The sequence below is a fragment of the Vibrio sp. 2-Bac 85 genome (assembly GCF_037546705.1).
Taxonomy (GTDB): domain Bacteria; phylum Pseudomonadota; class Gammaproteobacteria; order Enterobacterales; family Psychromonadaceae; genus Psychromonas.
The window spans coordinates 1-57671 of record NZ_JALAAB010000019.1; the positions used below are offsets into that span (position 1 = coordinate 1).

41 protein-coding genes, 7 tRNA genes and 1 other RNA gene (1 of these 49 running past the window's edge) are annotated in these 57671 nt (G+C 36.9%); 17 read left to right on the top strand and 32 right to left on the bottom strand.

What is annotated here, in order from left to right; translation table 11 throughout:
* Positions 1-307 precede the first annotated feature (307 nt).
* Both MT390_RS16550 and MT390_RS16555 read right to left on the bottom strand, forming a co-directional pair.
* A tRNA-Leu gene (locus tag MT390_RS16550) sits at positions 308-393 on the bottom strand.
* A 239-nt stretch (positions 394-632) separates the two neighbouring features.
* Entirely contained in the window at positions 633-1436 is an 804-nt protein-coding gene (locus MT390_RS16555) for a TIM barrel protein (protein WP_499442203.1), read from the bottom strand.
* Between the two features lie 410 nt (positions 1437-1846).
* Here MT390_RS16555 and MT390_RS16560 point away from each other — a divergent pair, with 410 nt between their 5' ends.
* From MT390_RS16560 to MT390_RS16570, 3 genes are read left to right on the top strand one after another with little or no spacing between them, the layout of a single operon-like run.
* Positions 1847-2701, top strand: coding sequence for an SDR family oxidoreductase (locus MT390_RS16560; protein WP_499442205.1), 855 nt, complete (start codon positions 1847-1849; stop codon positions 2699-2701).
* On the top strand, positions 2702-4243 hold the full coding sequence (locus tag MT390_RS16565; protein WP_499442207.1) for an ABC transporter permease/substrate-binding protein: 1542 nt from the start codon (positions 2702-2704) through the stop codon (positions 4241-4243).
* Positions 4233-4877: an ATP-binding cassette domain-containing protein gene (locus MT390_RS16570; RefSeq protein WP_499442209.1), complete on the top strand. Its 645-nt coding sequence runs from the start codon at positions 4233-4235 to the stop codon at positions 4875-4877. The genes MT390_RS16565 and MT390_RS16570 overlap by 11 nt, the downstream gene beginning before the upstream one ends.
* Before the next feature lie 126 nt (positions 4878-5003).
* Here the strand turns inward: MT390_RS16570 and MT390_RS16575 are convergent.
* Positions 5004-5089: transfer RNA gene (locus MT390_RS16575), tRNA-Leu, on the bottom strand.
* Positions 5090-5431: 342 nt separating this feature from the next.
* On the opposite strand from MT390_RS16575, the gene MT390_RS16580 reads away from it, so the two are divergent.
* The gene (locus tag MT390_RS16580) at positions 5432-7249 is read left to right on the top strand and encodes a choice-of-anchor I family protein (RefSeq protein WP_499442211.1); all 1818 of its coding nucleotides are present in this window, start codon (positions 5432-5434) and stop codon (positions 7247-7249) included.
* Positions 7250-7471: 222 nt separating this feature from the next.
* Positions 7472-7547: transfer RNA gene (locus MT390_RS16585), tRNA-Ala, on the top strand.
* Positions 7548-7812: 265 nt separating this feature from the next.
* Here MT390_RS16585 and tesB read toward each other — a convergent pair.
* The 4 genes from tesB to thrA form a co-directional block, all read right to left on the bottom strand.
* Positions 7813-8712: an acyl-CoA thioesterase II gene (tesB, locus tag MT390_RS16590; RefSeq protein ID WP_299659075.1), complete on the bottom strand. Its 900-nt coding sequence runs from the start codon at positions 8710-8712 to the stop codon at positions 7813-7815.
* A 63-nt stretch (positions 8713-8775) separates the two neighbouring features.
* Complete coding sequence (thrC, locus tag MT390_RS16595) at positions 8776-10053, bottom strand: threonine synthase (RefSeq protein ID WP_166371869.1); 1278 nt, start codon at positions 10051-10053, stop codon at positions 8776-8778.
* Positions 10050-11006, bottom strand: coding sequence for a homoserine kinase (gene thrB / locus MT390_RS16600; protein ID WP_499442214.1), 957 nt, complete (start codon positions 11004-11006; stop codon positions 10050-10052). Before thrB ends, thrC begins: the two co-directional genes overlap by 4 nt.
* Before the next feature lie 95 nt (positions 11007-11101).
* Positions 11102-13564, bottom strand: a complete 2463-nt coding sequence (gene thrA / locus MT390_RS16605; protein WP_299659065.1) for a bifunctional aspartate kinase/homoserine dehydrogenase I — start codon at positions 13562-13564, stop codon at positions 11102-11104.
* A gap of 531 nt (positions 13565-14095) precedes the next feature.
* Here thrA and arcA point away from each other — a divergent pair.
* Entirely contained in the window at positions 14096-14812 is a 717-nt protein-coding gene (gene arcA / locus MT390_RS16610; protein ID WP_166371872.1) for a two-component system response regulator ArcA, read from the top strand.
* Positions 14813-15059: 247 nt separating this feature from the next.
* On the opposite strand, the gene arcB is transcribed toward arcA, so the two are convergent.
* The gene (gene arcB, locus MT390_RS16615; protein ID WP_499442217.1) at positions 15060-17309 is read right to left on the bottom strand and encodes an aerobic respiration two-component sensor histidine kinase ArcB; all 2250 of its coding nucleotides are present in this window, start codon (positions 17307-17309) and stop codon (positions 15060-15062) included.
* A 408-nt stretch (positions 17310-17717) separates the two neighbouring features.
* Between arcB and folE2 the strand changes: the two genes are divergently transcribed.
* Positions 17718-18638, top strand: a complete 921-nt coding sequence (gene folE2 / locus MT390_RS16620) for a GTP cyclohydrolase FolE2 (RefSeq protein WP_166371874.1) — start codon at positions 17718-17720, stop codon at positions 18636-18638.
* Between the two features lie 142 nt (positions 18639-18780).
* Here the strand turns inward: folE2 and MT390_RS16625 are convergent, their stop codons facing one another.
* The 3 genes from MT390_RS16625 to smpB form a co-directional block, all read right to left on the bottom strand.
* The gene (locus MT390_RS16625) at positions 18781-19458 is read right to left on the bottom strand and encodes a pseudouridine synthase (RefSeq protein WP_499442219.1); all 678 of its coding nucleotides are present in this window, start codon (positions 19456-19458) and stop codon (positions 18781-18783) included.
* Positions 19459-19601: 143 nt separating this feature from the next.
* Positions 19602-19955, bottom strand: a transfer-messenger RNA (tmRNA) gene (gene ssrA, locus MT390_RS16630).
* A gap of 95 nt (positions 19956-20050) precedes the next feature.
* On the bottom strand, positions 20051-20536 hold the full coding sequence (gene smpB / locus MT390_RS16635) for an SsrA-binding protein SmpB (RefSeq protein ID WP_025565722.1): 486 nt from the start codon (positions 20534-20536) through the stop codon (positions 20051-20053).
* Positions 20537-20937: 401 nt separating this feature from the next.
* Between smpB and MT390_RS16640 the strand changes: the two genes are divergently transcribed.
* Positions 20938-21375, top strand: coding sequence for a type II toxin-antitoxin system RatA family toxin (locus MT390_RS16640; protein WP_499442220.1), 438 nt, complete (start codon positions 20938-20940; stop codon positions 21373-21375).
* A 21-nt stretch (positions 21376-21396) separates the two neighbouring features.
* Positions 21397-21696, top strand: a complete 300-nt coding sequence (locus MT390_RS16645; RefSeq protein WP_299659042.1) for an RnfH family protein — start codon at positions 21397-21399, stop codon at positions 21694-21696.
* Positions 21697-21791: 95 nt separating this feature from the next.
* Here MT390_RS16645 and MT390_RS16650 read toward each other — a convergent pair whose 3' ends face one another.
* The 3 genes from MT390_RS16650 to MT390_RS16660 form a co-directional block, all read right to left on the bottom strand.
* Positions 21792-23030 (bottom strand): outer membrane protein transport protein, encoded by a 1239-nt coding sequence (locus MT390_RS16650; RefSeq protein WP_499442222.1) that lies wholly within the window; start codon positions 23028-23030, stop codon positions 21792-21794.
* A gap of 260 nt (positions 23031-23290) precedes the next feature.
* A complete protein-coding gene (locus MT390_RS16655) occupies positions 23291-24187 on the bottom strand; it encodes a glucosaminidase domain-containing protein (RefSeq protein ID WP_499442224.1) in 897 nt (298 codons plus the stop codon).
* 490 nt (positions 24188-24677) lie between these two features.
* Complete coding sequence (locus MT390_RS16660) at positions 24678-25031, bottom strand: hypothetical protein (protein ID WP_499442226.1); 354 nt, start codon at positions 25029-25031, stop codon at positions 24678-24680.
* A 433-nt stretch (positions 25032-25464) separates the two neighbouring features.
* Between MT390_RS16660 and MT390_RS16665 the strand changes: the two genes are divergently transcribed.
* The 4 genes from MT390_RS16665 (at position 25465) to MT390_RS16680 (ending at position 26170) form a co-directional block, all read left to right on the top strand.
* Positions 25465-25541, top strand: a tRNA-Met gene (locus tag MT390_RS16665).
* A 223-nt stretch (positions 25542-25764) separates the two neighbouring features.
* A tRNA-Met gene (locus MT390_RS16670) sits at positions 25765-25841 on the top strand.
* A 134-nt stretch (positions 25842-25975) separates the two neighbouring features.
* Positions 25976-26052, top strand: a tRNA-Met gene (locus tag MT390_RS16675).
* A gap of 41 nt (positions 26053-26093) precedes the next feature.
* A tRNA-Met gene (locus MT390_RS16680) sits at positions 26094-26170 on the top strand.
* Positions 26171-26978: 808 nt separating this feature from the next.
* Here MT390_RS16680 and MT390_RS16685 read toward each other — a convergent pair.
* The 3 genes from MT390_RS16685 to MT390_RS16695 form a co-directional block, all read right to left on the bottom strand.
* Positions 26979-28232 (bottom strand): quaternary amine ABC transporter ATP-binding protein, encoded by a 1254-nt coding sequence (locus MT390_RS16685; protein ID WP_166370004.1) that lies wholly within the window; start codon positions 28230-28232, stop codon positions 26979-26981.
* Between the two features lies 1 nt (position 28233).
* Complete coding sequence (locus MT390_RS16690) at positions 28234-29124, bottom strand: ABC transporter permease (protein ID WP_166370002.1); 891 nt, start codon at positions 29122-29124, stop codon at positions 28234-28236.
* Between the two features lie 140 nt (positions 29125-29264).
* The gene (locus MT390_RS16695; protein ID WP_166370000.1) at positions 29265-30269 is read right to left on the bottom strand and encodes an ABC transporter substrate-binding protein; all 1005 of its coding nucleotides are present in this window, start codon (positions 30267-30269) and stop codon (positions 29265-29267) included.
* A gap of 527 nt (positions 30270-30796) precedes the next feature.
* Between MT390_RS16695 and MT390_RS16700 the strand changes: the two genes are divergently transcribed.
* Entirely contained in the window at positions 30797-32176 is a 1380-nt protein-coding gene (locus MT390_RS16700) for an ATP-binding cassette domain-containing protein (RefSeq protein ID WP_166369998.1), read from the top strand.
* Positions 32177-32327: 151 nt separating this feature from the next.
* Here the strand turns inward: MT390_RS16700 and MT390_RS16705 are convergent, their stop codons facing one another.
* The 6 genes from MT390_RS16705 to rbr form a co-directional block, all read right to left on the bottom strand.
* Positions 32328-35258 carry a UvrD-helicase domain-containing protein gene (locus MT390_RS16705; protein ID WP_499442229.1) on the bottom strand — a complete coding sequence of 977 codons (2931 nt, stop codon included), beginning with the start codon at positions 35256-35258 and terminating at the stop codon, positions 32328-32330.
* 297 nt (positions 35259-35555) lie between these two features.
* Complete coding sequence (locus MT390_RS16710) at positions 35556-37205, bottom strand: GTPase family protein (protein ID WP_499442231.1); 1650 nt, start codon at positions 37203-37205, stop codon at positions 35556-35558.
* Positions 37192-38289 (bottom strand): YcjF family protein, encoded by a 1098-nt coding sequence (locus tag MT390_RS16715; RefSeq protein ID WP_499442232.1) that lies wholly within the window; start codon positions 38287-38289, stop codon positions 37192-37194. The genes MT390_RS16710 and MT390_RS16715 overlap by 14 nt, the downstream gene beginning before the upstream one ends.
* A 421-nt stretch (positions 38290-38710) precedes the next feature.
* On the bottom strand, positions 38711-39352 hold the full coding sequence (locus tag MT390_RS16720) for an RpiB/LacA/LacB family sugar-phosphate isomerase (RefSeq protein WP_299664240.1): 642 nt from the start codon (positions 39350-39352) through the stop codon (positions 38711-38713).
* A 601-nt stretch (positions 39353-39953) separates the two neighbouring features.
* Complete coding sequence (locus MT390_RS16725) at positions 39954-41093, bottom strand: TerD family protein (RefSeq protein WP_499442234.1); 1140 nt, start codon at positions 41091-41093, stop codon at positions 39954-39956.
* A 151-nt stretch (positions 41094-41244) separates the two neighbouring features.
* Positions 41245-41823 carry a rubrerythrin gene (gene rbr, locus MT390_RS16730; RefSeq protein WP_166369986.1) on the bottom strand — a complete coding sequence of 193 codons (579 nt, stop codon included), beginning with the start codon at positions 41821-41823 and terminating at the stop codon, positions 41245-41247.
* A gap of 537 nt (positions 41824-42360) precedes the next feature.
* On the opposite strand from rbr, the gene MT390_RS16735 reads away from it, so the two are divergent.
* The 3 genes from MT390_RS16735 to MT390_RS16745 all read left to right on the top strand — a co-directional run bounded on the left by MT390_RS16735 (position 42361) and on the right by MT390_RS16745 (position 45930).
* Positions 42361-43812, top strand: coding sequence for a glyceraldehyde-3-phosphate dehydrogenase (locus MT390_RS16735; protein ID WP_299664235.1), 1452 nt, complete (start codon positions 42361-42363; stop codon positions 43810-43812).
* Positions 43813-44264: 452 nt separating this feature from the next.
* A complete protein-coding gene (locus MT390_RS16740) occupies positions 44265-44690 on the top strand; it encodes a DUF4174 domain-containing protein (protein ID WP_299664233.1) in 426 nt (141 codons plus the stop codon).
* Between the two features lie 88 nt (positions 44691-44778).
* A complete protein-coding gene (locus tag MT390_RS16745; protein WP_499442293.1) occupies positions 44779-45930 on the top strand; it encodes an alpha/beta hydrolase in 1152 nt (383 codons plus the stop codon).
* A 217-nt stretch (positions 45931-46147) separates the two neighbouring features.
* Here MT390_RS16745 and MT390_RS16750 read toward each other — a convergent pair whose 3' ends face one another.
* The 9 genes from MT390_RS16750 to MT390_RS16790 form a co-directional block, all read right to left on the bottom strand.
* Entirely contained in the window at positions 46148-46603 is a 456-nt protein-coding gene (locus tag MT390_RS16750) for a tellurite resistance TerB family protein (RefSeq protein ID WP_166369980.1), read from the bottom strand.
* A 64-nt stretch (positions 46604-46667) separates the two neighbouring features.
* The gene (locus tag MT390_RS16755; RefSeq protein WP_166369978.1) at positions 46668-47285 is read right to left on the bottom strand and encodes an HAD-IB family phosphatase; all 618 of its coding nucleotides are present in this window, start codon (positions 47283-47285) and stop codon (positions 46668-46670) included.
* Positions 47282-48370, bottom strand: a complete 1089-nt coding sequence (locus MT390_RS16760) for a cysteine protease StiP family protein (protein ID WP_499442238.1) — start codon at positions 48368-48370, stop codon at positions 47282-47284. The genes MT390_RS16755 and MT390_RS16760 overlap by 4 nt, the downstream gene beginning before the upstream one ends.
* A 4-nt stretch (positions 48371-48374) precedes the next feature.
* A complete protein-coding gene (locus tag MT390_RS16765) occupies positions 48375-49154 on the bottom strand; it encodes an HAD hydrolase family protein (protein ID WP_166369974.1) in 780 nt (259 codons plus the stop codon).
* Positions 49133-50203 (bottom strand): phosphoribosyltransferase domain-containing protein, encoded by a 1071-nt coding sequence (locus tag MT390_RS16770; protein ID WP_499442240.1) that lies wholly within the window; start codon positions 50201-50203, stop codon positions 49133-49135. Before MT390_RS16770 ends, MT390_RS16765 begins: the two co-directional genes overlap by 22 nt.
* Before the next feature lie 281 nt (positions 50204-50484).
* The gene (locus tag MT390_RS16775) at positions 50485-51561 is read right to left on the bottom strand and encodes a sodium:calcium antiporter (RefSeq protein WP_240923564.1); all 1077 of its coding nucleotides are present in this window, start codon (positions 51559-51561) and stop codon (positions 50485-50487) included.
* Positions 51562-52143: 582 nt separating this feature from the next.
* Positions 52144-52749, bottom strand: coding sequence for a TerD family protein (locus tag MT390_RS16780; protein WP_166369968.1), 606 nt, complete (start codon positions 52747-52749; stop codon positions 52144-52146).
* 80 nt (positions 52750-52829) lie between these two features.
* Complete coding sequence (locus tag MT390_RS16785) at positions 52830-53405, bottom strand: TerD family protein (protein ID WP_028869612.1); 576 nt, start codon at positions 53403-53405, stop codon at positions 52830-52832.
* Positions 53406-54524: 1119 nt separating this feature from the next.
* Positions 54525-57671 carry the 3' portion of an EAL domain-containing protein gene (locus tag MT390_RS16790; RefSeq protein ID WP_499442243.1) on the bottom strand. The gene runs 252 nt beyond the window's last position, so the window shows 3147 of its 3399 coding nt (coding positions 253-3399); the start codon falls outside the window, past its right edge; it ends in the stop codon at positions 54525-54527.

Sequence of the window (57671 nt, forward strand, 5' to 3'; positions counted from 1 at the left end):
TTTTATTATGAGTCACTATTCTTTCAGTAATGTATTAAACGAACTAAAAAATGACAAGTAGATGATTAAATCAAATTTAACTTAACTAGATAAATATATCTATGATGCAAACCACTACTTTTGAGTTGTTTTTATGATTTTGTTCTTTTTTTATCGTTAAGCTTCTATTTACTGAATTGAGCGATTAATCTAAAAGAGATGAAATGGGTGCATACCCTATGATTGAAAGATGAAGAGGTGGAAAAATAAAGAGCATAAATGATAGGCAAAAAAAAAGCTTCGCAAATGCGAAGCTTTTTCTTAAAATTGGTGCCCGGAGACGGACTTGAACCGTCACGACCATAAGTCGAGGGATTTTAAATCCCTTGTGTCTACCGATTTCACCACCCGGGCGATTATCTAAGTTTCTAGATAAGTGGCGCGAATTATATAGTACTTTTTATTAAGTACAAGACGTAATAGTAAAATAACCAAATAAAATCAGTTGATTGATGAAAAATAAAACAATACTCATTAACTCTAGTTTTGGAATGGCGGCACAATAACCCTACCTAAAGCAGATTTAACATTGCTCATTATTCAAATCTAAGGCGTCCCAATATTATCGACTTGAAAATAAATCGTAGCACCTACTACTCTAACCACCCCACCACTTCTTGTAATGATTCGGTAGTATTGTTAATTATATTGTCAGTTGTATTGTTAGTTAGTGGCCAATATTCTAAACCTATATATCCGCTAAAATTAGTTTGTTTAATAGCAGAAAAAATTTCAGGATAGTTAATCTCTCCATGTTGTAGTTCATGGCGACCAGGATGTCCTGCTGCATGAAAATGACCAATATAATCGATATTAGCCAATATATTATTGATAATATTTCCTTCGCTAATTTGCTGGTGATAAATATCAAATAACACTTTTACGTTAGGGCTGGAAACTTGTTTAATAATATCAAAAGCTTCAGCACTTTTTATTAAGTAATAACCAGGGTGATCAACTAGTTCATTTAAAGGCTCAACAACTAACGTAATATCAGCGGCCTCTAACAATGGTGCAGCGGCAGTTAAACCATCTATTAATGACTGTTTTTGCTGTTCGCGTGGCATCCCTACAATAAAATCCCCCACTTGAGAAATAATAGTTTTAATTTTTAACTCTTTAGCCACAGCAATTGAATCACTTAATGCTTGTAAATAAGCACCACGTTGTTCAACGTCTACTAAGCTAATAAATTTAGTACAGCAACATGAAATCGATAAGTCATAACGATTAACAGCGGTTTGCAATGCTGTTAAATCTTTATCCCACCAAGACCAGAACTCTATGGTTGATATGTTCGCTTGAGCCGTTGCTTGGCAAGCTTGATCAAAAGATAAATTGCCAAAAACAGCATCGATACAAAGTGAAGGTGATAATTTAGTTTGCTTAGTCTGCATAGGAACCTTTTATTATTAAATTATTTAAATAATTCTGTTTTTATTATCAATTAATTGCGCATGTAATCAAATACCCATTTATTCAAATCGATTTACTCAAACCCACGCACTCAAATAAGAGTCAACGTTAAAAAATGGAAGCAATTGAAAAAGTTATTTATTTACCATTAATAGGACACTATTAACCTTTCCTGTTAATTTGTTCACATTTATTATATCTGCCCTGATGTTTTTTCATAAACTTATCAGGATTAGTTGTAATAACAAAGTCAGTATTTAAAATAACTTAACTCAGTCATATAACCGTTATCATTCAAGATAAAAATCAGTAAGCCGTAAGGTAAGCAGATTCTAGGCTTATAGGTAAAGCGCTAACGGATATAAATACTTTTAACACCAAAGGGATCCCTATGAAAATTGCAGTTACAGCCGCGAGCGGTCACTTAGGTGCTAGCATTGTTAATGCTTTATTAGCACTTATTCCTAAAGAAAATATTATTGCATTAGCTCGTACACCAGAAAAAGCCGCAAATTTAGGTGTTGAGGTGCGTCCTGGCGACTATGAAAACCCCACTCAATTGCAACAATCTTTGCAAGATGTAGATACATTATTACTCATATCAGGTATGGATGAACCCAGTAAGCGAATTGGTCAACACCGTAATGTAATCAATGCAGCTAAACAAGTGGGCGTTAATAAGATTGTTTATACCAGCATTCAAGGTGCCGAGGAAGGCACCGCTTTTTCCCCAGTGGTGCAAAGTAACCGCCAAACAGAACAAGATGTGATAGATAGTGGTTTAGATTGGGTGATCGGTCGAAATGGTATTTATATTGAACCTGATATTGAATATATCGATAATTATAAAAAAGTTGGACATGTTTTTAACTGTGCAGATAAAGGCCTATGTGGTTATACGACGCGGCCTGAACTAGCTTATGCTTACGCGCGTATGCTTAGTGAAGATAAACATAATGGTAAAATTTATAACCTAAATGGCGAGGCAATTTCACAGCAAAAGCTGACGAACTATTTAAATGATGCCTTTGATGCACAGCTAACCTACCAATCAATGAGCGTAGAAGATTATCGTAAAACCCGCTCTAATGAATTAGGCGATTTTCTAGGCTCTATTATCGCAGGTATTTACCAAGGCATACGTGAAGACAAAGTGAATAATCCGAGTGATTTTTTACAAGCTGCTGGCCGTGAACATCAGAGTTGGGATAGTTTTTTTACTCACTTAAAAGGGAAGTCTGCTTAAATGGATTTGATTGATAGAATAGGTTATTTTTTAACATTATTTAGTGAGCATTTACTAATTTCATTTTTAGCTATGCTCATTGTTAGTGTGTTTGGGGTCGCTATTGGTATTTGGGTTTTTTATTCATCAAAAGCACAACGCATTATCATGCCTACCGTTAACTTTTTATACACCATTCCCTCCATTGCAATGTTTGGTTTACTCATTCCAATCGTCGGTATTGGGTTACAAAATGCATTAATTGTATTGGTATTATATGGCTTATTACCTATTGTGCACAGCACCTATAGTGGTATGAAAGAAGTCCCTTATAATTTAGTAGATGCTGCCAAAGGGTTAGGCTCAACACCACTGCAATTATTTCGTCATATTTACTTCCCCCTAGCGTTACCCAGCATTTTATCTGGATTACGAATTACCACGGTGATGGTGATTGCTTTGACAGGGTTAGCCGCTCTCATTGGTGCAGGCGGCCTTGGGCAAGCTATTTTCCGCGGCTTGAATACAATGAATACGTCATTAATTGTAACCGGTTCTTTAGGGATTTCGTTATTTGCTATTTTGGGCGATAAGTTTGTAGGGACATTAGAGAAAAAGAATAATCTTCAGCGCATCATTAGTCGTAATGCACTGCCTTCACAAAAGCATTTTATCTATATTAACCTCGCCGTTTTAGCTGTTTTATTAGTGATGTCCTTGGCTTATATTAATCCCTTCGCAAGTGCTAAAGAAAGGGTGATTACAATTGCTTCAAAACCCATGTCAGAACAATACATATTGGGCGAAATAATGTCTCAACTAATTGAAAATGAAACTGATATCCATGTAATTCGACAGTTTGGTATTGGCGGCGGCACAACTAATATACACCCAGCACTACTGTCTGGTGATCTGGACATGTATGTAGAGTATACGGGTACAGCTTGGATGAATGTGTTAAACCAAAAATCACAGCTAGATTTTGGGCAATTACAACAACAGTACCAAGAAAATTACCAATTAAAGTGGTTAGGTTTATTGGGGATGAATAATACCTATGCCATTGCAATTCCAGAATCTATCGCAGCACAAAAACAGATAAAAACGTATTCAGATTTAGTACGCCATAGTGGTGATTTTGATTTTGGTGCAGAATTTGAATTTTTTGAGCGCGCAGATGCTTATCCCAGCTTGATCAAGGTTTACCCTTTTAAATTTGCCAAACTTCATGAAATGGATATCAGTTTACGCTATAAAGCCATCGAAGAAGGCAAGGTTAATGCCATCGATGCCTTTACCACGGACGCACAAATTGAAGCCTTGAACTTGCAGGTATTAGTCGATGATAAGCACTTCTTTCCCGACTATGAGGCGGGGATCGTAATAAGAGAAGCGATATTACAACAATACCCAGCGTTAACTAAACTGTTGATGCAATTGGAAGGTGAAATTTCTACCGATAAAATGCGCAAAATGAACTACCAACTTGAAGTGTTAAAGGAAACACCTAAGGCAATAGCACAAGAATTTTTAGCAACACTAAGGAATAAACATGAGCAATAAAAAAATAGTGGTTGCCGTTAATAATGTGACTTTTTCCTATGATGATAAAATAGTGCTTAAGAATTTTTACCTTAACATTGAGGCAGGTAGTTTCGTTTGTTTAACTGGTGAAAGTGGCTGTGGAAAATCAACATTATTACGCTTGATGAATGGTTTACTAATACCGCAACAAGGTGATATCAATATTGATGGCAAACGATTGACCGCAGAAAATGCAATAGATAACCGACGTCGCATTGGTTATATACTACAAGAAGGTGCTTTATTCCCTCACTTAACCGTTTACCAAAATATGATCTATTGCCTCACGCTATTAAATATGTCGTCTGAAGCCTGTCAAAAACGCATCGATGAATTGTTGCCCTTGGTCAATTTGAGTCATGAACTACTACATCAATTTCCTGATCAACTCAGTGGTGGTCAACGTCAAAGAGTGGGTATTATCAGAGGTATTGCTCATCGCCCTGCCATTGTGTTGATGGATGAACCATTTTCAGCACTGGATCCAGAAACACGTGAAAGTTTACAAGATTTAGTAAAGAGTATTCATCAGCAGACTAATACTACTTTCATAATGGTGACGCACTCCTTAAGCGAGGCTGAAAAATTAGGCTCAGCGATCGTTAACATGTAAAAGATAAGAGAATATAAAGATGGGGAACGATTTTCAGTTCCCCTAAATCAAACTTTCTAATGCCAATACAACTCGAATTTTAAGCAAAAAAAAGCCTCAACATTAGTTGAGGCTTTTTCTTATAATTGGTGCCCGGAGACGGACTTGAACCGTCACGACCATAAGTCGAGGGATTTTAAATCCCTTGTGTCTACCGATTTCACCACCCGGGCGATTGCTTTAAAGCGTGCTTAAGCAATGACGAGCATTATAGAGAAATTAATGTCAGTCACAACCCCTAAACCGCAATAAAATATAATTTACTAACTGATTGCTGATTATTTCAACATATTGATATTTAACAAACAATTTTAGCTTAAAATACCCCCACTAACATTTAACGCTTGAAGTCACTTACAAATATATAGGTACATAAATGAATAGATAAATAGGTAAACAGCAGGCCAAATAATTTATTTGCCTTTTTTATTATAAAAAACGGATTTTAATAAAAATGTCATCTTTTAACGGTACAAGTATGCGCACTTTATTTACTATTCTATGGAAGGTTATCAATGAAACTTAATTTACTGACTAGCATTATTCTTTCTTCTACTTTAATTGGCTGTACAAATACTCCTGTAACAATATCTGGATCTGAGCAGAACATTGATCGCAATATAAGCGAAAGCATTGAGCAACACATCAACCAAAGCATTGAATTACAGGAAGCAGGACGATACCAGTCAAATATCTTTGACCAGAGTGCAGCTGAAATTGTTACTTTTGATAAGCTGACCCAGAAAACATTTGTCGTCAATGCACAATCAGGCAAGATTGATATATTAGATAGCAAAAATATTGATAACCCCACTTTTGTTAACAGCCTAGATATCAAAGAAGATATAAAGAAGCAATTCAACAGCGAAGCCGGAGCTGCTAATAGTGTTGATGTATATAATGGATTATTAGCAGTTGCTATTGCAGCTAAAACTAAAACAGATAATGGCTGGATCGCATTTTACGATACCCAAGATTTACGCTTTATCTCTGCACTTTCTGTCGGAGCCTTACCTGACATGTTAACTTTTACTCCTAACGGACAACAGTTAGTCGTCGCTATAGAGGCAGAGCCTAGCAACGGAAATTATACCGTTGACCCAGAAGGCGAGATTGCTATCTTAGATATTAAATGGACCAATAAAATATTAAATACCGCCCTCACCCGCTTAACATTCACTGATTTCAATCATGGTGGATCGCGTCACCATCAACTACCAAAAAATTTATTATTAAATGGTTACCAAGCTAGTGTTTCGCAAGATTTAGAGCCTGAATATATAGCCATCAACTCAGATAGTAGTAAAGCTTATGTCGCACTGCAGGAAAATAATGCTATCGCGATTATAGATTTAGCAGCAAAGTCCATTGAACGTATTATGTCACTTGGTTTTAAAGACCACTTGCTAAAAGGTAATGAAATTGATGGCAATGATAAAGACAAACAAGCTTTATTAAAAAATGAAGCGTTGTTAGGAATGTATCAACCGGATTCAATTGCGACCACTCGCATTAACGGTATTGATTATTTAATTACAGCGAATGAAGGTGACGATCGCAGTGATTGGATAAGTGATTTAACACAAGCTGATTGTGAAGCTGGGCATTTTTATTACCATTTACAAGATGCTCAGTGTGGCGATAATATAAGATTAAAAAATGCATTATCTTCTAAGGATTATCAACCGCAATTGGCTAGTGCTAAATTAGACTTATCCAACTTTACAAAAGGTGGAGCATATCAGGAGACGGTTAAAAGAATTAAATTTTCACATTCATTAACAGCTCAGCATGGTGACTTAGACGGTGATGGAAAAATAAATCGTTTATTAACCTTCGGAGGACGCTCTTTTTCTATATGGGACATTAATAGCAGTAAAATGGTATTTGATTCAGGTAGTGATTTTGAACGATTAACAGCACAAAAATACGGTAATAATTTCAACCAAACGCACAACAAACTCAAAGCAGAAAATCGAAGTGCAAAAAAAGGTCCTGAACCAGAAGCATTAACCACTGGCTCAATAAATGGTAAAACTTACGCATTTATAGGGTTAGAGCGAATGGGTGGAATTATGGTTTATGATATTAGCAAACCTGAACAGGCACGATTTGTACAATATCTTAATAATCGCGATATGACGATCAATCCAGCACAAAATAAGCAAAAGAATGAACAAGGGATCACCACCTATCAAGTTGATGCTGGTGACTTAGGTCCTGAAGGCTTCAAGTTTGTAAGTGCAAAAGATAGCCCAAGCGGTACACCAATTTTAATAGTAGGTAACGAGGTCAGTGGTACAACACGTTTTTATCGAATAGCAATAAAATAACAACATATGCTCAACCCGTTATTTACTTATCGACTTGATTAACTATTGTACAAATACAGAGTAAAAACACAAGAACCAACAAATATTTGAATCGAAACAGAGTTTTTACACTATTTGAAATTGACAACTAAAAACAGGGCGAATACAATCCGCTCTGTTTTTAGTAAATAGATTTCCCAACCTACTAAAACATCCACTGCGTTATTGATTACGCACTATAGTGGGGCTATAGCTCAGCTGGGAGAGCGCAACGCTGGCAGCGTTGAGGTCTGCGGTTCGATCCCGCATAGCTCCACCACTTTTTCAAGATTTCCCCTCTACATATTTTAATTTAAAGCGATTATCTTCAAACTGATTAGCTTCCAAACTGATTAGCTTCCAAACTGATTAGCTTCCAAACTGACTAGTTTTCACACTGATCATCTTTAAAAGCAACTCTGCCAAATGAGTTTATAGTTACTATTCAAAACAGTTATTGATAAATAACCATTCAAAGTAACTAGCTCAAATAACCACTTTGTTTGTAGTCACCTTTTTCTCATAGTCACTTTTTCTAAAAAATGCTATTTTTCGCTCGTTTCTACCTTTGCTTCTGGTTTTGCTTTACGACGCTGGCGAATCAGCCCTTCTTGAATAGTGGAGGCAACTAACTTGCCGTCTCGAGAGAAAAACTTGCCTGACACTAAACCACGGCCATCGGATGCGACTGAACTTTTTACCGAATAAAGTAACCACTCATCTAAGCGAAAATCATGGTGGAACCACATTGAGTGATCAATCGTCACCACTTGCATACCTTCACTAAAAAAAGAAACACCATGCGGTTGTAATGCAGTTGGTAAAAAATTGAAATCTGATGCATAGGCTAATAAATAGCGATGAACGCGTAAATCATCGGGCATACGTCCATTAGCCTTAAACCAGACTAAGCGTGTTGCCGGTTCAATTTCAGGTTCAATAGGATTGATTAATGTTACTGGACGCATTTCTATCGGTTTTTCAGCAACTAACTTGTCACGAATAGAAGCGGGTAACAGGTCAGAATGTAATAAAGCCATCTCTTGCTCAGAAATAAGATCTTCTGGGGCAGGTGCTTCAGGCATCTCATCTTGATGCTCAAAGCCCTTTTCAGGTGCTTTAAATGAAGCGGTCATATAAAAAATAGGCTTACCGTTTTGAATAGCCTTGATTCGTCTTGCAGAAAGTGAATTACCGTCGCGAATTCTTTCAACATCGTAAACAATAGCCCGATCTGTTTTACCTGGACGTAAAAAATAAGAGTGAAATGAGTGTACTTGCTGTTCCTTTTTAACGGTTTCTTTAGCAGCAGAAATCGCTTGCCCCATTACTTGGCCACCAAATACTGCGCCAAACCCTAAATCTTGGCTATCACCACGAAACAAGTTTTCTTCTAACTTTTCTAAGCTTAATTGCTTTAACAGATCGTTTAATACTTTACCCATTTTTAACTCCCAAAAAAGGGCGTGTAATACGCCCTTGTTTATTATTTAAAAAGTAGTTGAAGCTTATAAAGACATGAGTAATTCACGTACTTTTGCAAAATCAACAGGGAACTCTTTTGATAATAGAGGCAATTCTGCACGTGATGCTAACTCTTCAGGGATGAAAATGTCACGCCCTAAAATATCTTCAACACTTTCTTTAAACTTAGCAGGATGCGCTGTACATAAGAACAAACCAGTTTCGTTATCTTTAAGCTGTTTCGTCAACTCATGATAAGCAATTGCGCCATGTGGCTCACATAAATAACCTAGTTTATCCATTTCGATCAAGGTGTCTTTTGTTTCTTGATCCGACAGCTTGCCATAACCTAGTTCCGTTAATGACCAGCCTTTAACTTTAAATAGCTCTTCAATACGTGGCCAGTTATTTGGCGCACTCACATCCATCGCATTTGAAAGTGTTGCTACAGTCTTTTTCGGTGCCCATGTGCCTTCTTGTAAATAACGAGGCACCGTATCATTTTCATTGGTTGCAGCAATAAAACGTTTAATCGGTAATCCTAACGCTTTAGCTAATAGCCCCGCCGTTAAATCACCAAAATTACCACTCGGTACCGAAACCACCAAGTTATCACGTTGTTCAACAGATAATTGTGCAAACGCTTCAAAGTAGTAACAAATTTGTGCAACAAGACGACTAATATTAATTGAGTTTGCAGAGTTTAAACCCACTGCTTGTTTTAACTCTTGGTCATCAAATGCTTGTTTAACCATCGTCTGACAATCATCAAAGTCACCTTCAATCGCAACCGTTGTGATATTGCCACCTAATGTACAAAATAATTTTTCTTGTAATGGGCTAATTTTTCCTTTTGGATAAAGGATAACAACATTAATATTTTCCATGCCGTAAAAAGCATGCGCAACTGCAGCGCCAGTATCACCAGATGTAGCGGTTAAAATAGTGATTTTTCCATCGTCTTTGAATTGCGCTAAACACTGCGCCATGAAACGGCCACCAAAGTCTTTAAAGGCTAACGTAGGACCATGAAATAGCTCTAATGCATTAATATTTTCAGTGACTTTTTTAACTGGAGCAGGAAAAGTAAAGGCATTAGATACGATTTCATAAACAGCTTGCTTGCTCAGTTCATCACCAATCAAATGTGATAAAATTTCAGTTGAGCGATCCACTAAATTCATTTCAAGTAACGAATCGATATTGTCTAATGGAATAATAGCTTCAGGGAAAAATAAGCCTTGGCCACGCCCTAATCCTTGTTTAACAGCTTGTTGAAAGCTGACTTGTTCGCTGTTGTCTTTAATGTTGTATAAATTCATAATTCTTTTCCTAACACGCGTGCACCTTGTTCATCAAGGTGACAAATATGACAGAACCCCTCTTCATTTTGAAGAAAGTTTTCCGTTAACCAAGTTTTTAATAATTCTGCTTGTGACAAATCACTCATCACTGCAAATACCGTTGGGCCAGAGCCAGAAATCCCCATCGCCAGTGCACCACTTTGTTGTGCAAATAAGCGCGCTTGATCAAAACCTGGAATCAATTGAGAACGATAAGGTTCAGCAATCACGTCATTCAGCATTAACGCTGCTAAAGCCGGTTGTTCACTATGACAAGCATGCACAAATGCCCCTAAGCGACGGCCATAAGTCAAGGCATCAGACAAGCGATATTGCGATGGTAATATGTCACGAGCTGCGGCGGTTGAAATAGTAATACCAGGATAAGCAACTACCCAATACCACTCTTTAAATGAAGGGATGGTCTGGCTAATAACGCCACCTTCATTGATCATCAATTGCATACCACCAAGGTAACAAGGAGCAACATTATCATAATGTACGCTGCCACTAATTTTACCTTCCATTTCACCCATGATAGTTAACATCACATGCTCATCTAATAGATAGTCATGCCATGCATTTAAGGCTTCTAGTGCAGCTACGATGGAACTTGAACTAGACCCCAAACCACTTCCAACAGGAAGATTTTTTTCTAAGGTCAATGACACGGGTAATATTTCTTTATGCTGCTTTGCAAGCTCCACCTGGTAAGCTAAATAACAGTCGTAAACAATATTACTCTTAGAGTCATCGGGTAATTTATGTGCATAAGGGCCAACACATTGTAATGAAAACCCGTAATCACCTTTAGTGATCATAACGCGGTCACCTAATGGAGAACCATCAATAGGAGTTAAAGCGCCACCTAATACGTCAAATCCCACACTTACATTTGCCGTTGAAGCTGGAGCGTAAACAACAATAGACATATTAAAACCCCTGTTTCTGAATTTGAACGCTGTTCGTAAAACACATTACGCAAGCATTTTTAAATTGTTTTATAGTAGCAAAAATTGCAACCATGTTAGAACTCCTGTTTCCAGTTCAATGTACGAAGTACATCAGCAAACACACCTGCTGCCGTGACTTCCGTACCAGCACCATAACCGCGCAATACTAACGGAATAGGTTGGTAATATTGACTATAAAACGCCAGCGCATTTTCGCCATCTTTTACTTTATTCAATGGATCGTTTTCATCCACGGCCATAATACTACATTTACATTTACCATCTTCAATGCTGCCAATGTAACGTAATACTTTACCTTCTTCATTAGCTTTATCTTGCAACTGTTTAAAGTACTGATCTGCTTCTGGCAAACGTGCCATAAACTCATCAGCAGTCCCAGTATCATCAAAACCAGGCGGTAATGCTTGCTCTACTTCGACATCATCTAACGTTATGTCCATTCCAGACTCACGGGCTAAAATAAGTAGCTTACGCGCAACGTCTGTTCCACTTAAATCATCACGAGGGTCAGGTTCAGTAAAACCAAGATTACGCGCTTCAGAGGTTACATCTGAAAATGATTTTCCATCATCTAACTTACCAAAGATGAACGATAAAGAGCCAGATAAAATACCATTAAATTTAACTAAACGGTCACCTGCGTTGAATAGATTTTGTATATTTTCAATTACCGGTAGACCAGCACCCACGTTAGTATCATATAAAAACTTACGACGTTTCATTAACGCAGTTAAACGTAACTGGTGGTAGTAATCCATGCTACTTGTGTTAGCTTTTTTATTGGCAGTGACCACGTGGAAACCTGCGCCTAAAAAGTCAACATAACGTGCTGCAATACCATCGTTACTAGTACAATCAACAATCACAGGATTTATAATATGCGAACCATTAACGAGGTTCTTCATTGCCACTAGCGATAACTCTTCAGTGGCATCTTTTAATAAATCGCGCCAATTGTTTAGGTCAACACCATGAACATCCAATAACATCGCACGGCTGTTAACCACACCACAAACTCGAATCGCAATATTGCGTTCTGCTAAATAGGTCTGTTGGCGATGAATTTGATCAATCAATGCACCACCAACACCACCACAGCCAATTACAAACAGGTCAATAAATTGCGTACTGCTAAAGAAACTGTGATGACATGCAATCACTGCTTCATTAGCTTTTTTCTCAGAAACTACGGCAGAGATAGAACGTTCTGAAGATCCCTGTGCAATTGCAGTCACGTTAATAGAAGCATCAGTCAGTGCGGTTAGAAAACGCGCGGCAACACCTTTTTCTTTTTTCATGCCATCACCAACAAGCGAAATAATAGCTTGTTTGTCAATCACATCGATTTCTTCTAGTAAATTATTTTCAAATTCTAGGCTAAATTCTTCAGTTAATGCATCTATCGCTTGTTGTGTATCATTTGAATAAATGCAAAAGCTTAAACTGTATTCCGATGAAGATTGTGTGATCAAAATAATTGAAACACCAGCACGAGAAACCGTCGAGAAGATACGACCAGCCATGCCTACAATCCCTTTCATACCAGGGCCTGAAATACTTAGCATACTCAGTCCTTTAAGATCTGAAATGCCTTTTACACGTAACTTCTGATTACTTGTTTGTGCACTAATCAAGGTACCTTCCGCTTGAGGATTATGTGTATTTTTAATAAGACAAGGAATATGGTGCTGCGCAATAGGCGCGATAGTTTTTGGATGCAATACTTTTGCGCCAAAATAAGAAAGCTCCATGGCTTCTGCATAGCTTAACGATGTGAGTAATTTTGCATCTTTAACTAAGCGCGGGTCACAGCTGTAAACGCCATCAACATCGGTCCATATTTCACAGCATTCTGCTTTTAAACAAGCGGCTAAAACGGCAGCTGAATAATCTGAACCATTACGTCCTAAAACTAATGTTTCACCTTCTTCATTACCTGCTGTAAAACCCGGCATTAAATAGATAGCGTTAGCAACAATTGCATCTTCAGCTAATAATTTGCGTGATGTTTTAATGTCTATTTGTGCTTCTAAATAACCACCTTTAAAAGAGATTAATTTTTGTTGAGGCACAATTACTTCAACATCTTGGCCTTTAGCAATAAGCAATTGCTTCATACAAGCAACACTTAACACTTCACCTTTACTTAAAATACGTGCTTCGATACTCGCTGGACATTGGCCTAATAAACGCACGCCTTCTAATAAATTACTCAGTTCAGCAATTTCATTTTCAAAGGTGTTGCGTAACAAGTCGTCTGCTAATTCAGCGTAGGTTTCTTTTAGGCCTTTAATGAGCTCAGAGAAGATTTTTTGAATTGCAATTAAATGCTCATCAGCAGACAATCCTTGGCTGGTTTTTTCTACTACCGCTACCAAGTTATTGGTCACCCCTGAAGGCGCTGATAATACAAGAGCGATTTGAGACTGTTGCTGATTGTTAATAACAATATCAGCCACCTGATTGAAACGTTGAGCATTTGCTAATGAAGTGCCGCCAAATTTAAGTACGCGCATCGTACCTCCCTGCTTTAATACGAAAAAACCCGCTTTCAATAGCGGGTTTTATGAATGTATAGATTTTCTTTTTTACAAATAGCAAAAAAAGCTGCGAACTAAGCGCAGCTTTCTTCGGTTTGAGCGGAGAAAATAAAATAAAATACATATGTGTTAATAGTTTCATTATTAAATAAATTTATGGTGAGATTATATCAAAGCTTATAGCGTACTGGAACAAACAACCGATCGAGCTTGCAATTAATTCGCATAACAAATAACAAAATGTTAATTCCCAGCCTCTGTGACTTGATAAATATCAAATAGACAAGGTAAAACGCTTGTTTAAATCCATAATAAGTTGTTATCTATATGTTAAGTAATTACACTTTAAGCACTGAAAACTGAGACTTTTTAAACAGCATTAAATTTAGCATGATTAATTGTTTAAAAAAACGGCCGAAAATCTGCGCGCCATGACAGTTTCACTTAACCTAATATTATCCCGCACAGGTTGAGCAAAGCATTATTAATTTTTATAGGAGTCAATTCATGTCTAGCGCTAACATTTTAGTTGTAGAAGATGAGTTAGTAACAAGAAGTACATTAAAAAGCGTTTTTGAAGCCGAAGGTTATCAAGTATTTGAAGCTAATGACGGTACTGAAATGCACCAAGTATTAGAGCAAAATGAAATAAACCTAATTATCATGGATATTAACTTACCAGGTAAAAATGGACTTTTATTAGCAAGAGAGATACGTGAACATAAAAACATTGCACTTATTTTCTTAACCGGTCGTGACAACGAAGTGGATAAAATCCTTGGTTTAGAAATTGGTGCAGATGATTATATTACTAAACCTTTTAATCCGCGTGAATTGACCATTAGAGCGCGCAACTTATTAACACGTACCATGCAAGACACCCTATATTTTGAGCAAGTACGCCAAAAGGTTGAGCATTATAAATTCAGTGGTTGGACACTAGAAATAGATAGTCGCTCGTTGATTAGCCCCAATGGTGAAGTGTTCAAACTACCGCGTAGTGAGTTCCGAGCGATTTTACATTTCATTGAAAATCCAGGGAAAATACAGACTCGAGCGGATCTATTAATGAAAATGACAGGACGAGAATTAAAAGCGCATGACCGCACGGTAGATGTCACCATACGTCGTATTCGTAAACACTTTGAAACAGTCCCAGAGTCAGCAGAAATTATTTCGACGATTCACGGTGAAGGTTACCGCTTTTGTGGTGAATTAGAATAACTCGCTGCTATTGCGAATTCAATGTGGAGCGAATTTAAAGTAAACAAAAAAGAGATCGTTATCTACATTGATTAAATTTAAAAAGGCCAGTTTTACTGGCCTTTTTTATTATTTGTAGCATATTTATCTGGTTTAATTAGGCTTAGAGCCAACTAATTAAAATCGTTCAATTAGAAAGCCTAAATTGTAAAAATCACCTTATTTATTAACCCAATTTAAAAACCTTCAGACCTAATCTACATAGATATTACCCGCTATTGGCAACAATCCACTTCCTCAGTTTTTTTACATCTTCAAGGTAACCGACTTTGATCAACTCGTGCCAATCATCAATATTGTCCCACCAAGCCGGTAATTCTGGGGATTGCATCTTTTGCGCTAACTTCTGAATACGTAACAATCCTACGGAAGCCGCGGCTCCTTTTATTTTATGTGATTGCGAAGCGATCCCTTTTTCATTTTTTGCCACCATATGACTTTCTAGAATAGACAAATATTCAGGCATCATAGTTTCAAATAAAGAGACGTTATCTAACATCACTGAAGTCGGTAAAAACTCCATTAATTCTTTCAACATTTGTTCATTAAATAATTCAACCTTAGGCACTTTTTGTATCGCAGGCTGCACATTAATGAGATTAGTAACCACTTCTTTTTGTTCACTGAAATGGCGTTCCAACATGCTATTAAATAAAGGCAAACTTAAGGGTTTACCAATTGCATCATCCAAACCTTTTTCAATAAACTGCTGTGTATCGGAAAATACATTTGCTGTTAAGGCAACGATTGGCGGTAATTCAGAATGAATTTCACGTAGACGCTGTGTCACCTCATAACCATTCATATCTGGCAATTGTATATCCATCAGAATCAACTGATATTCTTTATCAGCCACCTTATCGAGCGCTTGCTGTCCATCCATTGCCACATCTACATGGTGACCTTGCTTTTCTAATAAGGCCCTTGCAACTAAGATGTTTAGTTCTATATCTTCTACTAGCAAAATAGACAATGTTGGTACTTGGAAGATTGACTCTTTTTTTGATGCGGCAACACACACTGTCGGTAAACTAAGCGTGAATGTACTGCCTTTTCCTAATTCACTACGAACCGTTAAACGCCCATTCATTGCTTTTGCAATTTGGCTTGAAACCGACAAACCTATACCCGTTCCCGTTGCGTGGCGCTCGCCCTGAACTTGATAGTACATGGCGAATATTTTATCTAACTTATCTTTGGGGATACCAACGCCAGTATCTTCGACTTCAAAATTTAACCATGTTTTTTGATCTTCTATAAAACTGCTACAGCGTATAGTCACTTCACCTTGTTCGGTAAACTTAACGGCATTAGTAATCAAGTTCCATAGGACTTGTCGTAAACGGGTACCATCAGAGTTAATACATTTAGGTAACTCCCCTTGTTGTTTGAAGATTAAAGTTAACTTTTTTTGCTCCGTTTGAATATACGCAAGGCTTTGTAAATCATTAATAAAATCATCTACATTGATACAGTCATTGACTAAATTAAGACGTCGTCTGTCTAACTTATCAAGGTCGACAATATCATTGAATATATTCCCTAGGGTGATAGCACTCATATGAATGGTTTTAAGATATTGAGTCTGTTCTTTATTAAAGTTTTCATCTAGTAACATGCGACTTAAGCCAACGATACCATTGAGTGGCGTTCGCAGCTCATGACTAATCGTTGAAATAAAAGTAGTTTTATCGCGACTGGCTTTTTCTAAAAATTCCTGGTGTTTTTTACGCTCAGTAATGTCGCGACCAAAACCAATTAAACCAACACATTCACGCTGGCTATTAAATAAGGGCAACGCACGGATTTCAAAATAGGCCATGCGCCCGTTTGGGTATTCCAACCACGTTTCATGGATCTGCTCAAGATGCGTTTCAATCACTTTTTTATGTCTCAATGACACAGAGTGAGCATACTCATCGGAATAGATATCAGCAGGTAATAAACCAATTAATTCAGCTTCTGTTTTACCCGAGATCTCTTCCATTGCTTTGTTACAACTGACAAAGCGCTCCACTAAATCTCGATGAAAAATCAAGTCGGGAGAGGTATCAAAAAAGGATTGTAATAATTTTTTACCTTCGCGTAGTTGCAGCTGTGTTTTTTGATGATCTACAATCTCATTTTCTAACAAGTGTGTTTTAGCTTTGTCTCGCTGTGATATTTTCTCTAATTTATCGACTGTCATTGCTAAACGTTGACGCGCATTATCTAAATCATCAACCACTACCGTTAAAAAATAAACCGCCCATGGTGTGATCAATAAACCTAACATAACCGAACGATAAATATCGGCCATATCGAGTGTCTCAGAAAACAGCTGTGCAATGATAATTTGAATACAAGCATCGCCTAGAATAATCGCAAAGGCTAACAACATACTAAATTTTATAGGGCCTAAACGTTTCAATAGCGAAACATAATAATGTACCCATGTTTTTAGATTAAATAGACTCACAGTTCCTCACAATATTAATAACTTAAATGAATGACAGGATTAAATGATAGGACGCTTAGTGTAACCGTTTTTTAGCTATTAAAAATAATCCTAAGTGCTCAGGGTTTGTTATTCTGTATTCAATATTCATTTATCTGAGACACAATACAAATAAAGGCAATTGGATATTGCATTGTATCGTTATAACTTCTTGCAACTCATTTTACACCTAGACTCGACATATAATCATAATCAACATCAATAAAGCATTTAAAATCAATCATTTTTCAAGTATAGGGATAAATTATCAATCACTTAGATAAAACCTTTGTATTTGGTGGTTTTTAATTTTTGTGATCCCGTTTATAATGCGCGCTTCTTTTTATATTCATTTATCCATGTAAAGCATGTTGAAGGGAGCCTTATTGAATGGCAATGCCAGATATCGCAAATAGTGCACAAGCTCAAACAGAAGGCGCGTTAGATCGCGTAGGTATGAGTAATATTGAGTTACCATTGATGGTACAAACAGATAACTGCCCTGCTCAACAAGTCAGTGCTAATGCTGAATTATTTGTTAATCTGGGTGACCCGCAAGCCAAAGGCATTCACATGTCACGCTTGTACCTGCAACTAGATCAACTTTCAACAGAATCTGAACTAACGTTAGCGACATTAACGACTTTATTAGAAGGGTTTATCGAGAGTCATCAAGACTTAAGTTCAGAAGCCTTTGTTAAAATCGCATTTGATTATAATTTACGTCGCAAATCATTAATCAGTGAAAAACGTGGTTGGAAAGCTTACCCAATTGTTATTATCGGACGTTTAATAGACGGAGAGCTGGATATTGAGCTTCAAGTTGATGTGCCATATTCTTCAACTTGCCCATGTTCAGCAGCGTTAGCTCGTCAATTGATTCAAGATGCATTCAGTAAAAAATATGCGCAAGCAGCAACACTTGATAAAGACGAAATTGTGGCTTGGTTAGGTTCTACTCAAGGTATTGTAGCAACACCGCATAGCCAACGTAGTGTTGCACAGGTGAAAGTTAAACTTCAGACAACTGCTGATAACTTCCCAATTATTGCACTGATTGATTTAATTGAAGCAACATTAAAAACGCCAGTACAAGCAGCGGTAAAACGTGAAGATGAACAAGAATTTGCACGTTTAAATGGTCAAAACTTAATGTTCTGTGAAGATGCTGCACGTCAATTACAATATGCATTACATCAACAAACACAATTTAGTGATTTTTGGTTACGCGTAAATCATTATGAAAGTTTACACGCGCATGATGCTGTATCGGTTACCACTAAGGGCATTAAAGGCGGTTATCAAGCTTAACCACTAATAACATTGTTTTATTAAGCTTAATAAAAAACCTTGTTCAGCAATGACCAAGGTTTTTTTGTATGCGAAAAAGAAAAATAAGATGAGGGCGATTGCTATTAAAAAACTAAGATCAGATTAACTATAGCCAAGCTAACTATTGCTCACCAATGGCCTCTAGAAAGGGGACATCAGTTTTAAAGCACACCATTTTTTTAGTGTAAGGATGCTTGATGCTTATTTCACTTGCATGCAATAACAAACGAGGAGATAAACTTAATGCCAACGGATCTGCATAAAAATCATCCCCTAAAATAGGGTAACCCATTGCCATCATATGCAATCGTAATTGATGAGTTCGCCCTGTAACAGGCATCAATTTAATTAATGTGCTTTGTTTTCCATAACTCACCACTTCATAAAAGGTTTTACAGGCTTTACCTGATTCAAAATCAACCTTATGTTTTGGCGGGTTCTCTTTGTCTTTACTCAGTGGTACATCGATACAACCTTGCGGCTGTGGCACATGTCCTAAAACACGCGCATAGTAGATTTTTTTTGTTTCACGTTCTTGAAACTGTATTTTTAGCGCCCTTTCAGCTTCTTTTTTTAAAGCAAAAATGATCACACCAGAAGTGGCTAAGTCTAAGCGGTGAACAGTATGGCTATTAGGATGTAATTCAAGCAGACGACTGTAGATACTGTCATGTCGTTCAATATCACGCCCCGGTACCGATAAGATCCCAGCAGGTTTATTAAATACAATCATATCTTTATCTTTATAGATGGTATCTAACCAAGGGTCTGTGGGAGGCTTATAATCAAAGTCATTCATAACAGTTCACTGCATTTAAATAGATTTTAAAGAATACCGATAGCGACATTAACGTCAATAACGTCAATAACGATACTAATATCAACATATGATAGATACAAAAAAGGCTGAAATCCGTTAAGAAATCAGCCTTTTTCAATAGGTGGTGGAGATGGGGGGAGTCGAACCCCCGTCCGAAAAACCTACATCCTCGGTACTACATGCTTAGTCAGTTATTTGGTTAACTCGTTAATCTCCAACTGACAGGATATTAAAAAGCGAGTCCGATACTATTTCGCGGTTCACCCTCGAACAAGGTTCCCTCGCTATCCGATGTAAATGACCTTCCGAATCCCTACCCATTGGAAAAGCGCGGGTGGAAGGCTAGCTAGCCTAAGCTGCTAGAGAGTAGTTAGAGTCGTTTGCAACTATAACGTTGGCGGCTTTTTACGAGGCCAACCGCCACCTCGGCATGCACCTTGGGTTTCAAGAATCTCGTCGAGTCCTAAATCATCCCCACAGTGGTTAGTGATAAATCACCAACAAGTTAAGTTTAACAAAGCTAAGTGATGCAAGATAGCATTATCTTGCATGTTGTTTGCTAACTGCTTAATTATCGAACGCTATGCTTCATCATACGTTCTTTTTGAACTTGCCACTCACGATCTTTAACATCACTACGTTTGTCGTGATCTTGTTTACCTTTTGCTAAAGCAAACGAGATTTTTACCCACGCATGTTTCCAATAGAGTGAAATAGGAATAATGGAGTACCCCTGACGTTCTACTTTACCGACTAAGTTATCAAGCTCACGGCGTTTTAGTAATAATTTACGATAACGTAAAGGATCACAAACTACGTGCGATGATGCGGCGAGCAATGGTGGAAATGTTGCATTAAGTAAGAAAGCCTCTCCATTTTTTAAGAAGATATAACTATCTGCAATATTTGCTTTACCTGCGCGTAAAGATTTCACTTCCCAACCTTGTAACTCAATTCCCGCTTCAAAGCGTTCCTCTAAGTGGTATTCATGAGAAGCACGTTTGTTACGTGCAATCGTATTGTCGTTATTTTTTGGTTTTGAGTTTTTTTTAGCCATAACCTGCATTATACCCTTTATCATTCAAGGTGGAAAGTTCAGCAAGCATTGAAATGAACAGGATCTAGGCAGAAAGTTGGAGATATAACGGGTTAAATTATAACTTTCTAACCACTAAGATGTTTACTTCAGAATTTGCTCTATGAGTCGCTCGCTGAGAATCAACTTTGTAATACAATACTGAGTAATGATCAACTATTATCATCACCTTATGATCTTGATTTTAATCGACAAGCTAGTGACGGAGTAAAACATGTTAATGACTGAAATGTAACTAGCATTTGTTGTTAAATGATTATTTTATTTGTTTGAAAGTCATTCATTTATCAGCATTTTTTTGCTATTTTTTTTCAGTTCGCGCATCGCATCGTGTAAGATACCCTTTTTCAACGAGGTAAGATATGGCTAAAGTATCACGCAGCGCATTGTTGATGTATAGCGCACAAGAAATGTATCAACTAGTGAATGATGTGAATGCTTATCCTGAGTTTTTACCAGGTTGTAGTGAAACCACGGTTTTATTAGATCAAATCAATTTAATGAAAGCGTCCATTAAAGTTTCTAAAGCCGGTATCAGTCAAACCTTTGTTACTGAAAACACATTGATTGAAGGTCAATCTATTTCGATGAAATTACTAGAAGGCCCCTTTAAGCATTTAAGTGGAGGCTGGACTTTCACTGCTTTAGATGAGCAAGCCTGTAAAGTGAGTTTAGATTTAGAGTTTGAATTTAGTAATTCCATTGTTAAATTAGCCTTTGGACGTGTTTTTCATGAATTAATCGGCTCTATGGTTAAATCTTTTTCAAACAGAGCCAAGACCGTTTACGGTACACGTTAATATATCTCGAGGGAGCATGTAATGAGTGGGTTAATAGATATCGAAGTGGTTTATGGCATTCCCCACAAGCAAGTTTTATTGTCATTGAAAGTACCTGAAGGGACAACCATTGAGAACTGTATAAAATTGTCAGGTATTGTAAAACACTTTCCTGAAATAGTACCTAGTGAAGCGGTTGTAGGTATTTTTAGTAAGCCAGATAAATTAGATAATACGGTTAAGCAAGGCGATAGAATTGAAATTTATCGCCCTCTAACAGCGGACCCTAAAGAGATGCGTAAACTAAGAGCAGAAAAAGCCAAGCAAGCTAAGAAGAGTTAGTTTGTAACGATGATTAACTAGCTTGTTACTCGCGCTTTAGCTACTTACAAAAAAGCGCCATTCGGCGCTTTTTTATTTAAAATACTCAGTAAAAGTTAGAACTGGTGGCTGTATTGCACAGCAGCTAAAATAGCATCAGCATGAGTTGTGCCTGAAATTGCAGAAACACCTGTTATTCCTTCTTCGACATCAACATCTTGCCCTAATAAATAAGTAGCACCAAAGTCAACATTAGCATCCTCTGATAAATGATAAGTAAAACCACCAGAGAACCATTGGCGGTCCGAGTCTGGTACGGAGAGAGAGGTTACTTTATCCTGCGCACTTTGGTCATACATATAACCTGCTCGTAATGTCCATGTCTCGTTTAAATAATAAGTTCCACCTACCGAAAAATGCATCGTATCTTTCCATTTATAATCATTAATCGTACCGAACGCTTTTGTATCTAAGGTATCAAACGATGACCAACCAATCCATTGCACGCTGTAATGCACTGCATAGGCAGTGTTTTTAATACGGTGGTAACCAGAAAACTCTGCCATATCAGGTAATCCCATATACAGGGTATCATCCTTCACCGTCACACCATTATAGGTAATATCCCCTTTTGCTTTTAATTCGGGGCTGTAATGATAGGACAAACCAAAACGGTTATTTTCATTTAGCTCAAAGACAGTTCCTAAGTTAAAACCTAAACCAAACCCGGCTGCATCTGCATCCAATGCAGTGAACTTGCTAGATCCTATATTGAGCTCACGCTTAAGTTCTCCGGTCCCATAGATAATGTCTAAACCTGCACCGACACTCCACTGCTTATTAAGTCGGTAAGAAACGGCCAACCCTAAATTCAAACTTTTTACATCGGTTTTTCCACCATATTCAGATCCAATAAAAGAGTCATCAAAATCAGTGGCTGTACCAAAATTTGAATAGATATCGAAACCCACCGCTACTTTTTCATTAAGTGGAAAAATAACATGTAGATTCGGTGCAATGGAAATACCTCCTGCATCGTCATAATTTGAACTAGCGCCCGTCGGTGCTGTTGGACCAACATAGGTTCCATCTTTTATATTGATATCAGACTTTAAAAAATTTAACCCCATCGACATCGAAGTTTTATCAAATAAAGCCATCGTTGCCGTATTTCGCGCCATTGCAGAAGCATTATCGGCAATAACAGCATCACCAGCAAAAGCACGGCCTAAGCCTGTAGCAGATTGTACATTGAGTTGAAAACCAGCAGCATTAACTTGTAATGCAGTGAGTGAAATTGCACTCGCTAAGAGTGTTTTTTTGAAGAAACATAAACCTTGCATCTGAGTGCTCATAATACCAATCCTTGCTATTGTGATCTCAGCTGTATTGCATTATCACTTAATGATTATGAAAGAAGCATAATTCAGAAATGATATTTGCACTCAGTTATGCACTAAAAGCGTGACAGAGTGCAAATGCTTATCATGAAATTTTACTTAATTGGCGACATAAAGAAGGGATTGAATGAATTTAACAATTAGCTAGTGCATTAAAAGTGATTAAAATTAATGCACTAGCGTAAATAAGGAAGATCTAAAAATTTAAATTAATATTAATAAACAAGATGTACTAAATTATTATCAGACAAAAAAGTATCGTCAGTGACACCTAATTTGTTATAACGGATCAGTTCGCGTAACCCATCAATATAAGCCTGCCCACGCTCAGAATATTTAATCAAAGTACCCGCTAACAAAGTACCTGAAAAGGTTTTATTCGCTGCCACTTTTTTTGCTCGTAGGTCACGTAATGATTGATATGCTGAAGTAGAGTTAATATTCAACATATAACCTTCTACCGAAGCTAACGGAGTATCGAATCTCGCAATGCCATAATTACCTAATTCAGTACGTTGTTGTTTGGGTTTAATTCCATTACCACTAAAATCCCACTGTCCGAACAGTGCATTTCCTTCAAGTGCAAAACGTGACGTTCCCCAAGCACTTTCCTCCGCTGCTTGTGCTAATGCTAACGAAGGTGGAATAATATTAACGCGCTTCAATAACTTCTGTTTAAGCTTATTGGTTAAAACCTCTGTATCTTCATCTATAACACGATATTTAATAGCAATAGCGATTAAATCAGGAGACGTTAGCTTGGAATTTTTTACAATCTCACGCTCATGTAAAATATTTTCATTTGAGACTAAAATTAAAGGTAAAATCAAACGCAGAAAAATACTCTTTTTGGTGTCCACCGGCATATTTTGAGAAACTTTCTGCCACTCTGGACTAATCCCTTCAAATGTTAAACGCGGAACTTCCTTTGAGCCTTTATCCCAGTAACCAGGGGTATAATGTAAATCATTAAATACCTTTTCTAGATCCTCTAAAGAAGTAATTTTGATTTCAGTAGGGTTAGCCATCAATTGCTGAGTAGGAGAAATCTTCTCTGAACAGGCAGATAAAAACAGCACGCTACAAAGCATACTGATAATATATTTTTTCATAAAAATCTCCGTAAAATAATTAACTTTCAATTCGTTAACCGTTTCACTGTGGTAGTAATAAAGTAAATAACATCATTCGCATCGCGCAAACTAGGTTAATAATTGATTGCGATATGACAACACGACCTACAAATAAATTCATAAAATAATAAAAAATCATGATTACGTTCTATTTTTTACTATCAACAAGGTTCTAACCAATAGGCTATATACGTGGTACGCAGAAAAAAGGTTTACTTTGAATTGTAAATTGATGCCGTTAGAAAGATTGATAGTTACTTATTAATTCAATTTAAACTATCAACCCTTTATAACTAGATGTGGACTCTGTCACTAAAAATCAAGGGTATTGTTAAAAAATAGGCTGAGCCATCACTAATAAAAACAGAGACAAGACTCACGAGGAAGCCGTAAGTAATTTTAACATACGACACGTGTTAGTTGATGAGCGTGAGGGGTATCAATATCACTAAATAACCACCCACTTTAATTAAAGTGCGAAACTGCCTGAAAACAAACCAGCTAGGTTCAACAAATGAATAATAGGCAACATCAACATACACAATAATGCCAACCACATAAGCCAACCGATAAAACCATTGCTCCTCATGGTTTTTAAAATACTACCACCATGAGTTGTACCTACAAAGTATAAAAGGCAATATTGGATCAGCATGATCCCAATCACAACCGGTAATGCAGGTAACCCCAAAGACGCAACAACCATAGGAATAGTCAATACTGACATATACGCAACAGCAATTATGATCACAAACTCTTTTGGACGAAAACCAGTTAAATCCTCAAGGATTGAATCACTCTGTGTTGTATCCTTATTTTTCATATATACCTCTTCATTTTAAACATTACGAGTGTTGTTCAGCATTACGGATTCACATTGAGAATTAAACAATTCACGCTTTTAACAAGATAATATAGATTATCGTTAAAAATGACCCTTGGAAATTATGAACACTTTTTAATGCCGACCCAACATTTGTATGATAAATGCAATTTCAGTGTTTGTCTCAATAAAATGATGCTTATAAGAGACCTATCATTTTTATTCACCCTTCTGATTTGAATCTAAGCTCATCAATAAAGCATTTCCGCTAAAAATAATAATTATCACTTATAAAACAAAATACTAGGTAACTGTCACCTTAAAACATCAATTTGTTCACTCTTTAAGCAATCAACTACTAATTTCTTACAATACTGTAAATAACGCTTGCAATATAATGTGATCTCTATATCATTCGCCGCACTTAAACGGACGCGAGATGGAGCAGTCTGGTAGCTCGTCGGGCTCATAACCCGAAGGTCGTAGGTTCAAATCCTGCTCTCGCAACCAATCTTGTTTAAGAGAAGAAAAGCTAAACGGGCTCAACTCTCTATAAACAATGGCGAAGATCGTAGATTAAAATATTGCTTTCGTAACCAATCTTGTTTAAGAGAAGAAAAGCTTATCGAGCTCAACTCTCTATAAACAATGGCGAAGATCGTAGATTAAAATATTACTGTCGCAACCAACTTTTTAAAAGAAAATGTTTAAGTATTAAGTTTTATATATCGGACGCGAGATGGAGCAGTCTGGTAGCTCGTCGGGCTCATAACCCGAAGGTCGTAGGTTCAAATCCTGCTCTCGCAACCAATATTGTTTACAGGAAGCAAAGCCTATCGGGCTCATCTCCTTATAAACAATGGCGAAGATCGTAGATTAAAATATTACTATCGCTGCCGATTTTTAAAATAAAAAGCTTTAGAAAAAGAAACAATAAATCCGGACGCGAGATGGAGCAGTCTGGTAGCTCGTCGGGCTCATAACCCGAAGGTCGTAGGTTCAAATCCTGCTCTCGCAACCAATTTTTGTTTAAAAGAATAAAAAAGAAATATCAAATCCGGACGCGAGATGGAGCAGTCTGGTAGCTCGTCGGGCTCATAACCCGAAGGTCGTAGGTTCAAATCCTGCTCTCGCAACCAATCTTTGTTTAAAGAAAGAAAAGCTAATCGGGCTCAACTCTCTATAAACAATGTCGAAGGCCATAGATTAAAATCCTGCTCTCGCAACCAATCTTTGTTTAAAGAAAGAAAAGCTCATCGGGCTCAACTCTCTATAAACAATGTCGAAGGCCATAGATTAAAATCCTGCTCTCGCAACCAATCTTTGTTTAAAGAAAGAAAAGCTCATCGGGCTCAACTCTCTATAAACAATGTCGAAGCACATAGATTAAAATTCTGTTCTCGTAACCAATCTTTGTTTAAATAAAGAAAAGCTCATCGGGCTCAACTCTTTATAAATCATGGCGAAGACCATAGATTCAAACCCAGCTCTCGCAACCAACTTCTAATACCTTTAGAAGAACTAATTCCAAGATAAAGTATAAATAAAACTTAAAATATTGGCACTCAATAAGGCAGTCTAGTAACTCGTCGTGCTCAGCTCTTTATAAACCATGGTAAAGGCCATAAATTCAAATCCTACTCTCGCAACCAACTTCTAATACCTTTAGAAGAACTAATCCCAAGAAAAAGCATAAATATAACTTCAAATATTGAAACCCAATAAAGCAGTCTAGTAACTCGTCAGGCTCAGCTCTTTATAAACCATGGCAAAGGCCATAGATTCAAACCCTGCTCTCGCAACCAACTTCTAATTTTAGTAGAAGGTGAAACACAACATAGGTTCAAATAATAAATAATAAAAAAGCCCATTCTGTAAAAAATGAGCTTTCAATATTCTGTTTAGCTAATAACGCTGATTTTGCTTATCTCCAAACAACGTTATTTACTATTTTTGGGGTTCAGGATCTTTACTCTCTTGATCACTATCGCTACTTTCACTACTTCCTTGATCACTGAGTACTTCCGCTAACGTGGTACGAGATATGTGCCCTTCTACATCACCTTCGGCATTTAAAACAGCTAAAGGATGCTCATTATCTAACATATCAGAAATAACAGATTCCAATAGTGCATCACTTTGTACCGATGGCACATCTTCGAATAGTTCATCAGTAATCGCATTGCCATAATCACTTTTTTCAACATTTTCTAATGTTTCTTGTGTGATCATACCTTGATAACCATCATCATTTACAACGTAACCATAATCTTGTTTAGACTTTCGCATTTGTGCAACAGCTTCACCAATATTCTCGCTAGAAATACGACAAATTTGTGGTTGCATAACTGTCTCAACGGTTAATGCGCGCGCTCTATTTACATCTTTTACAAAGGCTTCAACATAGTCATCTATGGGGTTCAATAGAATATCTACAGGTGTACCTTGTTGAATGAGTAAACCATCTCGTAAAATCGCAATTTTGTCACCAATACGTAACGCTTCATCTAAATCATGGGTGATGAATACAATGGTTTTATGCAATTTATCTTGTAGTTCAATTAACTGATCTTGCATTTCACTTCGAATAAGAGGGTCTAGTGCAGAGAAGGCTTCGTCCATTAATAAGATATCAGCATCAGTACATAATGCGCGCGCTAATCCAACTCGTTGTTGTTGTCCACCAGAGAGTTGGCCAGGATATTGTTTTGCATACCCATCTAACCCCACCGTTTTTAACCATTCATTACCACGTTCTTCTCGCTCATTTTTAGCAACACCCTGAACTTGCAAACCATAAGTAATATTTTGTAGCACAGTGCGATGCGGCATTAAACCAAAACGTTGAAATACCATCGCCATTTTTTGACGGCGGAAATTTTGTAGGTCTTTGGCGTTTAACTGCATCACATCTTCACCAGCAACCACTATTTCACCAGCTGTTGGATCAATTAAACGATTAAAGTGACGAATCAATGTCGATTTACCTGAGCCAGATAACCCCATGATCACAAATATTTCACCGGGATAAATATCTAAGTTGATATCCGCTAGACCAACAGTATGGCCTGTTTCAGCTAAAATAGTCTCTTTAGATTTACCTGCTTTTACTTCTTCTAAAACTTTCTTCTCATTTTTACCAAAAATCTTATATAGATTTTTAATACTAATTAAAGGAGCGTTATTTTCATTCGAACTCATCTTAATGCCCCCCAAAGTTTTGTAACGTACGTTTTGCATAACTTTGTGAAATTCGATCAAAAATAATCGCTAACGCCACAATCGCAAGACCATTTAATAAACCTTGTGTAAAATATTGATTACTAATCGCCTGTAACACTGGTTGTCCCAATCCTTTAACCCCAATCATTGAGGCAATAACTACCATTGCTAATGCCATCATAATAGTTTGGTTAATTCCCGCCATAATCGTGGGCATTGCTAACGGAATTTGTACGCCAAATAGCCGTTGCATTGGGCTTGCACCATAAGCGGTGGCAGCTTCCAACACTTCTTTATCAACAAGGCGAATACCTAAGTTTGTTAAACGAATAACCGGAGGAATGGCATAGATAATCACCGCAATCACCCCTGGCACTTTACCGATACCCAGTAACATAACGACCGGAATCAAATAAACAAAGGCAGGCATTGTTTGCATCACATCTAAAATAGGTGTGACAAGCGATTGTACTCGATTAGATCGCGCCATCGCGACGCCAATTGGCATTCCTATTAGAATCGCTAATAAGGTAGAAACAATGATCATACTCATGGTACGCATTGTATCTTCCCACATACCGAAATAACCAATGATGACAAAAGCTACTGCGACTGAAATAGTTAATTTAAAGGAACGACTGGCTGCATATGAAAAAGCAGCGAGGGCTGCGATAACTAACCACCAAGGAGTTGATAATAGTAATTTTTCAAACCAAATGAGGGTGCTTAATAATGGGTCAAAGAAAGATTGAATAGCATCGCCGTATTCACGTGAAAAGTCACGAAAGAGACCATCTAATAATTTTTTAAAATCTCTTAATTCTTTACGATCAAGCTGCGGGATTTCTGACATCCATGACTTGTCTGACATTTTATTTTTTCTCCTGAAAAAATTTTAACCAACCTAGGTAAATATCTAGCTAAGCAGAACGCTAAAATTGATACAGTGTAAGTTATTTACTTACCTAGAATGATAATAAAGCCTAGCTTAACTAGGCTTTATAGGAAGGGTTATAATTCTGCTAATGCTTTTTTAACTTTTGCTGCTGTGGGAGCATCAACCCATTGCGTCCATATTTCTTCATGGTTAGTTAGGAAATATTCAACGATATAATCACCATCGGCTTGTTCGTCTTCTTTCCAAGCTAATAAGGCATTCATTTGTTCGTTAGTAAATGAACGACCAGCAAGATAAGCCACTACCTCTGGCGCTCTTTTCGCGAACTCTTCAGTAACAACTGATTCCACTGCTGAAGGCGGATACATGGTCACTTTAGGATTTAAACAATCGATTTGAGTTGTACAGTTTACGAACTCATCTTTATCGACGCCCGTTCCAAAGTCCACTTTAACCATTTTATATTTACCTAAAACAGATGTTGGAGCCCAGTAGTAACCTAACCAAGCTTCTTTGCGTTCATAAGCTTTAGCAATTGAACCTGATAAACCGGCACCAGAACCTGGATCTAACAGCTCAAAACCAGAAGCTTCTAGATCAAGTGCCGTAAACAGTTGAGTAGTTGAAATTTGACAGTTCCAACCAGAAGGACAGCCCATTAAAGCAGATTTAGTTGGATCTTCAGGGTGTTTAAATAATTTTGCATTGGCTCTAATACCTGCAATAGTTGCTAACGTAGGGTCTTTCTCAACCATGTAAGCAGGTACCCAAAAACCTTCTTCTCCACCATCGGAGAGTGTTGTACCCGCGTAGCGAATTCGACCTTCAGCAACCCCTTTATCTAATGCTTCACGCATTGCGTTACTCCAGAATTCAGGCGCGATATCAGGTTGCCCTTTTTCAATCATTGCAGCACCGGTTGGCATAGTATCACCAGGTACAAGCTCTGCATCACAATCAAAGCCATGTTCAACAATAAAGCGGTCAACATTGGCAATAACGGTTGCAGAAGCCCAGTTCATATCAGCAATAGTTACTTTGCCACATTCACTTGCCGCAGCAGGTAAAGTGAAAGAAGCACAGGCAAGTAGTAATGAAGATGAGATGAGTTTACGCATATTAATATCCTTATTAATGAAGTTTGCATTTACGGTTAAAAATTAGAATTTATGACTAAAAGATGAGGATTAACATAGCAAACGAATCGACATAGTACATTAAATAGGCTTATATTTGAAGGTATTAACTAAATTCACAGGGTTCGCAACCGATAAATGAGACCATGCTTTAATTTATTGAATTGAGTCACATTAATTTTCATCAGTATGCTATGTAAACATTTATGGTATGGATCAATGTTCGCTTTGGTACTTACTTAACGATGTCGACATAACCTTATTAAGATGAACAGATGTTAACTAATACTACTACCTTGCGTTAACATCTGTTAATAAACAACTAAATCAACAGTGCTAGTAACCAGTCTAGATACTTAGCTCGAGGCTAAGCTAGAGAATAATCTAAGTATGAAAAACACAGTAACGCTCTCTAAATTAAGTTTTAAAATTGATAATTATAACTTACTCATTTATTTAACTTTGTGGCAAAATAAAATTTTCCTCCTATTAACAGACTGAATAATTCTATGATAAATATTGTAAATTTAGCGCATGAAAAGTTAACCATCGATCATTGGCAAATACGCAACAATGAAAGCTGGTGCGTATTAGGCCGTAATGGGTCAGGAAAACAGTATATTGATCAACTTTTAACTGGCGATCTACAAATAGACAAAGTGGATCAACTCACTTTACCAAGCAAAGAAAAAGTAGGCATTATTTCATTTGAAGCACAGCAACAAACCTACGAAAATACGTTAGCGATGGAAGCGCCAGACTACGTAGACGCAAACGATGTTGGCACCAAAGCACAAGACTTTTTACCGCAAGATAAATGGAATGACCCACTGATTAGTGAGTTTGGACTCAGCCACCGTATGCAAACACGTTATATCCAATTAAGCACGGGTGAAAGTAGAAAACTATTGATTCTACAAGCTATATTTAGCGGTGCTGAACTATTAATTTGTGACAATCCCTTTGATAGTTTAGACGTGCAATCCTGTGAAACTTTATCTAATGCGTTAGCACGTTTATCCAACACAGGCTTTACCATTGTATTAATGCTAAGTAATCGCCAAGATATTCCAAATTGGTGTAATAACATCGCCTTTATTGAACGTGGCCGAGTAGATGTAATTGGCCAGCTCGATGATATTGAAACAAAAAATCAATTAGATGCATTATTAAGTCCAGTACCTGACCACATTCCTTGGCCAGAAAACATACAACAATTATCTGATTATAATCATCCTTATTTAGTTAAACTAAACAAAGGCACTGTGCATTATGGCGGCGTTAATGTTTTTGAGGATTTAGATGTTGAAATAAAACCACTGCAGCATACTTTGATTACAGGGCCTAATGGCAGCGGAAAATCAACCTTAATGCAGTTGATTACTGGTGATTGCCCACAATGTTATAGCAACGATATTCATGTCCTAGGTTACAAAAGAGGTTCTGGAGAAACTATTTGGGATGTTAAAAAGAACATGGGAATAGTTAGCTCTGAATTACACCGCCAGTACCGTGTTAATGGCGAATTATTAACCGTGGTATTGTCGGGTTTTTATGACTCCATTGGTATGTATCAACAGGCCACCGCTCATGAAATTAACATTGCACAACAATGGCTAGAAAAGATTGGTTTATTGGATCAGCAAAAGAGTCTGTTTCAGAGTTTAAGTTATGGTGAACAACGACTGGCTTTAATCGCCAGAGCCCTGGTGAAATCACCTTATCTATTAATATTAGATGAACCAACACAGGGACTAGATGAGCTAAATAGACACCGTGTACTTAATTTCCTAGAGCATCTAGCGACTCAACAACACAGCACCATGTTATTAGTCAGTCATCGAAGAGATGAATTTTTACCTATTTTTGAACAACATATTACCCTTTAGTAAACTTCAAGGTTGAATTCGCTAAATAATAAAGTTTATAAAACAGATAATAACTAAAAAATTAACCGGCTGAAAGTTAATTTCAGCCCGGTAAAAGGGTAATGAATACTAGACTAAATAAAGTTCAAGTTATTTATGGATAAGGTTGAGCTTAATTTGGCCACTGTAAATTGGCTTTATCAATACCATTTTTACAGCTCATCGGCTCATTACCTTTAAAGTTTCGACATCCCCAGAATTCACCTTTTTTACTTGTCCTTAACGCCATTTCAGCACCACACTGATCGCATAGAGGCACTATTTCAGAACAAGCAGGATTAAGGCAAGTTTTAAAGCCACTATATTTGTTTTTTGTCATTGCCGTATCACATTGACGACACCCTCTTTCTTTATGGTCACAACGTGGAAAATGCGAGCATGAAAAGAAGTGTCCAAAACGTCCGTTACGTGGTATTAACGTACCAGTTTCGCAAAGCATACACGTAATTTTATCCACTAATGTTTGACTGATTGTTATCCCAAATTCATTCAATTCAACATCATAACCATCCACCAGCTCCTTAACAAAATCACTGCCATCAAGCATATCCGCAATAATATAAGCACGCTCTTTCGCTCGTGTTAATGCCACATACATTAACCGCCTTTCTTCCGCATATTCAAAATCTTCAGGCTTAGCTAACAAAGCATCAATAATTGCAGGAGTGGCTTTTTGTGATGGAAAACCAAGTTTGCCCGATGTCATTCCCATGATCACAACAAAATCGGCTTCTTTGCCCTTGGAAGCATGAAAGGTTTGATTTTCAATAAACAGTGTTGGGTATTGTTTATTTAACTCTGCCAAGGTTTGCTTATCCGGCAACTGAAACCAATAACGCGCTAATAAATACACGTTCATTTTATCGCGTTGATGAGGTTTATTAGCAATGGCAGTTAATACTTCCGCTAGTGCACCGTTGGCAACTTCTGGAATGCTTTGTGTTTGTTGTTTATTAACATTATTAATACCTTGATTCACGACACTTTTACGTAAAATAGAGACAGCCGGTTTATCAACCTGTTTAATTGCATCGATGGTTTTAGTTAACTGTGATGGATTTTTGCTAACAAACTCAGTAGCCACCTTTGCAATGCTATTATTAAATCGAAAAGTTTGATCCAGTTGTGTTTGTGTACTCGCGCCAAAATACTGTTCAAACTCAGTTGTTAATGACACATCCCCACCACTAAAACGATAAATAGCTTGCCAATCATCACCAACAGCAAATATTGAACAACTTTTACGACTATCACGTAATGCCTTCACAAGGCGAGCACGTGGCTCAGAAATATCCTGAAATTCATCAACCATGATATAACGCCAAGGGGAACGAAATTGACCATTTTCAATATACTGCAAGGCTTTATTGATCATATCTTCAAAATCAATTTCATTACGAGTATCTAGAAACGCTTGGTACGCCTTTAAAATAGGATGTAATAACTGTAAAGCTTTACTGGTTTGCGTGGGGTCAATGGCATTAGCAATAACCTTTTTTTCTAACAACGGATCTAAACAAGCCGCTTTATACAAACCCACCAAGGAGGAAAAGAGTTCTGCTAATACGCTAATGCGCCCAGTTTCTTTAAGGTTAGCTAATATAACTTGCTCAGGTAAGGGTTGGTACTTTATACCTTGCACTGAAAGGGATTTTTTTAAATAACTCAAAAGCATCTCCTGTTTATGCATTGCATAGGTTAATTCGATACACTCGGTATTATGTTGTTGATGGGTTTGGCGTTTCCACTGCATAGACGCATGGTAATCTTCCCTATCAATATAAGGTGCAGTATCGCCATTTTCATCAATACCAAAATATTCAATATACAAATTAAGCGTGGGTAAAAAGAAATCGGGTTGGTACTGTTTACGTTCAGTAGTGCGCACATCAACCGTATAGTTTGCTTCATATTGATAATCGATACCATGATTAAATAACCAATTAGCAATATACAATTCACCAAAACTTTTAACCTGCTCGCCTTTCAAAGTACGAATATCATTGTCAGTGAGGTATTGGTAATAATCACCTAGGCTAGCAAACTCGAAGTGATTTTTCTCCGCATAATAATAACGACTAAAATAAGTGAATACAGCTTGTCTATACTCAGCTTGCTCATTCATTAATCGCTCAAAACAATCCTGTACCCATTTAGCTTTAGCGGTTTGATCTTCAGCAAAGAGCGATAGATTAGGTTTCGCAGCTTCTACTTTGGCAATAATACTCAAGCCTAAATGATGGAACGTAGAAGCTTTAATTGTATCAAGACCTAACTTATCTTTTATACGTTGATCCATTTCAAGCGCTGCTTTTCTGCCATAGGCTAATAATAATATCTCGCTAGCTTTTGACTGTTGGCTTTTAAGTAAATACCCCGTTCGTCCTACCATCACGCTGGTTTTACCGGTACCCGCCCCTGCTAACAACAGATTATTATCGTCATCAATCACACAAGCTCGACGTTGCATTGCAGTTAATGGATTCGATTCAACCGCATCAAAAAATGATTGATATTGTTGTAATTGTTGCTCGATATAAGTATCACGAAATGCGTTAATCTGCGTCACTTGCCAATGACGATAGCGTGATAGCTTCTCTAAGTAAGGTGCCAATGATGCGGGCACTCGTTTAGCAGATAAAACCCAGGGAAACCACTTTTCATACTCTAGGGTTACTACATTTAGTAGTCGCTTTACCACTGACTGTCGAAGATATTGACTGCTAATGAAGGGTTCTATTTTTACTATTAGTTGTATCAGTGACTGCTGATTTGCTTGTATCCACCATTGTTGGCATTGATGTTTATAAAGCTTAGCTGCGTCATAGCTTAATTTACTTAAGTGGTAGTGTTTATGTTCAGATTCAACAACTAACGTTTGACCAAACCATGTTGAGATGAACACTGGTGGTTTAGTTAACGCGCCCCAATTAACTACCGATTTATTTTTATCAACGTAGATACTCAGCGCATCGGCATTGAGGTTAATTTCAGTATGATGCCCAAAGAGACGACCGAAGAAGCTTGAAGTGATTGATGTCATGATAATAAATAGCCTGATAGAAGGTCAAAGTGCGCTTAAAATACAACTTATTAATACAACAAACACAAGTAAGCTGCATGTGCCACTGCACACAAAATGAAAGCATGATACTGGGACTCAGTGATTTTTAAAACAAATGAAAGCCGTGAGGATAGAAGTGATAATTTTTTTTAGTTCCTGTAAATAATCCTGTGACCCAGTAAATCATTCACTGGGCTTTCTGATACTCAACGCATTGAAGGCTAATGTTTTCACATTGATTAATCGATAAGGCTGATTTCAGGTGGGGGCCAAAAGTTATGATTTTTTCTTTAACTTTTTAACCACTATTTCATTTAACTTTGGCGCAGCCGCTCTTAACAAATTAGGATAGAGTTTTTTACCGCTATGCATTACACGGTCAAACTGCTTTTTGATACCAATGCCTTTACCTATTGCTTCTCGTCTTTGCCTATTACGCTGTACATTATTTGCATTTTCAATCTCTGCTTGCAGTGTGTTTTTTAGACTTTCTATACCAAAGTGTGGTTTATTCGGGCTGATCGACAGCGCAATCATTTTATCAGGCATTAATAGGGTTTGATTATAATCCATCGCTTGCTTAATGATCTTCGCTTTGGCAGCCTTTGCTTCAACTAAGTCCGGTTGTATTAAATCATAGGGAGGTTGCCAATCGTCAATTGGTTTAAGCCTATCAACTTGGTTAACTATCCCAACCACCGTCGCTTTTTTACTAGAGATATGTTTTACATCATCGTAATAGGCATCAAATTTAGTTTTAAGGTTTTTATCCAATGCACGAGCAGGCTGGTCAGCTTTTAACATCCAAAGAATAAGATCCGCACTGGTCATTTCAGCAAGCATACTTTGTTCTGTTTTAGGCTTACCATCTAAGCCCTGTAAGTCGATTAGCCGAATATCAATATCATCCAAGCTTGCTTGATAAACAATCGTGCCGTCGGTGCAAGGTAACACATCCACTTCGGCCATTAATTGCTCTTTTAGTACATTAATAACCGACGACTTGCCTGCATTGGTTTGCCCAACAATAACAATACGTATTGGCTCTAAATCAGCTGCCATTCGCTGAACATCTTGCGTCGCAATATCAGAAGCGGTAACACTGCCCTGCTCAAAGCTAAACCGGCCACTGTATAAATCAATCGCAACCGAGACCACTTCATCTAATAAAGCTTGTTTGGCTTGAATCTGAATATTTTCAAATAAACCTTGAGTCATGCCCGAGGTAGATTGATCTTTGAGCAGGTCAGTAGCAAATTTAGCAGGATTTAAATATAAGTTTTTTGCATAATTGGCCCAAATAGCCACTTTAATCGCTTTTTGACCTACTTCACCATATTGCTCATACGCTTTATAGCCACTTGTTAAATGAGAAATTTTCACCAACTCTATGGCAGGAATATACTCCTTAACCACTAATTGATAGCGCCGACTTATTTCTTCTAATAACTGCAAACCTTCGGGAATTGAAAAATCTAACCCTTTTTTATCAAACGCCTGTGCAACAAAGTTCATCAGCTGATAGGCAACTTTATCCAGTTCTCGCCACTCTGTATCAGCACTTAATAATTGGCGAGCTTGGATCTTCGACTGCTCCCAGATTACCACTTCATGCGTCGACCAATCTTTATTGACCTTAACCAAACTATCATCAACCTGCGTGCTATTTTCATTGAGCTTTTTTTGCTGCTCTTGAAGACGACGTTTATCTTGGTGACGATTAGTTAGCCATAAAGGCAAACTGATCAGCAGCGTGCTAACGGCAATACAAATAGATAAAATCAGCAGATAATCGTATTGGATAGCCAGAAATAAGCCAAATCCCACCATCATCAACACAGGTAAAATAGCCGATACGACAGCAATCCCCCAACGGCCACCGGATAACTGCGATAAGAGTAAAAAGAGTTGTTTAATTTTTTTCATATCCTGCCGCCGCCTTGCCTTTTTTAAGGGCATTTTTATATAAATCTTGCATCACCTGTTCAGATATCGGCTCACCTTTACTCTTATGGTAAAAGTAATAACAGGCAACACGCCCTAATCCATAGGTTGTAGCAAAGCTCATCGATGCAGCCGCTGCGGCACCAATCGTTTGTCCATACACGGGAATTAATTTAATAAGCTGTCTTGCGCCCAGCTTCGCAGAATACTGTAAGGCAAAACTACTGCCTAATGAGCCAGTTAGTTCTGTAAATGTGCGTTTATTCCACATCACACCATATTGATTCGCCAAACTATGTAACATCTTCGCCTGAATAGCCGGCACAGTCACCAAACCAAGACCTGGAATTAAATCACTAGCGGCAGCACTACCGGAATACCACAGCACTTCTTTTTGCACTTGATTAAAGTTTGCATTTTCAATATCAGAATGTGCTTTATCTTCCACTAGCAAACCTAAAATAGGCAGTATTTTTGTTACTTCTGAAATCAATAATTGCTCATTATAAACACCATCTTCAGCAGCCTCAAAATCTACGCTGACCGAGTTAAAAGGTTTGCCCCAACTCTCGCGCACTTGCATTTCATTAAATGCAATTTGCCGTTCTCTATCCGCTTCATTAGTTAATAAAACTGCACTATGGATCAACAATAAATGTTCAATATTTTTATTTTTTTTAATCTGCTTCAAAGCATCCAACACTGCGCTTTGTTCTGGCTCATCAACTTTCATCACCACCACAATCGCATTGCCTGACTTACTGATCTCTTTTATATCCTCACTCGCATCGTAATCCGCTTCACCTAAACCGCGTGTATCTAAAAATCGCATCACTGCTTTTTGCTGCGGAAAATCATAAACTTGTGCAGTCATGGTGCAAGGTTCAAAACCGTTACCCACTTCTATCGACGACAGCCCTGTTAACGCTTGAATAAAAGAAGATTTACCCGCCCCTGTTTTACCTAGTAACCACAACGTTGGTAAATACTCATGCTGAACTTGTTGCGCTTGGCTGAGATCAGGATTTTTACTGGGGTTAATAAACTCTTTTATTTGTTCAAACATATCAGCAGATCCCTGACTAAGTGACACGAACTAGATTAAAGTAACATTGATAAATTAAAGCTATCTTGTGTGACTAGAATAACCTGAGTAGAAAGGAGTGGCTAGAGGTGTTAATACTAATTACTCCCTTATTAAGAGCAATGTTCTTATTTTATAAATTTTAAAGATGAATAACGATGGCGATTATTACTTAACCTCAATTCTGGTTAATGAAAGCGGAATTGAAGTTAGTTAAAATCATAAAATTATATTTTTTGGCTATACAGTGCCGTTAGTTTTGCGTAGTTCAAGGCGAATAATAGTTATATGAATAGTTATATAGGCGCCCTATCTAACTAGGCACCTTATAAAGCTACGTAAAAGTTAATTAATAAGCTACGGAACCTGCAACTATTTAAACACCGCTATTCAAACACCGCAGCTAAGCAAGAAGAGATTGTACGTATTCTTTAATCTCGGCATTCTGACAATTATCGAAAAAACATTGTTGAAAACGTTCGCCCGATACTGCCGTTTTAACCAGTGTTTGATCAATAGCACGTAATGTATCTAAATAGTTTTCTTTAACAATGGCGGCCTTAACGTCATTTAAAATGCTCGCATTACTTTGTTGCGGTGCTGCACGCTCCAAAGGATAACCCTGACCACGCTCGCCCGTGGTAAATGCTTTTTCAAAGATATAACGTACATTTAGCTCAGCGCCCCAGCCGTAACCTTTTGCAAAAGCCAAAGCCAGCGCATTGCCATTATTGATTTGATTAAATAGAAAAGCGTCGGACGGGTCTAAGCAATAACCACATACCACACCTGGGTGTATGTTTAATGACATCATCGCACCTTGACCAGTACCACAACCAGCAACAACAAAATCAACGGCTTTAGCATTGAGCAAAAGACTGGCCATAATACCAAGGTGGATATAAGTTAAATGATGATCATTTTCATCGCTCATTCCAACATTATAAACAGGATAATCAAGCGGTCCGACTACTGTATTTAATTCATTTAAAATGGTTGCATTTTTACCTGCTTGACTATTTTCCATCATTAACGCAATTTTCATATTTTACTCCTGTGCTGTTCGCCGTTCATTTTGGTCATTAATATTGTCATTAAGGTTTAATAAGGCCGAATGCATTTGTTGTATTTACTCATTTTTAAATCAGAAAATGATTGTTTACATCAAAATACATTACACACTCATCACCCCAATGCTTACCTCAACCTTTATCCCTGCGAACGTTAATTAAATGTTTCTAGCTTCGGTACAATTTAGGGGACGGTTTAATTACCGTCTAGTTACGATTTAGATCGTAAAAATTAATAGCTTAAATATACATACAAATGGAACTCACAGCAATAAATTTTAAAACGATGTTTTATTTATTAAAATCCTCTGTTATTAATATTGCTAATACACTTGGTTATACAGAAAATATTCAATAAAAATGCAGGGCGTTAAAGCTAAGAATTTGCAAGTAAAGTTTTGAGATTAGAGATTAACCTTAAGAGAAAGGATAGGAGAAATAAGCGATCATCCCCCTGAATACATGATTACTTTATTTGGGCGTAAAAATGTTACCTCTCAAATTAGTTAAAAAGTAACGTTAGCCAAAAAACAATACTAAATAACTAACGCTTCTCATTAATTTACAATGTTAAATTTACTTACGCCCTTCGGTCCAAGTAAATCCCCAACCAAAGTGTTGGTCACAATCTTTATGACCATCAAATAATTTATTTAACTGCTCAACCTGCACATTGCCATTAGTGACCTTTATTTCTGCAATGGCACAAAATCGTTTTGATTTACTTTTTTCGGTAAGTTTTGACTCGATCGGTGCCATATCAGGTACATGCATTGTTACCTGTGCATTGGCTTTTTCCCAGTTCGGTGAACCTTCATAGATAAAAGCAAAAATGATTATCCGTTTAACATCTTGAATTTTATCGCCATTAATATGCAACCACTCACCATCGACACTTTTCCCCGTTCGGTCATCGGCTAACAGTTCTACATAAGGTGTAAATTCAAGGCGTTTACCTAGTGCTTGTACTAACGCCTTTTGCCCATTATTAAGCTCCACAAAAGCGCCTAAATCTAAGTCGATAGCTGAGCTAAAGAAGCCTCCTGATGCCTGTGTCCAATTCAAATTCGCTTTAATTAATCCTAACGTGCCGGCACGCTTGGTTAAATCCACTTTGGGTTGTGCTTTTGTTAAACTGATTTTGCTCAAATTAACCCTAGCAGGTTCATTCGGTCTTGAAGATGTACTAGCTACATGTTCTGCAGAAGCCTCAGCTAATGTTGGTTCTGTCTGTGCTTCATTTGCACCTGGCTTTTCTAATTCCACGCCAAAGTGTTCTGCTAGTGGCGCCAAGCCACCATTAAAACCTTGCGCAACAAACCTCACTTTCCATTGTTCATTACGCTTATACAGCTCTAATAATATCAGTGCTTTTTCAGGGCGATCTAAAGTATCAACAACACTGTTAAATTGAGCAGTACTTAGCTGAATATTTTTCCCCCAAGATGCTGCATTCTCTAACGTTGCTGTAATAGCAAGCTTTTCGATACGGCTAGGAATTTTATCAAGATTAAATTCAATGGTCTGATTAACAATTTTAACGCCTGCGCAAGGTGAAGTCGGTAGACCATAAAAAATCATATCCTCATCAACAGCAATTTTTGCAGTTGCATCCAGTAAAAATATCGATACGTCTATAGATTCCGCTAAGTTATGCGTTAATGTAAAGGCATGTTGAGTCAGCTGTTGGTTGCCACCTATCGGTAAATTTGTCACCTTCAATTCCTTCTAATAATGTCTCATAGGTTGGATCTTAAGAAGAAAATTAGTTGAAAAAATGCTCTGAATTAGATCTGATAGTAATCGCCAAACCACTATCAATCAGCAAATTGGAGCATGAATAAAGATAATAGTCTGCTATGTTCTTTTACCAGTTTTCACCTAATAATTCAAAATGAGCTTGTGGGTGAAGGCATGCTGGACATAATTTAGGTGCTTCTTTTGCTTCATGGAGGTAGCCACAGTTTCTACAGCGCCAAACAACGACACCATCCCTTTTAAATACTCGACCCGCTTCAAGATTATCAGCTAGATCATTAAATCGTTTTTCATGCTGTTTTTCTGAAACTGAAATGGCAGTAAACGCAGCAGCAATCTGACCAAAACCTTCCTCTTTAGCTATTTTTGCAAAGGCTGGATACATATCGCCCCATTCATGTTCTTCACCTGCTGCAGCTTTTTTTAGGTTTTCAAATGTATGACCGATACCCCCACTAGAAATAGTCTCAGTTATCTCAACTTTATTGCCTTCAAGAAAACTAAAAAATCTTTCTGCATGTTCTTTTTCTTGATGCGCTGTTTCTTCAAATATAGATGATATCTGAACTAACCCTTCTTTTTTAGCTACACTGGCAAAAAAAGTATATTCATTTCTTGCACGTGATTCATTTGCAAATGCAATCAGTAAGTTTTTTTCTGTTTGTGTACCTTTAATGCTTTTGGACATTACGATCTTCTCCAGTTAAATGATTGAAATTTATTCTTATATACCGAAGAAAATAAAAGATTAAGACTTTGCAAGGTAAAATAAATCCTCACTGTGTTACTAGCTTGATATTGAATAACCAGCTATTTAGCATCAAGAAGTCAGCTAAAGATGTTCAACACCATCCTGTTGTTTTTTGCGAAGTTCGAATTACTCTATCTAGAAAGGGGGACATGAAAGTGCAATATAATTACTTCGTTTATTCCTTTGGCGTAACAGATATTATTTCTAAGGTACTTATTTATTTTAAACCTTATGGATTAATTGTCACTAAAAACATTGATAATTAAATTATAAATAACATAATAAATTCTTTAACAATATAACCTATCTCATTTAACTCTTTTAACATCTCCGCGATCTCATTTTTCATAACGCATTCAAGCTTTTACTTTGTCAACGCGAGTCAAACGAGCATAATCTAGGCCTCATTTTTAGGGATCGAGCAACGCTCTATTCCTTTGCAGAAATATATTATTATAAATGAAAGGTAAACGCATGAACCAAGTTATTTCTAATACCTGTATGCAAGATTGGTCGGATCGCGAGTCGACAGTAGAAACCATGATTCCGATGATTGGTGCTTTGTACCGTAAAAAGAACATTGTTACCTCTGTATACGGTCGTCCTATTATAAATCGTTCTGTTATTGACTTATTAAAAGCGCATCGCTTTGTTCGTCATATGGAAGACCAAGAACTTTCTGTATTAGAAACCTTTCCTATCATTAATGCGATGATGTCGATGGATCTAGATCGCGCTCACGTTGATGTAGGTAAGCTTGCGGTTAAATTCCGTAATCAAGAAAATGCAACAGATCTTGAGACGTTCTTGAATGAAGAGCTTAAAGGTGCACTTGGTCAAAATAGTCCTGCAACAAAAGAAAATCGTGATGTGGTACTTTATGGTTTTGGTCGTATTGGGCGTTTATTAGCTCGTCTTATTATTGAAAGATCTGGTGGCGGTAATGGTTTGCGCTTACGTGCGATTGTAGTTCGTAAAGGTAAAGGAAGTGACCTTGAAAAACGTGCAAGTCTATTACGTCGAGATTCTATCCATGGCTCTTTTCGAGGTACTATCTCGATAGACAAAGAAAAAAATGCGATTATTGCTAACGGTAATTATATTCAAGTTATCTATTCAGATGCACCTGAAAATGCTGATTACGAAGCCTACGGTATTGAAAATGCTTTAGTAATTGATAATACAGGTATCTGGCGTGATCAAGCAGGCCTAGAACGTCACTTGCAAGCTAAAGGTGCTTCGAGAGTATTATTGACGGCTCCAGGTAAGGGAGATATCAAAAACGTTGTTTACGGTATTAATAATGACGTTATTGAAGAGTCGGATACTATATTATCTGCCGCTTCGTGCACAACTAATGCAATCACACCTGTATTAAAAGTAATTGATAATGAATATGGCATTATTAATGGCCACGTGGAAACTATTCACTCTTATACTAACGATCAAAATTTAATTGATAACTATCATGAAGGTGACCGACGCGGCCGTGCTGCGGCATTGAATATGGTTATTACTGAAACAGGTGCGGCTTCAGCCGTTGCAAAAGCATTTCCTGAAATGAAAGGGTTATTAACGGGTAACTCAATTCGTGTCCCTACCCCTAATGTATCTATGGCCATCTTATCTTTGAACCTAAAGAGTGATGTGACTACAGAAGGAGTTAATGACTTCCTTCGTAAAATGTCTTTGTATTCTTCAGTACAGAAGCAAATTGATTGGGTTAACTCTTCAGAGGTGGTATCCACCGATTTCGTGGGTAACTCTCACGCTGGTATCGTCGATGCGCAAGCGACAATAACTAGTGATAAACGTGTTAATTTATATGTTTGGTATGATAACGAGTTTGGTTATAGCCACCAGGTTATTCGTATTGCACAGCAAATGTGCGGGGTGTTTTACCCAATGTACCCTGTTGTAAAATAGCACTTAAAACGATCAAAACCATAAACCGGCCACATGTTATTAGACTGAACACTAATGTTTTAGTGTTATCAATGAAATATGTGGCTATTACCGAATTTTGTTTCCCAAACAAATACACTTGAGTTTACAGTTTTACAATGTTTCCTCTTTTGAATGCTCTCTAAAAGCTACTCTGCGCCCATCATCAAATATTTAATAGGATGTCACCTTTCTTCTACTTTAGCACTACATATTGACTACCTAGCCGCAAGCATCTCGCTGAATGTATCGAGCCAAATGACTTTACCAATTGACTTTACCAAATGACTTTCTCAATGACCTTCTCTTTGATCTAATAACGCTTTCAATACGTATTTACAAACACAACAAGATCTAACAACAGCTAACAAGTTTTTCAGGATTGTTAACTTTGCTTAATATGCCAACCTAGATTACCGATCAGGGAATAAAATATGAAATACGTTATTTGTTTTTTTATCATTAGTTTGTCTATTCAGGCCAAGGAGTTAGCGATGCTAACAGATCTTTCCGATCTAAGATGGGAGAATAGAGTAATTGTCGTTAGTACCGTCAATGATAAAGACAGTATATCGAAAATATTTGAGCAGCATGAAACTGAGCTTAATGAGCGCGATATTGTTTGGTTTATCATGCAAAACAACACAGTAAGCAGTAACTTCAGCGGGAATATTGCTGACAACTTTGTGCCTAACATGATTCAAAATTACAAAATAAATGCTCAGCTAGAGCAAGGAAACGTCATGTTGATTGGTAAAGACGGAGGTATAAAATGGGCAGCTAAACGTCTCAATTTAGCAGACATATTTTCAAAAATTGACTCTATGCCAATGCGTCAAGTTGAGATGCGCCCTAAATAAGTTAAGTACAAATAAGTTAAGCGAAAAAAATTACTTTGTTTTTCATTACACATTCATTTTTTAATAGGACTTTATCGTGACTTCATCTTTGTATCGTATTGCTTTTATTAGTGCCATTGCGCTTTTAACGGCCTGTAGCCAATCTAAGACAGACCCTAATTATGTCGCTTCAGCATCATTACCTAGTTACTCCCAAGATAATTTTCAACAGTATGTTAATGAAACTAAACAATGGTTATCTCAACATCGTGTATTTAAAACAGATAATATTGAAAAAGAGCTACAAGCGAATGCACCCTTTGAGCTAATTCCTGAAAACCCAAATGGCGATGCAGTATTATTGGTGCATGGTTTAGGTGATTCCCCCTATTCCTTTATGGATGTGGCACAACATCTCTCTGCACAGGGTTATCTTGTTAGAACGGTATTATTACCCGGACATGGCAGTAAAGTCGGAGATTTAATGTTACCGAGATTAGAAGATTGGCAAAATGCAGTAAGCCATCATATTGCGTTATTAAAACCAAAGGCCAACAAACTATGGCTTGGCGGTTATTCTACAGGTGCAAACTTAGTCACATCAGAGGCATTAAATGATGATGGCATCGAAGGATTATTACTATTTTCACCCGCCTTTAAACCAGAATCTTCGGTAGTGAAATGGGCTAAAGTTGCTAGTTATGTCATGACATGGGCGGACCGAGATCCTGAGACCAATTATACGCGCTATAACTCTTTGCCAATGAATGGAGCTGCTGTTTATTACGATACAGTAAAAGTTGTGCAACATGATTTAGAAAATACGACCTACAACAAACCCGTTTTTATGATGATAAGTGAAGGTGATAGTGTTATTGACACCAAATTTCCCACCACCGTGTTTCAAAAACAATTCACCAATAAAAATAATCAGCTGATATGGCAAGGTGAGCGTGATTTATCCATTGAAAAAACGACAAGATTCACTATGCAACGTCCCGATTTACACATTGTTAATGGCTCTCACATGGGATTATTATTTTCACCTAATAACGCCGAATATGGTCAACAAGCAGCGATTAGAATATGCAATAACGGGCAAAGTAAAGAACAAGAAAAAGCCTGTGAACTAGGTGATGAGGTATGGTTTTCTTCTTACGGTTCAAGAGAGGAAGGAAAAACCCTGGCACGCTTAACTTACAACCCCTATTTTGAACAAAGCATGGAAAAATTAGATGCGATGATGAACGGTGAATGGTGAATTATAAAGTTAACTGGATAGCTTGTTGCTAACGTCTATTTTAGAAGTTGTTTTAAAAGTTGTTTTAAACAAAGTTATTAGTATTTTAGATAAAATCTGCTTATAAAAAAGGCTGAAATCTTTAGTGAAAGATTTCAGCCTTTTATGACTACTAGTCATTGATTAGTTTAGCAGTCATTGGTCAGTTGAGCATTAATGACTGCATATCAATTGATGATTATAAATCGAATTCAGATGGGGCAATACCCACTGCATTACAAGCTTCTTTAATGACTTGTTTTTCATCAGCATCAAACTCGCCATCAGCACCACCAATAATGATACCTAATTGAATACAAGCACGTGCTTGTTCTGGCTTACCTTTTAATGCACCTAGTGCTTGAATCGCTTCAATTTTACCAAAGTCGTAATCTGCTTCTAATTTGTTACAAAAGAAATCAAATTTTTCTTTTAGGTCAGAAGGCGAAAACACTTTTAGTGTTTCATTAGCCATAATAAAACCGGCTGTTTTTTTACGCTCGTCTGCATCGATATCACCATCAGCAGCAGCTACTAATGCACAGATTGCCATTGACGCATCAGCAAATTTTTTATTTTTAAATTGACCCACGTTTTTTTGTAAATTTTCATTGGCCTCATTTAATTTTTCTTTAATATTATTCCAAAAACTCATTTTTACTTCTCCAAATTAAAATTAAACTAAACCAGTGATAGGTTTAGCATTAAGCGTATTAATATCAATTCCCTACAAAGGGATCTAATTTACCGTTTTCTACAAAAAACTTATGTTGAGCAAGGTCTAACATCGGGATGTCCACAGGTAAGTTACCATAGGATGCCTCTACACAATAGTCTAAAGCATCTTCTTCAATGGTTAAATTAAAGCGACGTACTTTTTCTTCTAATTGGCACTCAGGCCCGATTTCTCCAGTTAATTTTCCATTTTCAGATTCAAGCAATGTTCCGATCACACGCGCTACCGGCCACTTTAATTGTGCCACGATGCCTTCGATAAAAGGTTGTGGTGAAGCAGTGATGATCCAAACTTCAACGCCTTTTTCATGAAGGTCATACATCTGCTGTACCACTTCTTTGATTTGTGAGAGTTTTGCCGCACTCACTAACCCCGCTTGATAAACTTGTTCAGCATCCCTGCCCTCTAATGATTTTTTATAAAGGCGGTGTTTAATTAAAGATCTGAGCTGTCCTCGATAGACGCGAAGATCCCAAAAAAGTGCGAATAAATAAAAAAATAATGGTTTTCTACCTAACAAATACTTAAACAAATAACTCAGGGAGTTTTCGTGTACTAAGGTCTCATCAAAATCAAATAGGGCAACTTTTTTTGTATTCATATGACATCTTTAATTAATGCGCATGCCCCAAAAGGCATCGCTGGAAAAGTGATTATGCTAATTTCTTTTTCATTAGCAATACGTAATAAATGCTTTATATCAGGGTTATTCGTGTCATTCACAATTAACAAATCAGGTACTCTACGCAGCATGACACGGGTGGCTTCTGCAATACCTGGTTTAATACGATTGATGTCACTGACATTGAATTTTTGCATTAGCTCAGAGATTGCTTGCTGTGTTTGTTGATGACGTAATTGGCGTTGCTCAGGACTTATCAACTCTGCCCTTTGATATTCTTTTTCTACAAAACATGCTGAAATTTCTTCAATAAACCAATTTGAATAATCATAATCCTCTAGGTGCTGATAAGAAATACAGCCATGAAAATCGGTTTCACCAATTTGATCATTGATCACAGAGCGACTTATTAACCCACTCACGGTCGAATTCATGAGTGCGCTAGGGATAGTATAATCACGTAACGTCACTGAAAAATCCGCTGTACCGCCAATATCAGAAATAACGTAGAGTTGTGCACCAATATTTACTTGTCGACGGTTATTATATTCAACAATGGCTTGTTTTAATTCTCTTGTGATCACGCCTTTTGCAGTCCAGCCATCAATAAACACTATACTTTCAGGTGGTATTTTTAGGTCATAAATGAGGTAATCAAGCGCATTAACGTCAATGCCTTTATCACGCACAATACTGATCGAAAAATGTTGAGCATTGACATTCGCATATTGATTAATTGCTTTATTCGCCAATACACCAATAGGCGTGCCTGCACGCACTAAAGACACAATACAAACATCCTGTTGAATATTGTCTTCTATTAAATAGGCCAGCTGTAGAATTTCATTGGCTAACTGTTGTTTATACTGAGCGGTCAGCGAAAGAAATAATTGTTCATATTCAGTAGTGGGTTTTGATTCTTGACTGACCATTTGCGAATAATGCAATTGCCCTGTTTGAATCAACCTTTCTTTATCTTCCACGGTATAAAAATTAGGCTGTATTTGTTTTAATAAAAACTGGCAATCTTGTTTTGAATAACTGCCTAATAATGGCTCTTTCATTATTTTATTCCTGCTTAAAAATTTGTGCTTGTTGCGGAACAATTAAAAAATCGGAGTCCTGCATAAAAGGCAAATCACTGTGACTATCACCCATTGCAAAAACCGTATCCAACTCACCTACGTTCATCATTTTTTTTAAGAAATCAACGGCTACTTTTTTGCGTGCGTAGGGAGGTAATATGGCAAAGTTACGACCATTAGCGTGTAAAAACATCTCTTTAGGTAAGGTAGATTCTAAATAGTCATTCACTTGTACTATTTTTTTAACATCTGCATAATCTTTACTTATCTTTAAGCAAAGATAAGTGCTAATGCCATGGTCGATAATCAATCTAACCCGCACACCACTATTGATCACTTCAAAGTAATGAGATAATTTTTCATACAATTCAACTAATTTATTATGCCATAGTTGTAGGCTAAATTGCTGTTCTAAAAACACTTTCCATTCATCTAACAGTTGATGTTTATTATCTAAAATAACTGCCCCATGTGAAACAATGGCGTAATCAGTATTGGTAATTGCAGGTAACTTACAATTCAAAAAAGAGCTACTTCTTCGCCCTGTAACAGGAATAATGATCGCATTTGATTTGATCATTACGTTTAATAATTTTTGTTGTTGTACTGAAGAATAAGCATAGGGTTGACCGTTCACGCCCACCGTAGAAGGGATCATATGTTCACTAACTTGCCCTTTTACACTCGCAAATAATGTATCGTCTAAGTCAGTAAATACAAATAAGCGATCATTGTTTTTGGTTAAGACTTCCATGGGTGACATTTAACTCCATCGGCAAATTCTAACCCTTCGTACTGGTGCTCACTGACCACAAATACTGATTTATTTTCAGGAAAATAATTATACAAATAATGTTCCGCGGTATTAGATTCGGTTTCAATTTTATATTGATTTTGAATCACTTCACAGGGCAAAATAGGTGAACGATTAATTGATTGAAATACTACATCTACGCCACTTTCTTCTAATTTCTCCGCCAATAAAAAGGGAATATATTGGTGCTCTCCATCGGCGATAACAATGGTGCTATTTACAGATTTTATTTCATTCAATTCGCTAACGTAGGGCATTGCTAATCCTCGTCTACCAACGGCAGAAGAAGCCTTTGAAGTGCTTAGTTTTGTATCTGCATATTGCGGTAATTGCGGCTTAAATTCTGGATTTTTTTCAATACTAAGGTCAGCATCAACTAAGGATACATAACGAATCGGTAAGCCTATATCTGCGCTATTAATTAAACTTTTTTGACCACCTAAATTAATGATTGAAGTCACGATCACTTCTTCTAAACAGGGTAGATAATCAATCAAGTTGTTAAGTAATTGTTTAATGGTTTTTCCAGTGGTGATTTCGTCATCAACCAGGATTAATCTTTTTACCTGAGTAATGGCGGGTAATAACTCGTCTTTAGGCTGGTAAAAAAGATGGCTAACGGCATGACTGTGAGCCTCATCAATACTAAACCACAATTTAGCATCTATTTTTTGTCTAGTCGTATGCTGGAAGTAAACTTTATTTTGTCTTTTGGATAAGCTGTCTGCAACACCTGCTCCTAATCCCGTTGCCGCTTCAGCTAAACTAACCACATAACTGCTTGCACCGGGTTTAATTTGGTCGACAAGTTGCTCATAAGTTTCACGCATGATCTTAGGAGCCGTAGGCGTATATCGACCAATTAACTTATTAATAATAATAAAATGTCTTTTAGGGTTCTGTCTGCAAGCAAATGACAAAATGTTATCTAAACATTCTCTGTCATTATCGGTCTTTAAGGAGATATCTCCCGCTGCAGTTGTATAAGTATGTTTCATATTAACCATTAAATTATATTTAAACGTTTAAAAATTATAGTCATCACCATCGTACCGCCTCTGCGTGGACTAAGACAGTCATATATTGCTATTTATCAAGCATTTGTGATGAATAAAATACACATAAAAAAGCTATTCCTTGTAAGGTTATGCAATTTTAAAGTCTACTCAATGATATCTCATCGCCTATTGCTTAACTGTATTTTCAGCGTAAATTTATTACAACTCAATAAAAAAAGGCTTATTCAAGAATAAGCCTTTTTTGCGAGCATTAAGTACTTTTATTGAATAACAAAGTACATTGCAGCCGCCCAAATACCGAACATTGCTAATAAGAAGTATGCAACGCCTTTGGTTACTTTCTTATGTTTAAACAATAAGCTTGCTGCTACTGCGCCAGTGATGGCAACAATTGACCAACGTAAAATAGTCAAGTTAGCATCTTGCTCTAATGGTAATGAATCAACACCATTAATAAGGAACCATGCTAATAATGGTAATGCAAAGGCAACCGTGGTATCAAAAGTATTTGACGCTAATGGGTTAGCAACTGCATCTTCATATTCGCCTTTTTGAGCATCTTTAACCGATAGGATTAAATCAGGAATAGAAGACGCTGCAGCACCAAATATTAAGCCAGCAAAAAACTCAGGAACACCTAATACTGTCGCACTACCTAATACACCTTCAACTAGCACATGTGATGCGCCTGAAATGATTAAAATAGCGAGTATTAAAACAACGAGGGAACTGATTAAAGTGAAACTTTTATTTGAAAATAACAATGCATTGAAGTTAAAAGTAAATAAGTTACCGATCACGCCTTTATCTTCGATTTCTTCATATTCATACTCTTCATCATCTTCACTGTATTTTTTAGAGTCGTAATATAAATGAGCTCCGTAACCTACATAGATAAGGTTAAGAATAATCGCCATCCAGATAGTGAAATGATCAAAGCCTAAACACACGATCAATGCAATTTCTGCCGCTAACACCCAAAAAACGTCTCTTATCAAAGTACGCTTATCAAGTTCAATATGATCAACTTTTTTGCCGCTTTCATCTTTTGCCATTAGGATAGACAAAGCGGGGATCACACAACCATTAAAAATAGCAGATCCAGCTGTTACACCTAAAGCAACCATCACTAATGATGGATCGTCGAACCAAAACAAACAAGCAATAACAACAAACATCTCTGGCATGCTTGAACCGATAGCATTAACCGTTGCGCCTTTTATACCGGGTGCGAAATTACGGCCTAAGTAACCAGCTGCTTGTTCAAACGTATCACAGGCATATTTAAGTAAATAGCATGAAATAATGATATAAAAAAACGGTAATATTGTATCCAAGATACTCTCCAAATTAATAAGCTACTTGTATGCCGTAGCTTGTGGCTAATAAACTAATTTTTATTGCTGTCTAATAATACCAATCACTTATTTAAGGCAATCAGTACAATTTCCATTAACCGCACTTTATCAATAGTGATATTAACCACTATAAATATAAATGCAGGGTTTGGAGTTAAATCAGACAAGTTATGTTCAACCTATTGCGATTAACTTACTTCTATCATTAACAGTTCTATAACTAGCAGTTCTGTTACTAACAGCCATACAATTAACGCTTTAGATTTATTTCTTACTTTGTTTTATATTTAGTCACCAATCTGTGAGTCAGTTTTAATCAACCTGTAAACAGTTTATCAAATTCCTTTCTCTCGATAAGCCCTTGCCTCACCCTTTCAAGCTAAGTGTTTGCTAATAGCAAGACAGGCTGCATCGAATATTGTTTGATGACTAAATTGTTCTATTTTACATTGGTACTGTTACATTGGTATTGTTAAATTAGTACTGCTAAATGGTTACTGTTAAATTGGCACAGTTTGATTGTTACAGCTGCTTTACCAAAGTTACATCATCACTTAAAATCTAAAGGTAACCACCTGCAACAGTTTTAATTGTACCTTCTAGGCCTTTATCTGCTGTTGTTTCACCAATCGCAGAGAACTTCCAGCTACCATTATGCTTGTAAAGTTTACCAAGTACCATAGAAACAGAGCCTGCAAACTGTGGATCATTAGCAATATCATATACGGCATGAACAGAATCAACGCGACTCGGTGTACCTTCATACAAACGGATAGAAGCAAAAGGGATAGTTTTGAAATCGTTACCGCTGAATGAGTTAAGTACAAAAACAACTTGCTCTGCATTAGCTGGTAACTGCGGAAGATTCACGCTAATGATTTCATTATCTAAGCCATCATCACCGTCTAAATCACCTTCTAGGTCATCACCAGAATGTTTAATACCCGTACTAGTTAGTTTACCAAAGTAGACAACATCTAATGTTTTTCCGCTAGCATCAAAAACAGCACAACTCGCATCTAAATCAACAGCAACTTTTTTCTCGCCGCCAAAAAAACCTTTCTTAGTGATCGCACCCCAGTTAACGCCTACACAGATATTCGTTAAGCCAGTACCGTTACTCTTCTCAAGGCTGATTTTTTGGCCTTTTTGTAATGAAATTGCCATTTAATACTCCACATTGTTATTCAAAAAATAAAGATTGGCGAACACTGTCAGCCAACCTTTTATTAAAACTTGATCAAATACTAAACTTGTACGCCGTATTGACGAGCTAGAGGACCTAAACCACCTTCAAAACCTTGTCCAATCGCTTTAAATTTCCACGCGCCATTATGTAGATATAACTCACCGAAAATTAATGCAGTTTCAATAGAATAATCTTCAGATAAGTCGTAACGTGCTACTTCTTCATTTGAAGCTTGATTTACGATACGAATAAAGGCATTTGATACTTGACCAAAGTTTTGTTTTCTTGCTTCAGCTTCATGAATAGTCACTGCGATAACAATTTTTGATACATCTGCAGGTACTAAGCTTAGATCAACTTTAACGGCTTCATCATCGCCTTCGCCTTCACCCGTAAGATTGTCACCCGTGTGCTCAACCGATTTACATTCAGACATTAAGTTATTAAAGAATATAAAGCCTTTATCTGATTTAACTTTACCATCAGCCGTTAGTAGAAACACAGAAGCATCTAAGTCGAAATCTGCGCCATCAGTCGCTCTAGAATCCCAACCTAATCCTAATAAACATTTGGTCATACCAGGAGCAACTTTCTCTAAAGAAACATTTCCACCTTTTTGTAACGAAACAGCCATATTAATTCTCCACTTAATAAAAGTTTATTTTAACATTATAGATACCGATAAAGTATCAATACTCAATATACTATAGGGGCAAAAAAATTAACATGATAGAAACCTAACTTTTATAAAAAGTGAGACCTAAAAAAAGTTAATTCTCATTTATAATCAACATATTACTGATTATAAAATCAACTATCCCATCTAGCATAAACACTACTTTATAGAGGGTTTTAAAATACGCTTTGATTAATTAAATCATTCAAAGTTGATGCATTTCTTAACTCTCTTTCCACCATTAAAAATGAAAAATAACTAGCGATAATATTCAATCATTTCCCTCTTTAAACAAACTTATATCAAGTCTATAAAAAGGTCGTATTTTGGCCTTTTAACTCACGCCGATATCGCCGTTACTTAGTCACTTTAATTAGTGTGTTAACTTGAACAATTAGTTCAATTTAACCATTAACTCTTCACCCAGATACTATTTATTCTTTGTGATTAATAATCAAATTAAAGTTCACATGAAATTAAACTTCAAAATAATCCTAGGCATATTATGTCGAAACAATAACATTAAAACAATCTATTTAAAACACTATTTTGAAAGTCATACTTTTTAACCCTATTGTTTAAGCAATTTCTATTGTTAGTTTAAACTCAACTACTCCTTTATCTCATAGTTAACAAATCTACCGTTTCCTAGGCGTTAGTTAATAGAGAAAAAATTGATTACTATCATTAGATGGTGACTTAATTACAAAAAGCAAGGTAGCAATCAATTTTAGTCACCAAAAATATTTAACTGACGTGTTCTACAGACAAAAATATAGACATTAAGTAGACAAAAGTTAGTTGGCAAGTACCTCAATATTATTGTCGCCACCATTAGGGTATTTAATTAGCGGCGAATGTAAGGACTCGCAATATAACGAACTTCTTATATAAGGGTTCGCGAATGTAAAAGCATGCTGAGAGTGACAAACACCCGTTTGAAGGGAGAGCAGAAAATAGTCGTAAACAATCAACAACGGCTGTATCAAACGAATCATCGTATGCTGACAGTAAGTTATGTAGAGTATAAATTTAATAATTTAAGCCAGTAGTTTACCCACAAAGTAAATAAAGCTTTTATTTAAGAGTTGTTACCACCCGTTGTTGCAATAACAGATCGACTTGTGCAGCGGGGCAAGGTTTATAAAAGTAATAACCTTGAATTTCATGGCACCCTAGTTGCTTAATAAATTCATATTGCTCGACGGTTTCAACACCTTCAGCAATAATTTTTAAATTTAAACTGCTAGCAATTAAGACCATGCCTTGAATAACAGCCTTATTTTTTGGGTTATTGACCGCATCTTTAACAAACGTTCTATCTATTTTAATCGTATCAATGGGGTAAAGGTTGATACAGTTAAGTGATGAATAACCCGTACCAAAATCATCTAAAGCAATACTCAACCCATAGTCTTTAAAGCCCTGTAAAATAGTTAATGCTAGTTGTTCATTTTCAATCAAAGCATTTTCAGTAATTTCTATTTGAATATCTTTAGGGTCAACATGATGCGCTTTCATTATCTGTATGTAAGTATTCAATAATTTTTCATTTCGTAATTGCAGGGCCGATAAATTGATAGATAAGCGAACATTTTGATGACCATTTTTGCGCCAAGCAGCATATTGTCTACACCCTTCAGCAAAGATTAACTCATCCACTTGGCCAATTAATCCTAGCTCTTCAGCTAATGGAATAAAATTATTAGGTGCTATAATTTCTTGCTCTTCATTTTGTATTCTCACCAGAGCCTCAAAACCGACAATGTTTCCGGTATTCACTGAAACTTGAGGTTGATAATATAAAATGAATTGCTGCTTTAGGATCGCTTCTCGTAATATATCTTCATATTTATTGCGTAAAATATTCTTTTGTTCTAAAAATTTATCATAAAAAACATAACCATTACGTCCTTGGGATTTTGCTTGATACATTGCATTATCCCCACTCTGCAGCAATGTTTGTACATCATCACCATCATTGGGATACAAGCTAACCCCTAAACTCAAGGTACTGTAAATAGGTTTATCATTAATCAAAATAGGTGCTTTTATATGGTTAAAAATAGATAGAACAGCCTCGACTACATTTTCTTCACTCTGTATATCGGGCACGATGATAACAAATTCATCACCACCTAATCGCGCCAAGATATGCTCTTTAGAAAGTGCACTTTGTAAACGTTGCGTTAATTGCACAAGTAATAAATCACCTCCTTCGTGCCCAAGCGTATCGTTAACATGCTTAAAGTAGTCGACATCGATACATATAATTGCACATTTTTTATTCTCAACTCGGCAATGCTCAATCACTTCAGTGAGTTTATGTTGAAATAACTTACGATTTGGCAAACCAGTTAAAATATCTAAATTTGCTAAGTTTTTAATTTTCTCAGCTTGTAGTTTTTTTTCTGTTACATCTTCAAATAGCCCACGATAACCAGTAAATACCTGATTAATAAAAATAGGTTTAGCTGAAATTAACAAACAAATAACATTGCCATTGTGATGTCGATACCAACATTCAAAATCAATTATCACCTCATGACTATGCATTCTATTGATAAAACACCCTTCTTTTCCGACATTAAATTCATTAATTTTTTTATTCATCAATAATGCAGGTGGATAACCAATGATCTCGCTCGTTGAGTTGGAACAATACGTAAACTCATTATTTTTATCGGTTTCCCATAACCAATTAGATGAGCTATGTGCTATCTCACTAAACCGTATTTGTTCTTTCTTTAAATCTTGAATCAAAATTTCATTTTTTAATGCAGCACTAATAATAGCGCGCAAATTCTCAAACGCAGTGCCTTTACGGTTACTTAAATTCAAGGTCATAAAACCCAATGCTTTTTTCCTAAAAGACAGTGGAAAAACCATCAATGTAAAACGATCTTGATAATGTATTAGACCATCCGGCAATAATTTCTTGGCAAGAAATTCTTTATTCTCTATTTGCATAAATTGGTTATTACGAACAGATACAATGTTAGTAGCGTAAAGAGGTTCGCTATTTAGCTCGTTAAATAAAGAGATGTGTAGCTCCGATAAATTTAAAATATCAACGGCATATTCTTTTATTCCTGTTAAATCAAATGAGGAGTTGAGGTTATTAACGATGGTTCTAAAATAATTCAAATAATACTCAGCTTCAAAGCGCTGAAAATTAATCGCCACTTTCTCAATTTTATTTTTTAAAGAGATCAATTGTCCTATAAAACCAACCAATCCATGTGCATCTTTGTCCTGTTCTAAATATTGTAATGCGCTAAACTGTATACGGTCAGTCAATTCAAGCCATAGAATAATTTCTTCCGTTTTCACCGACTCTTGTAAGTAGCTTTGTAGTATTTTTAAAAAGCCATCAAAATCTTTTTCATGAACCGCCTGCTGGTATAAATGAATCACTGAGGCAACATCATCGCGAATAATACCTCCCTTATAAGGGACCACCTTAGACTCAAAATAATCCAGAATGCCTTTAAAAATCAGATCATTATTCTTTATATTCCCTAATGCTTTGGTCAGATCGCACTGCTCTTTATTGGATCTAAAATGAGCCTCAGGTAAACACCCACATGATTGTCTTATCACTAATGATGTGGGGACATAAATATCAACTCGTTGTGATTTACCTTCAATTTGATCAATAAGTGCCTGAGCAGCAACGCTACCAAGTTCAAAGAGCGGTTCTTGTATACTAGTTAAAGCAGGGGAAGCAAAGGCACCTTCTAATGTATCCATCGACCCTATCACTGCTATTTCTTCGGGAACAGAAATACCTCGCTCCTTGCAGGCGTCGATAACCCCGAGGGCTTGGTTATCATTTACTGCAATCACAACTTCAACGGGTTTACCCACTTGATCTAAGAAATTTTCAAAGGAGATCTTTGCAGCCAAGCGATTTAAATCAGCATATAAAACAGCATCTTGATCAAAGGGAAGCTGATGCTTAATTAACATTTCTTTGTATATTTCGGTTCGACTATTTGAAGAAGCGTGGTGCTTAGGGCCTCTCATTAAAAGAATATGACGATACTGATGTTTGACATAAAAGTGTTCAAATAACTGTTCAAAACCAATTGCATAATCGGTAATGACGTTGCTGTGCCCTTGCACATAACTACCGATATTGACCGTGGGTACTGTAGAAAACCTATTGATCAGTTTTTGACTAGAGTGATCATCTAAAAAACGTAAGTGAGAACTAAAGGG

Bases quoted from the DNA above. Each gene is read 5' to 3' on its own strand.
- MT390_RS16555 (WP_499442203.1), bottom strand. From the start codon at position 1,436: ATGCAGACTAAGCAAACTAAATTATCACCTTCACTTTGTATCGATGCT.
- MT390_RS16560 (WP_499442205.1), top strand. From the start codon at position 1,847: ATGAAAATTGCAGTTACAGCCGCGAGCGGTCACTTAGGTGCTAGCATT.
- MT390_RS16565 (WP_499442207.1), top strand. From the start codon at position 2,702: ATGGATTTGATTGATAGAATAGGTTATTTTTTAACATTATTTAGTGAG.
- MT390_RS16570 (WP_499442209.1), top strand. From the start codon at position 4,233: ATGAGCAATAAAAAAATAGTGGTTGCCGTTAATAATGTGACTTTTTCC.
- MT390_RS16580 (WP_499442211.1), top strand. From the start codon at position 5,432: ATGAAACTTAATTTACTGACTAGCATTATTCTTTCTTCTACTTTAATT.
- tesB (WP_299659075.1), bottom strand. From the start codon at position 8,712: ATGGGTAAAGTATTAAACGATCTGTTAAAGCAATTAAGCTTAGAAAAG.
- thrC (WP_166371869.1), bottom strand. From the start codon at position 10,053: ATGAATTTATACAACATTAAAGACAACAGCGAACAAGTCAGCTTTCAA.
- thrB (WP_499442214.1), bottom strand. From the start codon at position 11,006: ATGTCTATTGTTGTTTACGCTCCAGCTTCAACGGCAAATGTAAGTGTG.
- thrA (WP_299659065.1), bottom strand. From the start codon at position 13,564: ATGCGCGTACTTAAATTTGGCGGCACTTCATTAGCAAATGCTCAACGT.
- arcA (WP_166371872.1), top strand. From the start codon at position 14,096: ATGTCTAGCGCTAACATTTTAGTTGTAGAAGATGAGTTAGTAACAAGA.
- folE2 (WP_166371874.1), top strand. From the start codon at position 17,718: ATGGCAATGCCAGATATCGCAAATAGTGCACAAGCTCAAACAGAAGGC.
- MT390_RS16625 (WP_499442219.1), bottom strand. From the start codon at position 19,458: ATGAATGACTTTGATTATAAGCCTCCCACAGACCCTTGGTTAGATACC.
- smpB (WP_025565722.1), bottom strand. From the start codon at position 20,536: ATGGCTAAAAAAAACTCAAAACCAAAAAATAACGACAATACGATTGCA.
- MT390_RS16640 (WP_499442220.1), top strand. From the start codon at position 20,938: ATGGCTAAAGTATCACGCAGCGCATTGTTGATGTATAGCGCACAAGAA.
- MT390_RS16645 (WP_299659042.1), top strand. From the start codon at position 21,397: ATGAGTGGGTTAATAGATATCGAAGTGGTTTATGGCATTCCCCACAAG.
- MT390_RS16650 (WP_499442222.1), bottom strand. From the start codon at position 23,030: ATGAGCACTCAGATGCAAGGTTTATGTTTCTTCAAAAAAACACTCTTA.
- MT390_RS16655 (WP_499442224.1), bottom strand. From the start codon at position 24,187: ATGAAAAAATATATTATCAGTATGCTTTGTAGCGTGCTGTTTTTATCT.
- MT390_RS16660 (WP_499442226.1), bottom strand. From the start codon at position 25,031: ATGAAAAATAAGGATACAACACAGAGTGATTCAATCCTTGAGGATTTA.
- MT390_RS16685 (WP_166370004.1), bottom strand. From the start codon at position 28,232: ATGAGTTCGAATGAAAATAACGCTCCTTTAATTAGTATTAAAAATCTA.
- MT390_RS16690 (WP_166370002.1), bottom strand. From the start codon at position 29,124: ATGTCAGACAAGTCATGGATGTCAGAAATCCCGCAGCTTGATCGTAAA.
- MT390_RS16695 (WP_166370000.1), bottom strand. From the start codon at position 30,269: ATGCGTAAACTCATCTCATCTTCATTACTACTTGCCTGTGCTTCTTTC.
- MT390_RS16700 (WP_166369998.1), top strand. From the start codon at position 30,797: ATGATAAATATTGTAAATTTAGCGCATGAAAAGTTAACCATCGATCAT.
- MT390_RS16705 (WP_499442229.1), bottom strand. From the start codon at position 35,258: ATGACATCAATCACTTCAAGCTTCTTCGGTCGTCTCTTTGGGCATCAT.
- MT390_RS16710 (WP_499442231.1), bottom strand. From the start codon at position 37,205: ATGAAAAAAATTAAACAACTCTTTTTACTCTTATCGCAGTTATCCGGT.
- MT390_RS16715 (WP_499442232.1), bottom strand. From the start codon at position 38,289: ATGTTTGAACAAATAAAAGAGTTTATTAACCCCAGTAAAAATCCTGAT.
- MT390_RS16720 (WP_299664240.1), bottom strand. From the start codon at position 39,352: ATGAAAATTGCGTTAATGATGGAAAATAGTCAAGCAGGTAAAAATGCA.
- rbr (WP_166369986.1), bottom strand. From the start codon at position 41,823: ATGTCCAAAAGCATTAAAGGTACACAAACAGAAAAAAACTTACTGATT.
- MT390_RS16735 (WP_299664235.1), top strand. From the start codon at position 42,361: ATGAACCAAGTTATTTCTAATACCTGTATGCAAGATTGGTCGGATCGC.
- MT390_RS16740 (WP_299664233.1), top strand. From the start codon at position 44,265: ATGAAATACGTTATTTGTTTTTTTATCATTAGTTTGTCTATTCAGGCC.
- MT390_RS16750 (WP_166369980.1), bottom strand. From the start codon at position 46,603: ATGAGTTTTTGGAATAATATTAAAGAAAAATTAAATGAGGCCAATGAA.
- MT390_RS16755 (WP_166369978.1), bottom strand. From the start codon at position 47,285: ATGAATACAAAAAAAGTTGCCCTATTTGATTTTGATGAGACCTTAGTA.
- MT390_RS16760 (WP_499442238.1), bottom strand. From the start codon at position 48,370: ATGAAAGAGCCATTATTAGGCAGTTATTCAAAACAAGATTGCCAGTTT.
- MT390_RS16765 (WP_166369974.1), bottom strand. From the start codon at position 49,154: ATGTCACCCATGGAAGTCTTAACCAAAAACAATGATCGCTTATTTGTA.
- MT390_RS16770 (WP_499442240.1), bottom strand. From the start codon at position 50,203: ATGAAACATACTTATACAACTGCAGCGGGAGATATCTCCTTAAAGACC.
- MT390_RS16780 (WP_166369968.1), bottom strand. From the start codon at position 52,749: ATGGCAATTTCATTACAAAAAGGCCAAAAAATCAGCCTTGAGAAGAGT.
- MT390_RS16785 (WP_028869612.1), bottom strand. From the start codon at position 53,405: ATGGCTGTTTCGTTACAAAAAGGTGGAAATGTTTCTTTAGAGAAAGTT.